The organism is Nonomuraea sp. NPDC050547 (assembly GCF_044457345.1).
Classification (GTDB): domain Bacteria; phylum Actinomycetota; class Actinomycetes; order Streptosporangiales; family Streptosporangiaceae; genus Nonomuraea.
On the sequence record NZ_JBITGW010000002.1, the window covers coordinates 229,830 to 286,041 of the forward strand.

Annotated in this window: 49 protein-coding genes and 1 riboswitch (2 of these 50 only partly in view); of the genes, 21 read left to right on the forward strand and 28 right to left on the reverse strand. The window is 72.0% G+C overall.

Annotation, left to right across the window (positions count from 1 at the left end; translation table 11 throughout):
* Both ACIBHY_RS05525 and ACIBHY_RS05530 read right to left on the reverse strand, forming a co-directional pair.
* Positions 1-232, reverse strand: the start of a protein-coding gene (locus ACIBHY_RS05525) for a class II 3-deoxy-7-phosphoheptulonate synthase (protein WP_397256193.1). The gene continues 1,106 nt to the left of window position 1, outside the view; the window shows 232 of its 1,338 coding nt (coding positions 1-232); its start codon is at positions 230-232; its stop codon lies beyond the left edge, outside the window.
* A 100-nt stretch (positions 233-332) separates the two neighbouring features.
* Positions 333-1,292 carry an NAD(P)-dependent alcohol dehydrogenase gene (locus tag ACIBHY_RS05530; protein WP_397256439.1) on the reverse strand — a complete coding sequence of 320 codons (960 nt, stop codon included), beginning with the start codon at positions 1,290-1,292 and terminating at the stop codon, positions 333-335.
* A gap of 67 nt (positions 1,293-1,359) precedes the next feature.
* Here ACIBHY_RS05530 and ACIBHY_RS05535 point away from each other — a divergent pair, with 67 nt between their 5' ends.
* Positions 1,360-1,995, forward strand: coding sequence for a TetR/AcrR family transcriptional regulator (locus ACIBHY_RS05535; RefSeq protein ID WP_397256195.1), 636 nt, complete (start codon positions 1,360-1,362; stop codon positions 1,993-1,995).
* Here the strand turns inward: ACIBHY_RS05535 and ACIBHY_RS05540 are convergent.
* Complete coding sequence (locus tag ACIBHY_RS05540; RefSeq protein ID WP_397256197.1) at positions 1,992-3,197, reverse strand: FAD-dependent oxidoreductase; 1,206 nt, start codon at positions 3,195-3,197, stop codon at positions 1,992-1,994. The genes ACIBHY_RS05535 and ACIBHY_RS05540 overlap by 4 nt on opposite strands.
* Positions 3,198-3,375: 178 nt before the next feature.
* On the opposite strand from ACIBHY_RS05540, the gene ACIBHY_RS05545 reads away from it, so the two are divergent.
* Positions 3,376-4,407, forward strand: a complete 1,032-nt coding sequence (locus ACIBHY_RS05545; protein ID WP_397256198.1) for an anti-sigma factor domain-containing protein — start codon at positions 3,376-3,378, stop codon at positions 4,405-4,407.
* Here the strand turns inward: ACIBHY_RS05545 and ACIBHY_RS05550 are convergent.
* Positions 4,399-4,965, reverse strand: coding sequence for a TetR/AcrR family transcriptional regulator (locus ACIBHY_RS05550; protein ID WP_397256200.1), 567 nt, complete (start codon positions 4,963-4,965; stop codon positions 4,399-4,401). The genes ACIBHY_RS05545 and ACIBHY_RS05550 overlap by 9 nt on opposite strands.
* Positions 4,966-5,030: 65 nt before the next feature.
* On the opposite strand from ACIBHY_RS05550, the gene ACIBHY_RS05555 reads away from it, so the two are divergent.
* The gene (locus ACIBHY_RS05555; protein ID WP_397256202.1) at positions 5,031-6,779 is read left to right on the forward strand and encodes an ABC transporter ATP-binding protein; all 1,749 of its coding nucleotides are present in this window, start codon (positions 5,031-5,033) and stop codon (positions 6,777-6,779) included.
* Positions 6,780-6,907: 128 nt separating this feature from the next.
* Here ACIBHY_RS05555 and ACIBHY_RS05560 read toward each other — a convergent pair whose 3' ends face one another.
* The 10 genes from ACIBHY_RS05560 to ACIBHY_RS05605 form a co-directional block, all read right to left on the reverse strand.
* Positions 6,908-7,873 (reverse strand): phosphotransferase family protein, encoded by a 966-nt coding sequence (locus ACIBHY_RS05560; protein WP_397306039.1) that lies wholly within the window; start codon positions 7,871-7,873, stop codon positions 6,908-6,910.
* 52 nt (positions 7,874-7,925) lie between these two features.
* Positions 7,926-8,774: an aldose 1-epimerase family protein gene (locus tag ACIBHY_RS05565; RefSeq protein WP_397306040.1), complete on the reverse strand. Its 849-nt coding sequence runs from the start codon at positions 8,772-8,774 to the stop codon at positions 7,926-7,928.
* A gap of 48 nt (positions 8,775-8,822) precedes the next feature.
* The gene (locus ACIBHY_RS05570) at positions 8,823-9,830 is read right to left on the reverse strand and encodes a LacI family DNA-binding transcriptional regulator (RefSeq protein ID WP_397306041.1); all 1,008 of its coding nucleotides are present in this window, start codon (positions 9,828-9,830) and stop codon (positions 8,823-8,825) included.
* Positions 9,802-11,199, reverse strand: a complete 1,398-nt coding sequence (locus ACIBHY_RS05575) for a GH1 family beta-glucosidase (protein ID WP_397306042.1) — start codon at positions 11,197-11,199, stop codon at positions 9,802-9,804. The genes ACIBHY_RS05570 and ACIBHY_RS05575 overlap by 29 nt, the downstream gene beginning before the upstream one ends.
* A complete protein-coding gene (locus ACIBHY_RS05580; protein ID WP_397256210.1) occupies positions 11,196-12,020 on the reverse strand; it encodes a carbohydrate ABC transporter permease in 825 nt (274 codons plus the stop codon). The genes ACIBHY_RS05575 and ACIBHY_RS05580 overlap by 4 nt, the downstream gene beginning before the upstream one ends.
* On the reverse strand, positions 12,017-13,105 hold the full coding sequence (locus tag ACIBHY_RS05585; protein WP_397256212.1) for a carbohydrate ABC transporter permease: 1,089 nt from the start codon (positions 13,103-13,105) through the stop codon (positions 12,017-12,019). Before ACIBHY_RS05585 ends, ACIBHY_RS05580 begins: the two co-directional genes overlap by 4 nt.
* Before the next feature lie 152 nt (positions 13,106-13,257).
* Positions 13,258-14,571, reverse strand: a complete 1,314-nt coding sequence (locus ACIBHY_RS05590) for an ABC transporter substrate-binding protein (protein ID WP_397256214.1) — start codon at positions 14,569-14,571, stop codon at positions 13,258-13,260.
* Between the two features lie 610 nt (positions 14,572-15,181).
* Positions 15,182-16,111, reverse strand: a complete 930-nt coding sequence (locus ACIBHY_RS05595) for an oxidoreductase (RefSeq protein ID WP_397306043.1) — start codon at positions 16,109-16,111, stop codon at positions 15,182-15,184.
* 463 nt (positions 16,112-16,574) lie between these two features.
* Positions 16,575-17,267, reverse strand: a complete 693-nt coding sequence (locus tag ACIBHY_RS05600; RefSeq protein WP_397256217.1) for a CHAP domain-containing protein — start codon at positions 17,265-17,267, stop codon at positions 16,575-16,577.
* A 13-nt stretch (positions 17,268-17,280) separates the two neighbouring features.
* Positions 17,281-17,417, reverse strand: a riboswitch (cyclic di-AMP (ydaO/yuaA leader).
* 152 nt (positions 17,418-17,569) lie between these two features.
* Positions 17,570-18,394 (reverse strand): aldo/keto reductase, encoded by an 825-nt coding sequence (locus ACIBHY_RS05605; RefSeq protein ID WP_397306044.1) that lies wholly within the window; start codon positions 18,392-18,394, stop codon positions 17,570-17,572.
* Between the two features lie 84 nt (positions 18,395-18,478).
* Between ACIBHY_RS05605 and ACIBHY_RS05610 the strand changes: the two genes are divergently transcribed.
* Both ACIBHY_RS05610 and ACIBHY_RS05615 read left to right on the forward strand, forming a co-directional pair.
* Positions 18,479-19,399, forward strand: a complete 921-nt coding sequence (locus ACIBHY_RS05610; RefSeq protein ID WP_397256221.1) for a hypothetical protein — start codon at positions 18,479-18,481, stop codon at positions 19,397-19,399.
* Entirely contained in the window at positions 19,396-20,577 is a 1,182-nt protein-coding gene (locus ACIBHY_RS05615; RefSeq protein WP_397256222.1) for a DUF6716 putative glycosyltransferase, read from the forward strand. The genes ACIBHY_RS05610 and ACIBHY_RS05615 overlap by 4 nt, the downstream gene beginning before the upstream one ends.
* Positions 20,578-20,589: 12 nt before the next feature.
* Here ACIBHY_RS05615 and ACIBHY_RS05620 read toward each other — a convergent pair whose 3' ends face one another.
* The 6 genes from ACIBHY_RS05620 to ACIBHY_RS05645 are packed head-to-tail and all read right to left on the reverse strand — an operon-like array spanning position 20,590 to position 28,014.
* Positions 20,590-21,537: an FkbM family methyltransferase gene (locus ACIBHY_RS05620; RefSeq protein ID WP_397256224.1), complete on the reverse strand. Its 948-nt coding sequence runs from the start codon at positions 21,535-21,537 to the stop codon at positions 20,590-20,592.
* A 42-nt stretch (positions 21,538-21,579) separates the two neighbouring features.
* The gene (locus tag ACIBHY_RS05625) at positions 21,580-22,821 is read right to left on the reverse strand and encodes a polysialyltransferase family glycosyltransferase (protein WP_397256226.1); all 1,242 of its coding nucleotides are present in this window, start codon (positions 22,819-22,821) and stop codon (positions 21,580-21,582) included.
* Entirely contained in the window at positions 22,818-23,795 is a 978-nt protein-coding gene (locus ACIBHY_RS05630; RefSeq protein WP_397256228.1) for a glycosyltransferase family 2 protein, read from the reverse strand. Before ACIBHY_RS05630 ends, ACIBHY_RS05625 begins: the two co-directional genes overlap by 4 nt.
* A complete protein-coding gene (locus ACIBHY_RS05635) occupies positions 23,795-25,843 on the reverse strand; it encodes an N-acetylneuraminate synthase family protein (RefSeq protein WP_397306045.1) in 2,049 nt (682 codons plus the stop codon). The genes ACIBHY_RS05630 and ACIBHY_RS05635 overlap by 1 nt, the downstream gene beginning before the upstream one ends.
* A gap of 60 nt (positions 25,844-25,903) precedes the next feature.
* A complete protein-coding gene (locus tag ACIBHY_RS05640; protein WP_397256231.1) occupies positions 25,904-26,569 on the reverse strand; it encodes a response regulator in 666 nt (221 codons plus the stop codon).
* Positions 26,566-28,014 carry an ATP-binding protein gene (locus tag ACIBHY_RS05645; RefSeq protein WP_397306046.1) on the reverse strand — a complete coding sequence of 483 codons (1,449 nt, stop codon included), beginning with the start codon at positions 28,012-28,014 and terminating at the stop codon, positions 26,566-26,568. Before ACIBHY_RS05645 ends, ACIBHY_RS05640 begins: the two co-directional genes overlap by 4 nt.
* Before the next feature lie 100 nt (positions 28,015-28,114).
* On the opposite strand from ACIBHY_RS05645, the gene ACIBHY_RS05650 reads away from it, so the two are divergent.
* Complete coding sequence (locus ACIBHY_RS05650; RefSeq protein ID WP_397306047.1) at positions 28,115-29,452, forward strand: cation:dicarboxylate symporter family transporter; 1,338 nt, start codon at positions 28,115-28,117, stop codon at positions 29,450-29,452.
* 233 nt (positions 29,453-29,685) lie between these two features.
* On the opposite strand, the gene ACIBHY_RS05655 is transcribed toward ACIBHY_RS05650, so the two are convergent.
* The 5 genes from ACIBHY_RS05655 to ACIBHY_RS05675 all read right to left on the reverse strand — a co-directional run bounded on the left by ACIBHY_RS05655 (position 29,686) and on the right by ACIBHY_RS05675 (position 35,088).
* Positions 29,686-30,507 carry an SAM-dependent methyltransferase gene (locus ACIBHY_RS05655; protein WP_397306048.1) on the reverse strand — a complete coding sequence of 274 codons (822 nt, stop codon included), beginning with the start codon at positions 30,505-30,507 and terminating at the stop codon, positions 29,686-29,688.
* 32 nt (positions 30,508-30,539) lie between these two features.
* Positions 30,540-31,928 carry a sensor histidine kinase gene (locus ACIBHY_RS05660; protein WP_397306049.1) on the reverse strand — a complete coding sequence of 463 codons (1,389 nt, stop codon included), beginning with the start codon at positions 31,926-31,928 and terminating at the stop codon, positions 30,540-30,542.
* 81 nt (positions 31,929-32,009) lie between these two features.
* Positions 32,010-33,038 (reverse strand): LacI family DNA-binding transcriptional regulator, encoded by a 1,029-nt coding sequence (locus tag ACIBHY_RS05665; protein ID WP_397256240.1) that lies wholly within the window; start codon positions 33,036-33,038, stop codon positions 32,010-32,012.
* The gene (locus ACIBHY_RS05670) at positions 33,035-34,195 is read right to left on the reverse strand and encodes an MFS transporter (RefSeq protein WP_397306050.1); all 1,161 of its coding nucleotides are present in this window, start codon (positions 34,193-34,195) and stop codon (positions 33,035-33,037) included. Before ACIBHY_RS05670 ends, ACIBHY_RS05665 begins: the two co-directional genes overlap by 4 nt.
* On the reverse strand, positions 34,192-35,088 hold the full coding sequence (locus ACIBHY_RS05675) for a hypothetical protein (RefSeq protein WP_397306051.1): 897 nt from the start codon (positions 35,086-35,088) through the stop codon (positions 34,192-34,194). Before ACIBHY_RS05675 ends, ACIBHY_RS05670 begins: the two co-directional genes overlap by 4 nt.
* A 63-nt stretch (positions 35,089-35,151) precedes the next feature.
* On the opposite strand from ACIBHY_RS05675, the gene ACIBHY_RS05680 reads away from it, so the two are divergent.
* Genes ACIBHY_RS05680 through ACIBHY_RS05690 form a run of 3 tightly spaced genes read left to right on the forward strand, consistent with a single transcriptional unit; the run spans position 35,152 to position 38,724 of the window.
* Complete coding sequence (locus tag ACIBHY_RS05680) at positions 35,152-36,060, forward strand: NAD(P)-dependent oxidoreductase (RefSeq protein ID WP_397256245.1); 909 nt, start codon at positions 35,152-35,154, stop codon at positions 36,058-36,060.
* Positions 36,053-37,291 carry a M24 family metallopeptidase gene (locus ACIBHY_RS05685; RefSeq protein ID WP_397256247.1) on the forward strand — a complete coding sequence of 413 codons (1,239 nt, stop codon included), beginning with the start codon at positions 36,053-36,055 and terminating at the stop codon, positions 37,289-37,291. The genes ACIBHY_RS05680 and ACIBHY_RS05685 overlap by 8 nt, the downstream gene beginning before the upstream one ends.
* A gap of 14 nt (positions 37,292-37,305) precedes the next feature.
* Positions 37,306-38,724 (forward strand): NAD-dependent succinate-semialdehyde dehydrogenase, encoded by a 1,419-nt coding sequence (locus tag ACIBHY_RS05690; protein ID WP_397306052.1) that lies wholly within the window; start codon positions 37,306-37,308, stop codon positions 38,722-38,724.
* Here the strand turns inward: ACIBHY_RS05690 and ACIBHY_RS05695 are convergent.
* Positions 38,714-39,205: a VOC family protein gene (locus ACIBHY_RS05695; protein ID WP_397256250.1), complete on the reverse strand. Its 492-nt coding sequence runs from the start codon at positions 39,203-39,205 to the stop codon at positions 38,714-38,716. The two genes, ACIBHY_RS05690 and ACIBHY_RS05695, sit on opposite strands and share 11 nt — an antisense overlap.
* A gap of 45 nt (positions 39,206-39,250) precedes the next feature.
* Here ACIBHY_RS05695 and ACIBHY_RS05700 point away from each other — a divergent pair, with 45 nt between their 5' ends.
* The 12 genes from ACIBHY_RS05700 to ACIBHY_RS05755 all read left to right on the forward strand — a co-directional run bounded on the left by ACIBHY_RS05700 (position 39,251) and on the right by ACIBHY_RS05755 (position 49,912).
* On the forward strand, positions 39,251-41,428 hold the full coding sequence (locus ACIBHY_RS05700) for a thiamine pyrophosphate-dependent enzyme (protein WP_397256252.1): 2,178 nt from the start codon (positions 39,251-39,253) through the stop codon (positions 41,426-41,428).
* A gap of 6 nt (positions 41,429-41,434) precedes the next feature.
* Positions 41,435-42,742, forward strand: coding sequence for a dihydrolipoamide acetyltransferase family protein (locus ACIBHY_RS05705; protein WP_397306053.1), 1,308 nt, complete (start codon positions 41,435-41,437; stop codon positions 42,740-42,742).
* 65 nt (positions 42,743-42,807) lie between these two features.
* Entirely contained in the window at positions 42,808-43,320 is a 513-nt protein-coding gene (locus tag ACIBHY_RS05710) for a flavin reductase family protein (protein ID WP_397256256.1), read from the forward strand.
* A gap of 14 nt (positions 43,321-43,334) precedes the next feature.
* On the forward strand, positions 43,335-44,393 hold the full coding sequence (locus ACIBHY_RS05715; protein ID WP_397306054.1) for an LLM class flavin-dependent oxidoreductase: 1,059 nt from the start codon (positions 43,335-43,337) through the stop codon (positions 44,391-44,393).
* Between the two features lie 13 nt (positions 44,394-44,406).
* The gene (locus tag ACIBHY_RS05720) at positions 44,407-44,916 is read left to right on the forward strand and encodes a DoxX family protein (RefSeq protein WP_397256259.1); all 510 of its coding nucleotides are present in this window, start codon (positions 44,407-44,409) and stop codon (positions 44,914-44,916) included.
* Positions 44,913-45,758 carry an ABC transporter permease gene (locus ACIBHY_RS05725; RefSeq protein ID WP_397256261.1) on the forward strand — a complete coding sequence of 282 codons (846 nt, stop codon included), beginning with the start codon at positions 44,913-44,915 and terminating at the stop codon, positions 45,756-45,758. The genes ACIBHY_RS05720 and ACIBHY_RS05725 overlap by 4 nt, the downstream gene beginning before the upstream one ends.
* Positions 45,755-46,555, forward strand: coding sequence for an ABC transporter permease (locus tag ACIBHY_RS05730; protein WP_397256262.1), 801 nt, complete (start codon positions 45,755-45,757; stop codon positions 46,553-46,555). Before ACIBHY_RS05725 ends, ACIBHY_RS05730 begins: the two co-directional genes overlap by 4 nt.
* Positions 46,552-47,310, forward strand: a complete 759-nt coding sequence (locus ACIBHY_RS05735) for an ABC transporter ATP-binding protein (RefSeq protein ID WP_397256264.1) — start codon at positions 46,552-46,554, stop codon at positions 47,308-47,310. Before ACIBHY_RS05730 ends, ACIBHY_RS05735 begins: the two co-directional genes overlap by 4 nt.
* A gap of 10 nt (positions 47,311-47,320) precedes the next feature.
* A complete protein-coding gene (locus ACIBHY_RS05740; protein ID WP_397256266.1) occupies positions 47,321-48,277 on the forward strand; it encodes an ABC transporter substrate-binding protein in 957 nt (318 codons plus the stop codon).
* A gap of 39 nt (positions 48,278-48,316) precedes the next feature.
* The gene (locus ACIBHY_RS05745; protein ID WP_397306055.1) at positions 48,317-48,736 is read left to right on the forward strand and encodes an ester cyclase; all 420 of its coding nucleotides are present in this window, start codon (positions 48,317-48,319) and stop codon (positions 48,734-48,736) included.
* Complete coding sequence (locus tag ACIBHY_RS05750; protein ID WP_397256268.1) at positions 48,733-49,425, forward strand: Crp/Fnr family transcriptional regulator; 693 nt, start codon at positions 48,733-48,735, stop codon at positions 49,423-49,425. Before ACIBHY_RS05745 ends, ACIBHY_RS05750 begins: the two co-directional genes overlap by 4 nt.
* Before the next feature lie 178 nt (positions 49,426-49,603).
* Positions 49,604-49,912: a hypothetical protein gene (locus ACIBHY_RS05755; RefSeq protein WP_397256270.1), complete on the forward strand. Its 309-nt coding sequence runs from the start codon at positions 49,604-49,606 to the stop codon at positions 49,910-49,912.
* Here the strand turns inward: ACIBHY_RS05755 and ACIBHY_RS05760 are convergent.
* Both ACIBHY_RS05760 and pulA read right to left on the reverse strand, forming a co-directional pair.
* Positions 49,881-50,432 carry a TetR/AcrR family transcriptional regulator gene (locus ACIBHY_RS05760; RefSeq protein ID WP_397256272.1) on the reverse strand — a complete coding sequence of 184 codons (552 nt, stop codon included), beginning with the start codon at positions 50,430-50,432 and terminating at the stop codon, positions 49,881-49,883. The two genes, ACIBHY_RS05755 and ACIBHY_RS05760, sit on opposite strands and share 32 nt — an antisense overlap.
* Before the next feature lie 9 nt (positions 50,433-50,441).
* Positions 50,442-56,212, reverse strand: partial view of a pullulanase-type alpha-1,6-glucosidase gene (gene pulA, locus ACIBHY_RS05765; RefSeq protein WP_397306056.1) — the 3' portion only. It continues 97 nt past the right edge of the window; 5,771 of the gene's 5,868 nt are visible here — the last part of the coding sequence; its start codon lies off the right edge, out of view; the stop codon is at positions 50,442-50,444.

The following is a 56,212-nucleotide window of genomic DNA, read 5'->3' on the forward strand; positions in this document are numbered from 1 at the left end:
CGGTGGCGCCGGCGAACGTCTCGGCGCAGTCGCCGCCCTGCAGCACGAACGCCTGGCCGCGGGCCACGTCGGCCAGCTGAGCCTTGAGCTGGTCGCACTCGCCGGCGAACACCAGGGGGGGAAGAGAACGCAGCTCGTCCACGACCTTGCCGAGCTCGGCGGGGTCGGGCCAGTCAGGCTGCTGGGCGGCGGGAAGCGCCCGCCAGGAATCGAGGTTGCTCAGTGCGCTCACGACAAACGAGGGTATTCCACTCCGCCTTCCTCTCCGACCCCGGATTCCGCATTCTGAGAACGTGTTCTCACCTGGCGGCCCATCAAACCCGGTAAACCGGTCATATCACTTGGATGACATGCTTCCCGCGGACCCCGCCCGCCTCCAGCGCCCGGTGCGCCTTCGCGATGCCGGACAGCGGGTGGATCGTGTCCACGACCGGCCGGAGCGCCCCGGACTCCGTCAGCCGGGTCAGCTCGGCGAACAGTTCGTGGGTGGGGGCGCCGCTGAAGGCCCGCACGCGGTGCCTGCCGTACACGGTGGACGCGAGGATGTAGCCGATCGAGGCGGCCACGTGCGCGGCGTCGAACGCGATCGCCACCATACGGCCCCGCGGCGTCAGCAGGCGGCGCCACGCGGGCAGGTCTCTGCCCACGGTGTCGAGGACCACGTCGAACGGGCCGAGGCCGGCCGGGCCGGTCGTCGCGTAGTCGTAGGCCTCGTCGGCGCCGAGGTCGCGGACGAGGTCCAGGTTCGCGGCCCCGGCGAGTGCGGTGACGTGGGCGCCGTAGGCGCGGCCGAGCTGGACGGCGAGGCTGCCGACGCCGCCCGCGCCGCCGCGCACCAGGAGGCGCTCGCCGGGGGCGAGGCGGGCCTTGTCGCGCAATGCGGTGATCGCGGTCGTGCCCACGGGCAGGGCCGCGGCCTGGACCAGGTCGAGCCCGGCGGGGGCGAAGGCGAGCTGCCGGGGCCGCACCACCACATACTCGGCGGCGCTGCCGAAGCCCTGGGACCTGGCCATGGAGCCCCAGACCCGGTCGCCGGGCTTCAGGCCCGACCTCGGTGAGCCGAGGCCGGCGACCTCGCCGGCGAAGTCGATCCCGGTGCGCTTGGGCCAGCCCGGTCCGGCGAGCGCGGTGACCGGCCGTACCTTTCCGGCCCGGCCCAGGAGTTCGCCGCCGTTCACGGTGGTGGCGTGGACGCGTACCAGGACCTCTCCGGGGCCCGGGACGGGCTTGGGCAGCGTGCCCTCGTACAGCACTTCAGGGGGGCCATAGCGGTCGTAAAGGGCCGCGCGCATCTCACTCATGCCGTCACGCTAGCCCGCTAAACGGAGAGGCCACTCCATTTGAGCTAATGTGAGAAGCATGTCTGCGGAATCCTCTCGGATGGAGCTGCGCGCGGACGCGCGTCACAACCGGCGGCGCATCCTCGAAGCGGCCGGCGACCTGTTCGCCGCGCGGGGCCTCGACGTGCCCATGGCCGCGATCGCGCGGCGCGCGGGCGTCGGCGTGGCCACGCTCTACCGGCGCTTCCCCACCCGCGAGGCCCTGATGGCGGAGGTGTTCCGCGAGCATCTCGGCGCCTGCGTGGGGACGATCGACGAGGCCCTGGAGGACCCCGACCCCTGGCACGGGTTCCGCACGTTCATCGAGACGCTGTGCGCGATGAACGCCGTCGACCGCGGCCTCGCGGCCGCCTTCCTGAGCGAGTTCCCCGGCGCGGTCGACTTCGGGCGCGAGCGTGAGCGGGCCGAGCGGGGCTTCGCCGAGCTGGTACGGCGGGCCAAGGCGTCGGGCCGGCTGCGGGCCGAGTTCGAGCGCAGCGACCTCTCGCTCATCCTCATGGCCACCGACGGCATCACCGCGGCCTCCGCCGAGACCGCGGTGGCAGCCGCCCGCCGCCTGGCCGCCCTGATGCTGCGCTCCTTCCACACCGGACCGGCCGCGCCCCTGCCGCCGCCCGCTCCGCTCGCCCTCTACCACCTGCCCGTGCCGGACTAGGCGCGGATCAGGGCTTTCGTGCGCACGTGCTCGGGCCGGACGCCGAAGCCCACGAACCGCCGCAGCGCCGCGCCCAGGATCGGGACGCCGGTCACGTTGGCAGGGATGCGGGGTGGTTTCCGCCGGTTCTCCAGGGCGACGCTGATGACGCGGTCCTGGAACAGGCGCTGCGCGGCCTGCGTGACCTTCGCCGGGAACAACCGCCGACGCTGCACCAGGTGAAGCGCAGACTCCGGGATCGGCGCCCCCGAGCGCAGCGACCCGGCCAGCAGGTTGGCCGTGGCCACCGCGTCCTGGACGGCCAGGTTGATGCCGACGCCGAACACCGGCGACATCGCGTGCGCCGCGTCCCCGACGCACAGGAAACCGGGCAGGTGCCAGCGTTCCAGCCGGTTGACCGCCACGGTCAGCATGCTGAGGTCGTCGTAGCTCTGGACGAGGTCCACCCGGTCGGCGAGGAACGGCAGCAGCCGCCGTACCGGATCCCTGAAGGCGTCGATGCCCTGGGCGCGCAGCCGGTCGAAGCCGCCCTTGGGGATCACGTAGGCCATCTGCCAGTAGCTCTCCCGGTTGATGGCGACCATGAGCTTGCCGGCCGCCAGGCGCAGGAACGTGTGGTCGGTGTCGCCGGCCTCCCGCGGCATGCGGAACCACAGCACGTCCATGGGCGCCCCGAACTCCTCCGGCACGAGCCCCGCCGCCGCGCGCAGCGTGGAGCGCCGGCCGTCGGCGGCTACCGTGAGCGCGGCCCTGATCTCGTGCTCGCCCGAGGCGTCCCGGTAGCGCAGGCCGCGCACGACGCCGTCCTCGCGGATCAGGCCGGTCGCCCCGGCGTTCATGAGCAGCCGGAACGACGGGTACTCCTTGGCCGCCCCGACGATCAGGTCCAGGAAGTCCCACTGCGGGACCATCGCGATGTAGTTGTACGGCGTGCGCAGCTCCCTGAGGCTGGCCACAGGCCGGGGGCCGTCGTCGGTCAGCGCGTGGACCTGGTACGTCTTGCGGTGGGGCAGGTTGAGGAAGTCGTCGATGAGCCCGAGTTCGTCGAGCACCATCATGGTGGAGGGGTGGATCGTGTCACCCCGGAAGTCCCTGAGGAAGTCGGCGTGCTTCTCCAGCAGCGTCACCTCGACGCCGGACCTGGCGAGCTGCAGGGCGAGCATGGCGCCCGCTGGACCGCCTCCTGCGATTACACAGCTCATAATTCATCACCCAATGAAATTGTCGCACGACACGGGAAAAGCGCAAGGCCCGGCATCCGGCGGGCCCGAGGGGCCGAAGTACAGACGTGAGCGTCACGACCGCCCCGCCACGGCCGCGACGCGCACCCCGTTCGCGGCGCTCACCGCGCGACGGGCCGTACCGGCTGGGAGCGACCCCATGAACGAAGACCTCCACGCCCTGTCCGGCGCCTACGCCGTGCACGCCCTGCCCGAGCTGGAAGGGGAGTTGTTCGAACGGCACCTGGTCCGGTGCGTGGCCTGCCAGGGCGAGGTGCGCCGCCTGCGTGAGACGGCCGCCCGCCTCGCGCTCCCCGCGGCCGTCCCGCCGCCCGCCGCGCTGCGCCGCCGCGTGCTCGCCTCCGCCGCCCAGGTACGGCAGGCCCACGCCCCCGCCACCATCTACCCCTGGCCGCTGGCCGAATCGGGAGCCACCGTCTGGTACCCCAGGACGGAGCCGACGGGCACCCTCCCGTTCGGGACCGGCGCTCCAGGACCCGACCGGCCCGGCCCCCAGCGGACCGGCGCCACGGGGGCCGGGTCCTCACCGGCGCCGGACACGCCAGGCGTACGGCCGGAAGCGGGCGGCCCGGGGCAGGAAACGGGCGGCCCGCGCCCCGGAAGGCACGGCCGGGCGGGGCCCAGGGGACCCGGCCGGATGGGGTCCGGGGGGTCCGGCCGGGCGGGGTCCGGGGGGTCCGGCCGGCTGGGGGCCGGGTGGCGGGGGCGGGTGGCGGCGGGGCTGGCGGCCGTGTCCGCGGCGGCGGCCGTCGCCCTCGGGGTCCTCGCGGTTCAGGGCCAGCAGAGATTGGAGACGGTGATCGCCGGCCGGCAGGAGGCGCTCGACCGGCAGAAGGACCTGCTGGACGTCATGGCAGCCCCGGACGCCCGGGTCCTTCGGCGGCCGGTCACCGCCGGGGGCGAGGCCACCATCGTGGTCTCCAGGGAGCGGGGCAGGATGGTGTTCGCGGCGACCGGGCTGCCGCGCCTGAAGGAGGAAGAGGACTACGCGTTGTGGCTGATGGGGCCGCGGGGTGCCCGCCCGGCGGGGTTGCTGGACGACGGTGACGGGATGCTGCGGGCCGTACCGGAGAAAGGGGAGGAGCGGGTGGCGCTGACGGTCGAGCCGGCGGGCGGGTCGCGGTGGCCCACCACGGTGCCGATCATGCTGGCCGAGCTGCCCTCAGCCTGAGACGGCCACGGCCTTGCGGAAGGCGAGCAGGCACAGCCCGAGCGCGTCGTGCTTGGAGGTCTCCTCGTCGCGTATCTGCTGCCACGCGGCGTACAGCAGCGCCCACATCACCTGCTGCACCCAGCTCGCCGGCATCCGCGCGTCGACCGAGCCCTCTTCGCGGCCGCGCTCGATCATGGCGATCAGTTCGCGGTCGCTGGGGGTCTCGCTCTCCCAGTCGGCCGAGTCGATGAGGTGCGGTTCGGTGAAGGCGAGCATGAGGTAGTCGCCGAGCTCGAAGTACTCCTGCAGGAGGCGGTCGAGCACCTGGATGGCCGGTCCGTCGGTGAGCCTGGCCCGGCCGGTGGCCAGGGCGATCTTCTCCAGCAGGTCCTCGGACATCGCGGTGATCAGGTCGGTGCGCTCGGGGAAGTAGCGGTGGATCGTGGTGCGGCCGACCCCGGCGGCCGCGGCGACATCGCTGAGTGAGGCGCCCGAGTTGCCGGTCAGTGTGGAGAAGGCGGCATCGAGGATGGCGCGACGGGTCCGTGCGCGCAGTCCTGTCTCGGCAACGGTCATGGGCTTACCGTACCACTAAGAAACTCATTTGCCTTTCTTGGAACAAGTGTGTTCCACTGTCATCCATGACTGCTCCAAAAAAGTTTCCGCGGCTCCGTATTTTGTGGAGCTTTGCCCGGCCCCACCGGGGCAAGCTCGCCCTCGGGTTGTTCCTCGCGCTGCTCGGCTCGGGGATGGGCCTGGCCACGCCGATGGTGACCAAGTGGGTGCTCGACTCGCTCGGCGCCTCGCTGTCGCTGTCCGGGCCCATCACCGCGCTGATCGGCCTGCTGCTGGTCGGCATCGTGATCCTGACCTGGCAGTGGATCATGCTCGGCGCGCTCGGCGAGCGGGTCGTGCTGGAGGCGCGCGAGTCGATGGTGCGCCGCTTGCTGCGCGCCACCATCCCGGCCGTGACCAGGCGCCAGAGCGGTGAGCTCGTCACCCGGGTCACCTCCGACACCGTGCTGCTGCGCGAGGCCGCGTCCTCCAGCGTCATCGGACTGATCAACGGCGCGATCATGCTGGTCGGCACGCTCGTGCTCATGGGCGTGCTGGACCTGGTGCTGCTCGGTACCACGGTCGCCGCGGTCGTCGTGGTGGGCCTGTTGTTCGCCACGCTGATGCCGGCCATCGCCAAGGCGCAGGAGCGGGCCCAGGAGCACGTGGGCCGCGTCGGCGGCCGGCTCGAAGGCGCGCTGCGCGCGATCAGGACCATCAAGGTGAGCCGCGCGGAGGACCGCACCGCCGAGCGGATCATCGACGACGCCCGCGTGTCGACCAAGTACAGCATCCGAGCGGTGCGCAGGGAGGCGATCGCCTGGACGCTGGCCTGGTCCGGCATCCAGCTGGCCATCATCCTGATCCTCGGCGTCGGCGCCTGGCGGGTGAGCCTCGGCGTGCTGGAGGTCTCCAGCCTGATCGCGTTCCTGCTCTACGCGTTCGCGCTGATGGAGCCGATCACCGAGCTCAGCCAGAACGTCACCGCCCTGCAGGCCGGCATCGCCGCCGCCGAGCGCATCCGCAGCGTCGACGACCTGGAGCAGGAGAGCTCCGTTCCCGCCGAGGCGGGCGTCGCGATCGCGGGCGCTCCCGCGCCGGCGATCCTGGAGCTGCGGGGAGTGCGGGCCGCCTACTCGGCCGACTCCGAACCCGCCGTCAAAGGCGTGGACCTGGTCATCCCGCGCCGCGGGCACGTCGCTATCGTCGGGCCGTCGGGGGCGGGCAAGACCACGCTGTTCTCACTGATCCTGCGCTTCCTGCAGCCTCAGGAGGGCGAGATCCTGCTGGACGGCGTGCCGTACCGGGACCTCACGCACGACCAGGTGCGCGCCCGGCTCGCCTACGTCGAGCAGGACACACCCGTCGTGCCCGGCACGATCCGCGACAACCTGCTGCTGTCGCACCCCGAGGCCGGCGAGGACGAACTGCGGAAGGTCCTGCACGACGTACGGCTGACCGAGATGGCCGGGAGCCTCGACCAGGAGCTGTCGCCGACGTCGGTCTCCGGCGGCCAGCGCCAGCGGATCGCCCTGGCCAGGGCACTGCTGCGCACCCCCGACGTGCTGCTGCTCGACGAGGCCACCGCCCAGCTCGACGGCCTCACCGAGGCGGCCGTGCACGACTGCATCGGCGATCGGGCGAGCAAGGGCGCCGTGGTGACGATCGCGCACCGGCTGTCCACCGTGATCGACGCCGACACGATCGTCGTCCTCGAGGACGGCAAGGTACGCGCGCAGGGCTCGCACGCGGCGCTCCTGGAGACCGACGAGCTCTACGCGAGCCTGGTCGAGGCGCTCAGCCTGGCTGAGGGCAAGAGCCCGGCCGTGGCCTGAGCGGGGAGCGGAGCGGCGCGGGGTGACGACGCCGCTCACCCGGCCGTCGCGGCCGAGGATCGGGAAGCGGTCCCTGGGCACGGGGTCTCCAGGGGCCGCCACGATCGTCCATGCGGCGGTGCCGCCGCTCAGCGCAGCGCCTCCACCGCCTTCACCAGCGAGGTCGTGGCCAGGTCGCGCAGCGGCGCGTACTCCTCCTCCGGGTACTGCCGAGGCCCGTTCTCCACCAGAAGGATCAGATAGAGGTAAGTGCGGTAGAGGTCGAGACGGGCCAGCGCGGCGGGCGTGAGCTCCAGCGGGCGCACCTCCCGGTACCCGGCCAGCAGCGGATCGTTCTCCGCGACCTCGCCGAAGATCGTCGGCGTGATCAGTTCGGCCAGCGGATCGCCCCAGAACGCCCGCTCGTGATCGATGATCGCCTGGATCCGGCCGTCGAGCGTGAGGAAGACGTTGCCCGGCCACACGTCGAAGTGGACCAGGCTCGGCGTGCGCACCTCCTGCAGCACGTGCGCGGCGGACTCGGCCACCCGCCGGATCTCCTCCGCGGGCAGCGGCAGCGGCGTCGGATAGCGCCGGGTGTCGTCCAGCAGCGCCCCGAGCATCGCCAGGTACGCCGCCCGCCAGGTCGGGCCGGTGATGCCGTTGTGCGGATAGCCGAACACCTCGCCGGTCACCGAGGCCAGCGTGGCCAGGTGCCGGCCCAGCTCGCGGCGTACGTCGTCGGGGGAGTCCGGCCGGGTACGGTTCCACGGCGTGCCGTCGAGCGCGCGCAGCACCAGGTAGTCGCCGCCGAGCACCGGATCGTCGAAGCCCGCCCGCAGCAGCCCGGCCACCGGCACGCCCGCCGCGCCGGCCAGCTCGATCGCGTGCGCCTCCATGCGCAGCAGGTTGCGCTCGTAGGTGAGCTGGTCGAGGTCGGGCGGCGGGGAGAGCTTGAGCACCACCTCGCGGCCGTCGTCCAGCCGCACCCGCCACACGGCGTTGGCGAACCCGTCGGTCAGCTCGCTCGCGTCGGCGACGCCCGTGCCCATCGCCCGCCGCAGCAACGCGTCGAGCTGCCCGGGGGACAGGCGGCGCTTGGTTCTGCTCTCCACAGAGCGAGATTCTGTCCGCTTCGAGCGGTGATCGTCCAGTGCGTCCGGAAAGCTAGACGGCGCTGATCGTCCAGCTCGCCTCGTGGTGCTCGCCCGGCTTCAGCACCACCAGGTCGGTTCCCGAGTTGAACGCGTCCGGCGGGCACGTCATCGGCTCCACCGCCACACCCTCGTAACCGAGCTGCCCGCCGGTGCACACCTGCACCCACGGCAGCACGGCCGGATCCCACGTCACGCGGGTGCCGCCGACCCGCACCTCGCCCGCCGCCAGCCCGGTGAAGGCGTTGTCGACGTCCTGGCCGCCGAGGGGGCGCGGCGCACGGAAGTCGTACGGCGTGCCGGACACCTCCTCCAGCGCCCGGGGCAGCAGCCGCTCGTCGTTCAGCACCACCTTGGCGGCCGGGACGTGCAGCACGTCGGAGCCGCCCAGCAGCCACGGATGCGGCCCGCACCCATAGGGAGCCGGGCGCTCGCCGGAGTTGCGGGCGGTGACGGTCGTGCTCAGCCCGGCGGCGTCGAGCCGGTGGAGCACCTGCAGCTCCAGCGTGAACGGGTAGCCGGGCGCCGGCGTGATCGTGTGGACCAGGCGGGCGAAAGCGTGGTCGTCCTCGGCGGCCAGCCACTCCGCTACCTGCCAATCGGCGGCGGAGACCAGCCCGTGCAGGGCGTTGCCGCGCTCGGGTTCGGTCAGCTCCAGCCGGTGCCCGTCGCCGTCGAAGGAGTAGCGGCCGCCCGCGACCCGGTTGGGCCACGGGGCCAGGATCGTCCCGGCGTAGAACGGGATCGGGCCGCCCTCCGGCCACGAGGTCACGAGGTCGCGCCCGCCGTGCCTGAGCACGCGCAGGGCGGCGCCGCGCTGGCTGATCTCGGCGGTGTAGCCGCCGCCGGACAGAGAGGGCACGGGGGAGTCCTTTCGCCAACGCTGGGGTCGGTCAAGGATATCCGCTGGTCAAGCGGAGGCTCGCCGTACCAGATGAGTGTCGAGTATGACGACCGGCTGGCTCAGCTCCTCGCCGTTGATGCGGGCCACGAGCAGGTGCGCCATCTGGCGGCCCATCTGCTCGGTCGGCTGGTGGACGGTCGTCAGCGGCGGGTCGGTGTGCAGGGCCGCCTTGGAGTCCTCGAAGCCGACCAGCGCGATGTCCTCGGGCACGCGGCGGCCGGCCGCCTTCAGCTCGCGCAGCGCGCCCACCGCCATCAGGTCGGAGGCGGCGAACACGGCGTCGAGGTCCGGATGGCCGGCCAGCAGCGCGCGCATCGCCGCGGCGCCGCTCTCCTCGGAGAAGTCGCCGTAGGCCACCAGGTCGGGGGCGTTCGAGGCCAGCAGCGCGTCACGGTAGCCGGCCAGGCGGTCCACACCGACGCCCATGTCCTGCGGGCCGGCGATGGTGGCGATGCGGGTGCGGCCGATGCCCAGCAGGTGCTTGATCGCCTGGCGGGCGCCGCCGCGGTTGTCCATGTCGACGTAGCTGTACGGGTCGAGGCCGACCGGGCGGCCGCCGAGCACGGTCGGCACGCCCATCTCCTCCAGCCGTCCCGGCAGCGGGTCGGCGCCGTGCAGCGACAGCAAGAGGACGCCGTCGACGTGCTGGCCGGTCAGGAAGTGCTCCAGCCGCTCGTGCTCTTCCGGCGACTGGGCCATCGCCAGTATGAGCTGCAGGCCGGTCTCGGCCAGCGCGGAGCCGATGCCCCTGATCGTGCCGGCGAAGTACGGCTCGTCGAAGACGCGGAGTTCCGACTCCGACACCACCAGCGCCACGGTGTCGGTGCGGCGGGTGACGAGGGTGCGGGCGGCGCGGTTGGGGATGTAGCCGAGTTCGTCGATGGCCTGGCGTACGGCGGCGCGGGCCTTCGCGCTGACGTTGGGCGAGCCGTTGATGACCCTCGACACCGTGCCGCGCCCGACCCCGGCGCGGGCGGCGACTGCTTCAAGAGTCGGTCGGTTCATGGCCACCATTCTGCCGGATGATCTCCGCGTACCAGAGAGCGCTGTCCTTGAGCAGGCGGCGCTGGGTGGCGAAGTCGACGTGGACGAGGCCGAAGCGCTTGCCATAGCCCCATGCCCATTCGAAGTTGTCCAGGAGCGACCAGGCGAAATAGCCCTCCAGGGGGATGCCGCGGCGGGTGGCCTCCAGGCAGGCGGACAGGTGTTCGCGCAGGTAGGACACCCGGCCGGGGTCGTGGACGCGCTCCCCGTCCAGGTGGTCGTCGAAGGCGGCGCCGTTCTCCGAGACCACCATCGGCACCGCCGGGTACTCCTCGTGCACCCGCGTCAGCACCTCCAGCAGGCCGCCGGCGTCGATCTCCCAGCCCATCGCGGTGACCGGCCGCCCGCCCGAGACGAACGAGACGTGCTCGCTGCCGACCCACGGCGAGCCCGTGCCGGTCGGCGCCGCGGCGGCCGATGCGGCTCCGGGGCGGGAGGAGACGGTGAAGCGGCTGTAGTAGTTGACGAGCAGCAGGTCGATGGGCTCGCTGATGACCGCCAAGTCCCGATTCTTCATGAAATCCAGGTCCATGGCGAGGTCTTCCAGGACGTCGGGTGGATAGGAGCCCTTGAGAAGAGCGTCCAGGAAGAAGCGGTTCTGCAGGCCGTCGATGCGGCGGGCCGCGTCGTGGTCGTCCGCGGTGGCGGGCGTGATCGCGTAGAGGTTCACGCAGCCGCCCACGCGCGAAGGCCGCAGCGCCTGTACGGCCAGCCCGTGCGCCAGGTTGAGGTGGTGCGCCGCCCGGATCGCGGCCACCGGGTCCCGCCGCCCCGGCGCGTGCTCCCCCGAGGCGTACCCCAGGAAGGCCGCGCACCACGGTTCGTTGACCGTCGCCCACGTGTGCACCCGGTCGCCGAGCGCCTCGTGCACGGCGGCGGCGTAGTCGGCGAAGCGGTAGGCGGTCTCCCGTTCCGGCCAGCCGCCTCTGTCCTCCAGCGCCTGCGGCAGGTCCCAGTGGTAGAGCGTCAGCCACGGCGCGATGCCGTGCTCCAGCAGTTCGTCGGTGAGGCGGCGGTAGAAGTCGAGCCCCTTCTGGCTGACCGCGCCCGAGCCGTCCGGCTGCACGCGCGGCCACGAGACCGAGAACCGGTAGGCGGTCAGGCCCAGCTCGGCCATGAGCCTCACGTCGTCGCGATAGCGGTGGTAGTGGTCGACGGCCACGTCCCCGTGGTCGCCGCCGACCACCCGGCCGGGCACGCGGGTGAAGGTGTCCCAGATCGACCGGCCGCGCCGGTCGGCGGCGCCCTCGATCTGGTAGGCCGAGGTGGCCGCGCCCCAGGCGAACCCCGCGGGGAAACGTCCGGGCGCGTGCCGTACCTGATCTTCCTGGGTCGTCATGCCTTGACCGCGCCTTCCATGAGCCCGCCCACGATCTGACGGCCGAACAGGACGAACACCACGAACAGCGGCAGCACCGAGGCGGCCGTGCCGGTGAACAACATCACGTAGTCGGTGCCGTGCGCCGAGTTGAGCGCCGCGATCGACGTCTGCACCACCGGGTTGTCCGGGTTCAGCACGATGAGCGGCCACAGGAACTCGTTCCACGTCTGCATGAACACCAGCAGCGCCAGCACCGCCATGCCCGGCCGCAGCGCCGGGAGCACGACCCGCCAGTAGATGCCGAGCGTCGCCGCGCCGTCCACCCGCGCCGCCTCCACCAGCTCATCGGGTACGGCCTGCGCCACGTACTGCGTCATCATGAACACGCCGAACCCGTTGACCAGGAACGGCAGGATCACCGCCTTCAGCCGGCCGGTCCAGCCCAGCGAGACCATCAGCTCATACAGCGGCACCACGCCCATCTGCTGCAGCGGCACCATCATCGTCACCAGGATCAGCCCGAGTAGCAGCCGCGAGCCGGCGAAGCGCAGCTTGGCGAAGGCGAACCCGGCCAGCGTCGAGATCGCCACCACCGACAGCGTCACCGTGCCCGCCACGACCGCCGAGTTCAGCAGGCCCGTCAGGAAATGGGCGTCCTCGGTGGCCAGCAGCCGCTCGACGTTCTCGCCGAGCAGGCCGCCGGGCAGCAGGGGCGGAGGGGTGTCCAGCGCGTCCTCGTTGGAGCGCGTGGCCATGATGAACATGTAGTAGATCGGGAAGGCCGACAGCACGAGCGCCACCGCCAGCCCGATCCTCGTCGTGATCGTGGCCCGGTTCATCGGATCCGCCTCGTGAACAGGTAGTTGACCAGGGTGCCGAGCAGGATCAGCACGAACAGCAGCCAGGCGGCGGCAGCGGCGTACCCCATGTCGAAGTCGCGGAAGCCCTCCTTGACCACGAACATCGCCACCGTCTGGTACTGGCCCGTGGTGCCGCCGGTCATCATCGGGTTGCCCTCGAACATGACCGGCTCGGCGAACAGCGTCAGCCCGCCGATCGTGGAGACGAACACCACGAACACCAGCGTCGGCCGGAGCATCGGCACGGTGATCCGCCAGAACTGCCTGCGCGGCGAGGCCCCGTCGAGCGCCGCCGCCTCATAGAGGTCGCGGGGGATCGTCTGCATCGCGGCCAGCAGGATGATCGCGTTGTAGCCGGTCCAGCGCCAGTCGATCATCACGGCGATGGCGATCCAGGACGACCACTTCTCGTTCTGCCACGTGATCGGGGTCCCCAGCAGCCAGTTGACCAGGCCGTAGTCGCGGGAGAAGAGCTGGCTGAAGATGACCGCGACCGCCACCACCGAGGTGACCAGCGGCAGCAGCACGCCCAGGCGCAGGATCAGGCGGCCCTTCAGGCGCTTGTTGAGCGCGTTGGCCAGCATCAGGGCCAGCAGCAGCTGCGGCACCGTGGCCAGCGCGAACATGCCGAGCGTGTTGCCGACCGCGTTCCAGAACTCGGCGTCGGTGACCAGTTCGGCGTAGTTGCCGAGCCCCAGCCAGCTCTTGTCCCCGGCCAGTTCCCAGTCGTGCAGCGAGATCCACAGCGTGTACCCGAGCGGGAAGGCGCCGAAGACGGCGAACAGCAGGTAGTACGGCGAGACGAGGAGATACGGGGTGCCGCGAAGATCGAACCGAGACCACCGTCCACCCCCGCCCGCACGCCCGCCCCCGCCTCGCCCGCCCGCACGCCCGGTGCCGCGGCCGTCCTGCCCACCTCCGCGCCCGCGCTCGTCCCGCCCATCCCCGCGCCTGTCTCGCCCGGCCCAGCGCCCGCGCTCGCCTCGCCCGGCGCTGCGCCGAGCCGGCGACCAAGCCTCCTCCGGTGTTGGCTCGTTCGCCTGCGGCTCCTTCACCTGCGGCATCTTTGTCCGCGGCTCCTCCGATCTTGGCTCCTTCGATCGCGGCTCCTTCGTCCATGGCTCCTTCGTCCATGGCTCCTTTGCCCGGGGGTCTTTTGCCCGGGGCCGGGGCGGCTGGTGGGGTGGCTGGGGCGGCGCGAAGTCCATGGCCATGCTCAGCCCGCGGCCTTCACGCCGGCGGCCACGAACCTGGCCCACGCCTCCTCATACGGCACCGCGCCCTGGTCCATGCCCTCGATGACCTTCTCGACGGCGGTCTTGACCTGGGCGTGCTTCTCGCCCAGGAACATCGGCAGCAGATCCTTGACCGAGGCGGAGAAGATCTGGCCGGTCGGGGCGTCGCTGAAGTAGGCGTTCTTCAGGCCGGTGACCTTCGCGTCCTGCTGCGCCGGCAGCGAGCTCGGGAACGCGCCCGCCTCCTCGAACGCCATGACGTGGCCGTCCTTGCCGGTCAGGTAGTTCAGGACCTCGGCGGCCTCCTTGGGGTGCTTGCTCTGCTTAGGCAGGGCCAGCCAGGAACCGCCCCAGTTGCCCGACCCGCCCGGCACCGCCGCGACGTCCCAATTGCCCTTGTTGCCCTCCCCGGCCTTGCCCTCGATGACGCCGAGCATCCACGACGGGCAGCCCATCGTCGCGAACCCGCCGCCCTTGATCGCCTTGTCCCACGCCGGGCTCCACGCCTGCAGCTTCGCGGTCATCCCGGCCTTGCTGAACGTCTGCACCCAGTCGAACGACGTCTTGATCGCCGGGTTCGACTCGATGACGAGCTGGTTGCTCTTGTCGAAGTAGGCGACGTTGCCGTTCTTCGGGGCCTCCTGGGAGAGGATGACGTTGTAGATGGTGTTGGGGCCGTCCATGAACTTCGCCCCGGTCTTGGCGGCCTCGAACTTCCTGCCGGTTTCCAGGAACGCGTTCCAGTCGGGCCAGAGCTTGGCCACGTCCTCCCGGCCGGTGGGCAGGCCGGCCTTCTTGAACAGGTCCTTGCGGTAGCACATCGTCATGCCGCCGATGTCGGTGCCGAGGGCGAACAGCTTGCCGTCGGCGTTGACGCCCGCCTCCCACTTGGCCGCGGGGAAGTCGGCCTTGCGGTTCTGCATGCCGTACTGGCCGAGGTCGGCGAAGAACTGGGGGCGGGCGGCCATGAGGCCCATGGCGCCTTCGTCGATCGCCACCACGTCCGCGGCACCGCTGCCCGCCTGGAGGCGCTGGAGGAGCTGAGGGAGGTAGACGTCCTCGAAGCGGTCGGTCAGGTTCTGGTACTTGACCTGGATGTCCGGGTGGGCGGCGTTCCAGGCCTCGACCGCTTTGTCATAGCCGAAGTTCTCACCGCCGCCGAAGGTGTGCACGGTGATCGTGACGGGTTCCGCCTTGGCTTGGGCAGAGGTCTGGGGCTGGGGGGTGGAGGTGGAGCCGCAGGCGGCCAGAGCGGCGGTCATGACCGCGGCGGTGGCCAGACGCGTGTGCTTCATGTGTGCCCCTTGATGGTGGGGTGGGGGATATGGGAGCGCTCCCATGCAGAGTGCATCAGGGCGATGTCCCCGTCAACGAGGCGACACGCAACCGTTACATTCCGCTCGTCCTCCGCCCCTTGTATCGGACTCCAGACCACAAATCACCCACGGTCACGCCTGGGAGCGCTCCCGTCCCCTGTACCCAAGCGGTCGGCACCAACCCCGCCACCCCGATCGACCCGCACCGCTCGACCCCGCAGTCGGGACTCCGATCACCCGCACCGCTCGACCTCGCAGTCGGGACTCCGATCACCCGCACCGCTCGACCCCGCACCCAGCAGCCCGATCGACCCGCGCGGCCTCGATAAATGTGCGGCTGGCCCAGGAAGTGGCCAGGTAGCCGGGTGGCCAGGTAGCCAGCAGTCAAGGCAGCTTGTAAGTGGGCAGGCCTGCCAAGCGGGCCACCGTGTGGTCAGCGGTCCGGTTGTTGCGCGGGAGTGCGCTGCCAATGGGAGGGAAATGTGATGGCCGGGGTGGCTATTGGGGACTGTGGTGTTTGTGTGGTTTAGGAATGGCCGATCACGAATGAATAACGAGATGGGAGATCTATTTGAGGCGAAAGGGAGATCTATTTGGCGGGAGCCGTATCGGCGGAGAAGTCGTAATGGACGCCGGTGAGGGCTTCGGAGACTGTCCACAGGCGGGCGGCGACGGCGCGGTCCTTGGAGGCGGGGGAGGAGCCGACGGGGGCCGGGTAGCCGCGTGAGCCGAACGGGCCGTCGGGGCCGACGTAGGTGCCGCCGGCCAGGCCGCGTTCGGTGGCGGCGTAGAGGAGCGGCAGGGCGCCGCGTTCGGCGCTCTGGGCGAACAGCACGTTCCCCAGCCGGGAGCCGAACTCCAGGATCGGGTTGCCCTCCATGCGCGGGCCGACGACCTGGAGGTTGGTGGCGGCGTAGCCGGGGTGGGCGGCGACGCTGGTCAGCGCGCCGGCGGCGCGGCGCTGCAGCTCATAGGCGAACAGCAGGTTGGCCAGCTTGGACTGCCCGTAGGCGGCCCACTTGCGGTAGGACCGTTCGCCCTGGAGGTCGTCGAAGTCGATGCGGCCCGTCTTGTGCATGCCGCTGCTGACGGTCACCACGCGGGGGTCGGGACGCTCCAGCAGCCGTGGCAGCAGCAGGCCGGTGAGCGCGAAGTGCCCGAGGTGGTTGGTCCCGAACTGCATCTCGAACCCGTCCACGGTCTGCCGGTACGGCAGCGCCATCACGCCCGCGTTGTTGACCAGCACGTCGAGCCCGCCGGTGTACGCGGCGGCGAACGCTCGGACCGAGGCCAGATCGGCCAGGTCAAGTTGCCTGACCTCGATGGAGGCGTCGGGAGCCGCCTTCTTCATCAGCTGGGCGGCGGCCTCGCCCTTGGCGACGTCCCGGCAGGCCAGGACGGTGGTGGCCCCGCGCCTGGCCAGCTCACCCGCGGCGATCATCCCGACGCCGCTGTTGGCTCCCGTCACCACGGCCGCCAGGCCTGACAGGTCGCCGATGTCCGCTGCGGTCCATCCCATGACCCCTCCAAACGTGATCACCGTCACCCTAACCCGCCCACTCCCTCCCCGGTCATGAGACAACGCCGGGGTGGGACTTGAGGTCCCGGGGGAGCGTGGGCTGGGAGCCGGGTTGTATGGCCGGAGGTTCGCGGGATGGCGTGGCCGTGGGAGGGGCTGGCGGATCGGGGCGCGCACGGATGGAGTCGGCGCAGGTGAGGGGTGCGTGGGAGTGGGACGGGCCCACGGGGTGTGAGGGCGGGATGGGTGTGCGCGGGGCGGGGCGAGGGGGTGCGCGGGGCGGGGCGTGTCAGGGCGGGGTGGGTGTGCGCGGGGCGGGGCGGGGGTGGCGGCGGGTGAAGGGGTGCACGGGAGCAGCGGGGGAGTGTGGTGGTGGGGTCGGGAGGGTGCCGGACATGGGAACGGCGCGCCCGGGGGGAGGGGGCGCGCCGTTCCTGGGAGGGAGAGTGGGGGGAAGGGGAAGTTAAGCCGAGTAGTCGGGGTAGCCGTAGCCGACGACCTGGGAGGCGGGGCGGATGCGCTCCTCGACCTTGCCGTTGCCGGTGTTGCCCTCGACGGTGGTGATGGTGCCGTTGCCGTTGTCCTTGATGACGAACCCGACGTGGTTGATGGAGTCGAGGCTCTTGCTGCCGCTCCACGAGAAGAAGACGACGGCTCCGGGCTTCGCGCCGGTGCCCCATCGGTTGTTGTTCTTGAACCACTTGGCGTGGGTGACGGTGTAGGCGTCCCAGCCGACGGTGGTGCGGGCGCCGGTCTCTTCGCCGACCCAGCTGACGAACATGGCGCACCATGCGGCGTTCAGGTAGGCCTGGCGGTTGCCGCCGTCGCGCTTGACGGTCTCGGCGGCGCGGGGGGAGGACATGTACCACTTCTGGAACTTGGTGCCGCCGCCCCTGGAGTCCTCGCGGGTGCCGATCTGCTTCTTGGCCAGCGCGAGGACCTGGGCCGCCGTGGGCTTGGGCCGGTCGCTGCCGGCCTTCTTGCCGGGCTCGGCCTGGACGACGGTTTCCGGGACGCCCTTGGCGGCGGCGGACGCGGCGTGCGTCTCGGCCTGGGCGGGGTGTGTCGCGAACGCCGCGGTGGCGGCGATGGTCACGCCGAGAGCGGCGCGGGTGAGGTCGATCTTGGGGGCACGGGTAAGACGATGCTTCGCCATCGGGTGGGGTGACTCCTTGCTTCCATGCCGCTTACCGGGTTAGCTGACGGGTTCGGGCATGGAAGCTGCCCTACGGCGCGTGGCGCCGATTCACCCCAAAGGACCTGGGTCCCCGGTTCCGCGAGGGTGCGGATTCAGCGGTCACAGGCAAAGCCTGTGATGTGTGTGCGATGGTCTGGCAACGAACGGGTAGCCCGGACGTATGCCTTGGATGACCTGAAGGTAATACATGGGGCAAGGGGATTACAAACTCATAAATGACCATCCAAGGCTTGGTGCGGCCAAAAGGCCGCACCAGCCGGTCATCCCATCCAGTTAAAATTTGCCGGATCAGGTCCCAGACGGGTGCCGTTGTTGAGGGCTCCTATGGCAGCCATGTCCTCCGGGTCGAGCGTGAAGCCGAAGACCTGGATGTTCTCCCTGATCCGCGCCGGCGTGACCGACTTGGGGATCACCACGTTGCCGAGCTGGACGTGCCAGCGGAGCACGATCTGCGCGGGTGATTTGCCGTGTTTTCCGGCCAATGTGGCGAGGGCGGGGTCGTTCAGCAGGCCCTTGCCCTGGCCCAGCGGGCTCCACGCCTCGGTGAGGATTCCGTTGGCCTCGTGGAAGGCGCGCAGTTCGATCTGGGGGAAGTTCGGGTGCAGTTCGATCTGGTTGATCGAGGGGGTGATCTCGGCCTCGTCGATGAGCCTGGTGAGGTGCTCCACGCCGAAGTTCGATACGCCGATCGCGCGCGCCCGGCCGTTTCGGTAGATCTTTTCCAGGGACTTCCATGCCTGGAGGTATTTGTCCTGATCTGGAACCGGCCAGTGGATGAGATAGAGGTCGACGTAGTCGAGGCCCAGACGGGCCAGGCTCTCCTCGAAGGCCTCCTCGGCGCGGCCGTGGTCGGCGTTCCAGAGCTTGGTCGTGATGAACACCTTCTCCCGTGGCAGCCCCGACTCCCGGAAGGCGCGGCCCACCCCTTCCTCGTTGTAGTAGAGCCTGGCGGTGTCGATATGGCGGTATCCCGCCTGAAACGCGGTGGTGACCGCGCGTTCGGCCTCGTCGTCGGGCACCTGCCAGACGCCGAAGCCGAGCTGCGGGATCTGCACACCGTCGGTGTTGAGCAGCAGCGAGTTCATGCGACCCATTGTTCATATGGCGTTCCCTGCGGCTTAAGGCGACCGGGCTAGCTTGAACCCGTCGTGAAGAAGCAATGGGCTTGGGTGGAATCGCCGCTCCAGATGCTCTGCGCCGTCGAGGCCCACCACGCCGGGCTGCTCGGTGAGCGCACGGTCATCGTGCCGAGGGCGCGTCAGCGCGCACTCGTGGCCACGCGCCGCGAGCTGGCCGGGCTCGACCTGCCCGACGGGCTCGAGCTGGCCAGGCCGAGCGAGGAGATGCCGCGACCGGTCCAGGTGGTCGGTGACGCCTTCTCCGGGCGGGTGCAACTGCGCTGGCTGACCTCGCGGCCGGGCCGCATCGTCATCGTGGACGACGGGCTGGCCACGCTCCGGCTGCTTGAGCTGCTGGCCGCGGGGCCGTATCGGGCGCTGCTGAGGGCCAGGCACAAGGCGGGACTGCCGCGCAGGGTCCTCGGGACGGCGGCGGCGCTCAGGCTGGCCGCCTCCAGCACCGCGGTGTTCACCGCGCTGCCCGTCAAGGACGACCTCGCCGGCGCCGTGCGCGAGCGCGGCATCGACCTCATCTGCCACGACTTCGGCTGGCTGCGCGCGCAGCCCCTGCGCTCGCCCGGCCCGGCCGAGCGCACGGTCGTGCTCGGCACCTCGCTGGTCCGCAACGGGCTCGTGCACCGCGAGCGCTACCTGCGCTGGCTGACGGAGCTGGCCGCCAGCGAGCCGCTCGCCTACTTTCCCCACCGCCGCGAGGACCCCGTCGATGTGGCCGTGATCAGCGAACGGCCCGGCATCACCGTGCACGACGCCGGGGTACCCGCCGAACTCACGCTTCGCGGCCTGGACGCGAGCCAGCGCGTCCTGAGCCTGCCCTCGACCGCCATCACCTCGCTGCGTGTGCTGCTCGGCACCCGCGGGGTCGCGGTCGAACCGGTCGAGGTGCCGGACGACTGGTGGACCAGCCGGGCGGCCCCGGCGCTTCGCTCACATCTGACGGGGGTTGCCGGGTGAGGATCCTGGCCGTTGCCGACTCTGACTCGTATCTGAAGTGGGCGGCCTGCCTGCTCGCCGACCTGCCCGGGGACTGGGAGCGCGATCTCGCGGTGGTCCGCACGCCGATCGTGCCCTCGCCGCTGCAGATCGCCGCCGCCGTCGGCGACGGTCCCCTGCCGCCGGTGCTGTCGGCGCGGTCCTTGCGGCGTACGGCGCAGCGGACCAGACCCGACGCGATCGTGGTGGCGTGCACGGGCCCGGTGGTGGACGTGCTGGTCGCCGAGGTGCTCGACGAGCTGCGGCCCCGGCCCGTCTTCGTCACCGGCCTGCCCGGCATCTCGGTGCCCGCCACCGACAAGGCCTGGCTGTTCCGCAGCGGGTGCGACCTGTTCGTCGTGCACAGCGAGCGGGAGGCGGCCGAGTTCGGCGAGGTGGCCGGCCGGCTCGGCGGAGGGGGGCGGGTGGGGCTCGCCCGCCTGCCGTTCCTGCGCGTCCCGGAGGACGGGGCCCGCTTCGAGCCGGACGGACGCGAGCGCGACCGGGTGGTCTTCGCCACGCAGGCCAAGGTGCCGCGCGGCCGCGAGGAGCGCGAGCAGGTGCTGCTTGCCCTGGCCAAGCTGGCCGATCGCCGCCCCGACCTGGACGTCGTGGTCAAGCTGCGCGCCCTGGACGGCGAGCGGCAGACCCACAACGAGCGTCACCCCTATCAGCGGCTCTGGCAGGAGCTCGGCGAGCCGGGACGGCTGCGCTTCGCCGCCGGTTCGATGGACGAGCACCTGGCGGTGGCGGCGGGGTTCGTGACGGTGAGCTCGACCGCGGCGCTGGAGGCGATCGCCAGGGACGTGCCGTCGCTGGTGCTGGAGGACTTCGGCGTCAGCGCCGAGATGATCAACCTGGTTTTCACCGGCAGCGGGCTGCTGGGCACTCTCGACGACCTGGCCGACGGGGCCTTCCGCGAGGCGCGGGGGGCGTGGCGGGCGGCGAACTACTTCCACGCGGCCGAGGCGGGGACGTGGGTGGGCCTGCTGGACGAGCTGCTGGCGGGCCCTCGCGAGCCGGCCCGTTCGCTGCTCGACGGAGCCGAGCACCTGGCCGCCCGGCGGCGGGCGCGGTTGCGGGTGGAGGTGCCGCCCGAGGTGCTGCGCATCGGCTACCGCACCAAGCGCAGGCTCTCCCGGGCCCTGCGCGCCGGCTGAGCGAGCCGGGCGTCAGCTTGGGGCGAGGTGGGGCCGGAGCACGTCCAGGTGCTCCGGGCGGCCCGCGGCGACCACGTTCGAGCGGTAGAGACCCACGGCGCCGGGACGGTCGAAGTAGGCGCGCTCGCACGGCACCAGCGTGTTGTGCAGCTCGTCGATCAGATAGACCTGGGGATAGTGCGCGTAGACGAGGTCGAGCAGCTCGCCGGTGTCGCAGCCGCAGTTGGCCTGCAGCTCCGGGTGCAGTTCGAACAGCAGCGCCGGGCGCGCGGCGAGCGTGGCCGCGGCGCCCTTGAGCACGAAGCCCTCGTAACCCTCGACGTCGATCTTGATCAGGTCGGCGGTGCGGCCGTCGAGGTAGGCGTCGAGCGTGGTCATCGCGACCGTCACCGACCGGCCGCCGGGACCGGCGTTGCGGACGTCGGCCGAGTGCTTGCCGGACTGCTCAGCCGACAGGTGCAGCTCAAGGGACCCGGCTTCCGCGCCCACGGCCGTCGCGGCCACCTCGACCCGCTCGCCCAGCCCGTTGCGTTCGACGTTGGCGCGCAGGTGGCCGAGGTTCTCCGGCACCGGCTCGAAGGCGATCAGCCGCCCGGACGGCATCCGGGCGCCGCCCGCGCAGGCGTAGACGCCGATGTTGGCGCCGACGTCGGCGACCAGCCCGCCGAGCGCGGCCAGGTCCTCGAAGAGCGAGACCTCGAACTCCTCGTAGTAGCCGCCCGAGATCGACGGCATGATCGTGTTGTCCCACGCGGGCCCGGTCAGGCGTACGCCGCGGTAGGCCACGACGGCGCCCGGGGCCACGCCCATGCGGAAGACGCGGTGGTAGACGACGTTGACCAGCGGCAGCCCGCGCACGCTGCGTCCACGCAGCAGCACCCGGGCCAGCCGACTGCGGTTGGCGGCGCGGGCGGCGCGCATCGTGGTGACGGCGAGCCTGTGCTTTAACTTGCCGATCATGACTCCACCCTGTCACGGAGCCAGGGCGGATGTCAGGAGATCTCAGGACAGGGCCCGGCTCAGCTTCTTCTTGAGCCGCGACAGCGGGCTCGGCTGCTCCGAGCCGGGCAGCAGGCCGACCGCGGAAAGGCGCTGCTTCTTGAAGTAGCGGCCACTGCCGTGGGCCTCGATGAACGCCGCCGCCCGGGGACGCAGCTCGGGATGGGACTCCGGCTGCATGCAGTACCCGACCGCCTGGACCACCTCTTCCACCGGCGGCCGCCCGTCGCACAGCAGCGCGTCCACGATCGTGGCCGGGATGCGGTTGCTGTTCTCGTACGGCGACAGCCGTTCCAGCACCAGCTCGGTCCCGAACGCGGCGGCCGGCAGCCCGTAGAAGTGCCGGGCGCTGACCAGCCCGGTCGAGAAGCAGCCCACGACCAGCTCCGGACGCAGCGCCGAAAAGCACACCTCGGCCGGCACGCTCTCGTCGGCCACCGACAGTTTCACCCCGAGCGGCTCGGCCGCGGCCCGCAGCAGCCGGGCGTGCCGGCGTCCCGCCGCCGGGTGCGGCTTGAACACGACGCTGGAGTAGCCGAGGTCGGCCAGGGCGCGCAGCATCGACTCGTGCAGCGACGCCTCCTCCTGCGGGGTGAGGATCTCCAGCGCCGACAGGTACTGGCCCAGGATCATCGCCTGACCGGCCAGCATGTCGGGGGCGGTCGCGGCCACCTCGGTGACGATCCGCAGGAACGCGTCGTCGGAGATGGTCGAGGCGGCCACGCCGTACTCGCTGAGCAGCATGGGCGACAGGCCCGGCAGCAGGTCGAGGTGGAGCAGGCGGGTGATGCGGCGGAAGATCTCGGCGGGCAGCGGGTCGCGGGTGGGGCCGTAGCTCATCAGGCCGTCGGCGTAGACGGTGATGGGGCAGTCGCGCACCAGACCGGCGATCGTGCGCGCGGGCGGCACCGCGATCGACTCCAGCACCAGCTCGTCGACCCGGTCCAGCCTGAGGTGCGTGCGCAGCAGCCGCTCCAGCATCGGCACCTCGATGACGCGGGCCTTCCACGCCGACGGGTGCAGCGGCGCGATCAGCTCGTTCCACGACACCACCTCGTCGAAGCGCGAGCGCAGCACCGCGAAACCGGGCGTGCCGTCCAGCGGCAGCGAGACCTCGGGCACCGCGGCGTTGTTCGACACCAGCAGCGTTCTCCGGCCCTCGTGCGGGCCGAAGGCGCCCTCGTCGATCGCCGCGGCCAGCGACATCGCGCCGTAGAGCGTGGAGGCGTAGAACACCTGCGTCATGCCAGCTCCTCCCGGTCCCGGCGCAGGCGCAGGGCCTTGCCGGGCAGGTCGGGGACGAGCGCGCGCAGCACTTCCTCGCGCTCGACGGACATCCGCGCGACCGAGTCGGCCACGAGGTCGGCGGGCAGGCCGCGCACCATGGCGGCCCCGCGCTCGGTGAAGCGGGCGCGCAGCTCCGGGGTGAAGCGGTCGGCCAGCTCCAGGTGGTGAGCGAGCAGGGCGCAGAAGTTGCGCACCGCCTTGCTCAGATACCGTGCTTCGAGATCCTTGAAGACCAGGTCGAAGGCGTCGAAGAAGTGCAGTTGCCGCTCGTCGCCCACCTGGGTGAGCGAGCCGGAGACCTGCCGCCGGTAGAAGACGCCGGCCGCCGACACCACCGCGAACGTGGCCGCCTCGCGGTGCAGCCGCCAGATCCACGGCCGGTCCTCGGCGGTGTGCAGCGATCCGGGGAACTGCAGCAGGTCGCGCAGCGAGCGCCGGTAGACCCCCGCCCACGCGTACGGGTAGTCGACCATGGTCTTCACCTCGGCGGGCAGGATCGCCTCCTTCGGGTCGACGACCACGCCCCGCCGGGCCCATGGAGCGCGGTGCACGACCCGGTTGCGGCCGGTGACCTGCACGTGGTCGGCACGGACGAAGTCGCAGCCGAGCCCCTCGATGGCGGTGACCATCTCGGCCAGGTAACCCGGGGCCAGCCAGTCGTCGCCGTCGAGGAAGCTCACGTAGCGGCCGGTGGCCGCGGCCAGCCCGGCATTGCGGGCGTCGGCCAGGCCCACCGGCGTCAGGTGCCGCAGCACCGACAGGCCCGGCACCGCCGCGTCCTCGACGATCTGCCCGGTGGCGTCCACGGAGCCGTCGTCCACGACGATGAACTCGAAGTCCGGCCGCGCGTTGCGGGCCAGCGAGGCCACGCAGTCACCGATGTAGGCCTCGCCGTCCCGCACCGGGACGATCACTGTGAGCAGTGCCGCCATCAGACGGTGATGCGGCGCAGGCGGGCCTTGGGGGCCTCCTCACCGGGGAAGACGCGCTTGACGCCGTCGCCCAGTGCCTGCTCGATGATGCGGATGTCGCGCACCAGGTGCTCCAGCCCCGCCGGTTCGAGTGAGGCGGCGTGGTCGGAGCCCCACATGGTCCGGTCGAGGGTGATGTGCCGCTCCACCGCCACCGCGCCGAGCGTGACCGCGGCCAGCGAGATCTGCAGGCCGCGCTCGTGTCCGGAGTAGCCGATCGGCACGCCGTACCGCTGCTTGAGCGTGGTGATCGTGCGGAGGTTGGCCTCCTCGGGAGGAAGCGGGTAGGTGCTGGTGGCGTGCATGATGATCAGCTTGTCGGTGCCGAGGATCTCGACGGCCTCGTCGATCTCCGGCAGCGTGGACATGCCGGTCGACAGGATGAGCGGCTTGCCGGTCGCGGCGAGCGCGCGCAGCAGTTCCCGGTCGGCGACGCTGGCCGACGCGATCTTGTGCACCGGGACGTCCATCTCCTCCAGGAAATCCACGGAGGGCACGTCCCACGGCGAGGCGAACCACTGGATGCCCCGCTCGTCGCAGTACTTGGAGATCTGGGTGTACTCGTCGCGGCCGAACTCGGTCCGCTCCTTGTACTCCAGATAGGTCATCTCGCCCCACGGCGTCTGCCGGATCTGCGAGCGCTGCTCCACCGGTACGCAGATCGACGGCGTGCGCTTCTGGAACTTCACCGCCTGGCAGCCCGCGTCGGCCGCCACGTCGATGAGCCGGCGCGCCAGCTCCAGGTCGCCGTTGTGGTTGATGCCGATCTCGCCGATCATGTACACCGGCTGGTCGTCGCCGACCAGGATGTCGCCGACCGCCACCGGCGCCGACTTCAGCCGCAGCGCCGCACGGACCTGCGCGGGCTCGCCCACGGGCTCCGGCCGCGCCGCCGTCACCCGGTCACACAGCTCGCGTACGGCTCCCGCCCCGCCCGCCCTGGTCAGCACGACGCGCGCGGCGGCGCGTACCCGGGGGTGCGCGTCGGGCACCGCCACCGGCCAGCCCACCAGCCCCATCGGGCCGAGGTCGTTGACGTCGTTGCCGACGTAGGCGACGCGGGCCGGGTCGAGGCCCTCGATGGCCAGCCAGTCGCGCAGCACCGTCGCCTTGTCGGCCAGCCCCTGCAGCACCGGCACGCCGAGCTTGCGGGCCCGTGCGGCCACGACCGGGTTGTGCTCGGTGGACATCACGAGCAGCTTGACCCCTGCCCGGCGCAGCAGGGCGATGCCCATGCCGTCGGAGCGGTTGACGAGGACCATCTCACGGCCGTCGGAGTCGACGTAGGCGCGGTCGTCGGTGTGCACGCCGTCGAAGTCGGTGATGACGGCGTCGACGTCGATCGGCTCAGGGGTGTCGACGAACGGGGCGAGCGCGCGCACGATCTCCAGGTCGGCGGCGGAGTCCACCTCGACCGAGTGGCTCGGGGAGACCGGCTGGACGGCGACCTCGCCGAAGAAGCGGTGGCCGTGCTCGCGCAGGCCGGCCGCGCGCATGACGTAGAAGGCGCCGGTCTCGCGGTACTGCGGGTCGAGCTGCTGGCGGGGCAGGCGTACCGAGCGGTCGTGGTTGATGCCGACGCCCGCGGCGTTCCATAGGAACTCGTGGGTCGCGGTCGCGGAGAAGACCGCGTCTGCCCCGCCGTCCAGGACCTTGGAGATCGCCGCGTCGAGGTCGGCCGGGTCGATGAAGGCGCTGGTGCACTGCACCAGAAGCACGACCTCGGGCTCTTCCCGCGCGGTGTCGAGCGCGTGCAGCACCGCGGACTCGCTGGAGGCCGACGGGCCGCTCAGCTCCGCCGGGCGGTCCACGACCCGGGCCCCGGCCTCGCGCGCCGCGGTGGCGATCCCCTCGTGGTCGGTGCTGACGACGACCTGGTCGATCAGCTCCGCGCGCACGCAGGCGCGTACGGCCCGCGTGACCAGCGGGATGCCGCCCACCGGGGCGAGGTTCTTCAGGGGGACGCCCACAGAACCTCCGCGGGCGGGAATGACGGCCAGGACTCGCAAGGTGACTCCTTGAGATACGTAGGTGCCACCCGAAGCTAGGCCCCCGAATTGAACCCCGAATTAACTGCGCGGGGTCATCCGGTAGAGAAGTTCTGGCCGTCCGACGCCCCCGTAGCGCGGGAGCCGTACCGCTGAGCCGATTTCTACTAGATATTCCAGATATCGGCGGGCGGTGACGCGCGACATCCCGGTCGCCGTGCCCAGGGCCTGCGCGGACATCCCCTCCTCGGCCGTGCTCAGCTCCGCGGCGACGGCGTCCAGGGTGTCCTGCTGCATGCCCTTGGGCAGGCGCGAGGTCCCGCGCAACGTGCCCAGGACCCGGTCCACGTCGCCCTGGCCGATGATCTGCCCGGCGTCCTGGCGAAATCTGGCGTACCTCTCGAGTTTCTCGTGGAGGGCGGTGAAGGTGAACGGTTTGAGAAGGTATTGCGAGATGCCCAGAGAAACGGCGGAGCGCACCATCGCCAGGTCGCGCGCGGAGGTGATGGCGATGACGTCGCACAGCAGGCCGCCGGCGCGCACGGCGCGGATGACCTCGAGTCCGTGCATGTCGGGCAGGTAGAGGTCGAGCAGGATCAGGTCCACCGGGCCGGCGCGCAGGAAGCGCAGCGCCTCGCCGCCGGAGCGGACCACCCCGGCCACCTCGAAGCCGGGGACGCGCTCCACGTAGATGCGGTTGGCCTCGGCCGTGATCTCCTCGTCCTCGACGACGAGCACGGAGATCACGGCAGCCTCACCGTGAAGGCCGAGCCGTCCACCTCGATGGTGCCGCCCAGGCGGCGTACCGCCTGGCCGACCAGCGCGAGGCCGAGCCCCCTGCCGTCGCCCTTGGTCGTCCATCCCTTCGCGAACGCCTCCGGCTCCGGCAGCCCCGGGCCGTCGTCGCTCACCCTGACCAGGATCCCGTCCGGTTCCGTGCGCACCGTCACCTCCACGCGCGAGGCCACCTCGATCGCGTTGTCCAGCAGGTTGCCGACGATCGTCACCAGGTCGCGCGCCGCCATCTCCACGTCGTCCAGCCGGCTGTCCTCGCTGATCACCAGCTCCACGCCGCGTTCGGCGGCCTGGGCGCTCTTGCCCAGCAGCAGCGCGGCCAGGACCGGCTCGCGCACCGAACCCACCACCCGGTCGGTGAGTTCCTGCGCCGAGCGCAGCTCCGCCGTCGCGAAGGCCACCGCCTGCTCGGCCCGCCCCAGCTCCACCAGCGTGATCACGGTGTGCAGGCGGTTGGCCGCCTCGTGCGCCGCCGAGCGCAGCGACTCGGCGAAGCCCCGCTCGGCGTCGAGCTGCCCGGCCAGCGCCTGCAGCTCCGTGTGGTCGCGCACGGTCACCACCGCGCCCAGCTCGCTGGGCGCGCTGCTCACCTGCAGGACCCGGTCCCCGATCAGGTGCACGCGGTCCTCGCCGAGCTCGGGCGCGGGCCGTCCCTCCGCGTCGGGCGGCAGTTCCAGCAGCGTGCGGGCCGCGTCGTTGCAGAGCGTCAGCGTCCCGTCCCTGCCGACGAGAAGCAGTCCTTCCCGTACGGCATGCAGCACCGCCTCGTGGTGGGCATGGATGCGCCCCAGTTCCACCGGCCCGAGCCCGTGGGTCTGGCGGCGCAGCCGGGCGGTGACCAGCCAGGTGCCCGCCCCGCCCGCGAGCAGCGCCAGCAGGGCCACCAGCCCCCAGACGAGCTGGTCGTAGAGCCGGGCGGTGATCCGGTCGATCGTGAAGCCCACGCTGACCAGCGCGACGACCCGTCCGTCGCGCGTCACCGGGGTGACGGCGCGCTTGGAGGGGCCGAGCGTGCCGGTGTAGGTCTCGGTGAAGGTGTTCCCGGCCAGCGCCGGGGCCGTGTGGCCGAGGAAGCGCTTGCCGATCTCCGCCGGTTTCGGGTGGGTGTATCGGGTGCCGTCCGGCCTCATGATGGTCACGAAGTCGACGCCGGTGCGCAGCCGTACCCGCTCGGCGTAGGGCTGCAGCGTCGCCGACGGATCGGCCGCGCCGAGGCCGGCCAGCACGTCCGGCGAGGTGGCGACGGTCTGCGCGACCGCGCTCGCCGTGTTCGCCGCCTCCTCCGTGAGCAGATGGTGGGCCTGCGCCACCGCCAGCACCGCCCCGCCCGCCACGGTGACGGCGACCACCACCAACTGCAGCAGGAGCATCTGACCTGCGAGGCTCCAGCGCCTCATCGATCCTCCCGATGTACGAAATGAACGCAATGGTGACCTGGGTCACTGTGCAGCGCATAGTCGCACAACCAGAAGTTTCCTCCAAAGCCGGAGACCCCCCATGCGTGATCGCACCCGCTATCTCTACCTGGCCGTCATCGTCGCGGTGGTGGCCGGAATCGCCATCGGACTCGTCTGGCCGGACGTCGGCAAGGAGCTCAAACCCCTGGGCACGGGCTTCGTGGCGCTGATCAAGATGATGATCAGCCCGATCATCTTCTGCACCATCGTGCTCGGCGTCGGCTCGGTCACCAAGGCGGCCAAGGTCGGCAAGGTCGGCGGTCTCGCGCTCGGCTACTTCATCGCCATGTCGACCGTCGCGCTCGTCATCGGCCTGGTCGTGGGCAACATGCTCGACCCCGGCGCCGGGCTGCAGCTGACCGACGCGGCCAAGGAGTCGGCGGCGGCGGAGGCGGCCAAGGGCGGCGAGGCCAGCACCACGGACTTCCTGCTCGGCATCATCCCGACCACGCTCGTGTCGGCGTTCACCGAGGGACAGGTGCTGCAGACGCTGCTCGTGGCGCTGCTGGCCGGCTTCGCCCTGCAGGCCATGGGCACCAAGGCGACGCCGGTACTCAACGGCATCGGGCACATCCAGCGGCTCGTGTTCCGGATCCTCGCCATGATCATGTGGGCCGCGCCGGTGGGCGCCTTCGGCGCGATCGCCGCGGTGGTGGGCTCGACCGGGGTCAAGGCGCTGCAGTCGCTGGCCGTCATCATGATCGGCTTCTACGCGACCTGCCTGCTGTTCGTCGGGCTGGTGCTCGGGCCGATGTTGTGGCTGGTCGCCCGGATCAACCTGTGGTCGCTGCTGCGCTACCTCGGGCGGGAGTTCCTGCTCATCCTGTCCACGTCGTCGTCGGAGTCGGCGCTGCCGCGGCTCATCGCCAAGATGGAGCACCTCGGCGTCAGCCGTCCGGTCGTGGGCATCACGGTGCCGACCGGCTACTCCTTCAACCTCGACGGCACCGCCATCTACCTGACCATGGCCACGCTCTTCATCGCCTCCGCCACCGGGGCGCCGCTGGGGGTGGGGGAGCAGATCTCCCTGCTGCTGTTCATGGTCATCGCCTCGAAGGGGGCGGCGGGCGTGACCGGGGCCGGGCTGGCCACGCTGGCGGGCGGGCTGCAGTCGCACCGGCCCGAGCTCGTGGACGGGGTCGGGCTCATCGTCGGCATCGACCGGTTCATGTCCGAGGCGCGGGCGCTGACGAACTTCGCGGGCAACGCGGTGGCGACGGTGCTGGTGGGGACGTGGACCAGGGAGTTCGACCGGGAGCGGGCCCTGGACGTGCTGGAGGGGCGGGCGCCGTTCGACGAGGCGACGTTGCTGGACGAGGACGAGCACACACCCGACAAGCCCGGCTCCCGCACCCCCGACATGCAACCCGTCAGCTAGCCCCTTCCCGCCAGACCACCTTCTCGGGTCACACCCCTCGGGGGTCACCGCTCTGAGGGGGTCACCGCCCTGGGGGTCACACCCCCAGGGCCACTCCTCTGCCCGAGGGCCGCCGCCCGGGGTCGCCGCCCTGGGGGTCACCTCTCCGCCCTGCTCCCGCCCGAGGAGGGCTGACCCTCCGGGGTTCCAGGAGACGGGATCCCGGGGGCCCTCGGGAGGCGTGGGCCGTACCGCTAGAGAGGGGTGGGTTTGCGGCCGATGCCGGCGTATCCCATGCGGGCCAGGTCCTCGTCCAGGAACATCGTGGCCTCGGGGTCGGCGAACGGCCAGACGGTGCCGAGGCCGGTGTCCAGCCCCGGCGGGATCAGCTCGAAGTCGCCGAAGAACGCCTCGATCTCCGTGCCGGGACGGGGGCAGAACGGGGCGCTGGCCTGCTGGTAGACCTCGACGATCTGCTGCGTGCGCTCGCTCTTCCAGTCGGTGCTCAGGTGGGTCAGCGCCAGGTAGCCGCCGGGCGCGAGCGCCTCCCGGTACGCCGCCACGAACCCGTGCGGGTCGTCGGAGTCGGGCACCAGGTGCAGGAAGAACATCATGAGCAGTGCCACCGGCCGCTCGAAGTCGATCAGCTTCCTGACCCCGGGGTCGTCCAGGACGTGCTCCGGCCGCCGGGCGTCGGCCTCCAGCATCAGCACCCGTTCCGGGTCGGCCAGCAGCGCCCGGCCGTGCGTGCAGACGACGGGGTCGTTGTCGACGTAGACGACCTTGGCCTCGGGCGCGTACCGGTGGGCCACCTCGTGCACGTTCTCCCGCGCGGGCAGCCCCGAGCCGAGGTCGATGAACTGCGTGATCCCCTGGTCCACGAGGTAGCGGACCACGCGGCCGATGAACAGGCGGTTCTGCAGCGCTCCCTCGCGGGCCTCGGGCAGGACGGCCAGCACCAGCTCGGCCAGTTCTCTGTCGGCCTGGAAGTTGTCCTTGCCGCCGAGGAAGTAGTCGTACATGCGGGCCGCGTTCGGGATCCGCGGGTCCACGCCCAGGGGAGCCTGCTCCGTCATCCCCACATGATCGCGGCAGGGCGATGCGATTTCTATGGATTCGCGTTATCTGTCCATTGTGTGGGTCCGATTTCCTGTTGGCCGGGGGCCAGCGGGAGGCGTACCACGAAGCGGGCGCCGCCGGGCGCCTCCTCGGCGCTGATGATGCCGCGGTGGGCCAGGGCCACGTCACGGGCTATCGCGAGGCCCAGGCCGGTGCCGCCGGCGTCGCGGCTGCGGGCGGCGTCCAGGCGGGTGAAGCGGTCGAAGATGCGCTCGCGGTCCTGCGTCGGGATCTCGGCCCCGTCGTTGGCGACCTCCAGGACCGCGTAGCCCTCCTCGGCCTCCACGGAGATGGTCACGTGGGTCTCGGCGTGGCGCTCGGCGTTGTCGAGGAGGTTGGTGAGCAGGCGAGACAGCTGCATGCGTACCCCCTCGACGATCACGCCGCCGGCCAGGGCGTCGCGCACGGGGATGGGGTCGTGGCGGCCCATGAGCTCCTCGCGCACCAGCTCCGACAGGTCGACCGCCTCCTTGGCCACGTCCACGCGCGAGCCGATGCGGGCCAGCAGGAGCAGGTCGGTGATGATGGCCTCCAGCCGGTCGGTGTCGCGCAGGGCGCCGGCGACGAGCTCGCTCACGTCGGTGTCCTCCGGGTAGAGCTGGGCGGACTCCAGCTGGGCGCGCAGGCCGGCGATGGGCGTGCGCAGTTCGTGGGAGGCGTCGGAGGCGAACTGGCGCTGCTGGTCGGCCGAGCGTTCGAGGCGGGCGAGCGTGCTGTTGATGGAGCGGGCCAGCTCGGCCACCTCGTCGTCGCCAGGGGGCTGGGCCACGCGGCGGCTGAGGTCGCTGGCGTTGACGGCGTCGAGTTCGGCGCGCATCACGGCGACGGGGCGCAGCGCGCGGCCGGTGACCAGCCAGGTGGCCCAGGACGCCAGCCCCACCAGGAGCGCCACCTGCGTGAACACCACGGCTTCCAGCACCCGCGTGGACAGCACGCCGGGAGTGGCGCGGCCGGCGTAGACGACGAGGGAGTCGGGGGAGGTGTCGATCCGGATGGCGCTCAGGTGGACGCACAGCTCGTCCTGGCACCTGACGGAGCTCATGATGCGGTTGTCGGGCGGCGGCCACAGCGTGGTGAGCGGCGGCATGTTCGCGGCGGCGGCGCTGCGCGCGATGACCCGCCCGCCCGGCTGGACGACCTGGATGAGGTTCACGGTGGCGTCGGTCAGCGGGATCGTGCCCCCGCGCAGGCCGCCGTCGCGCACCTGGGCGGACACCTGTGAGGCCGCCTCGCGGGTGGAGCGCCACAGGCCGTTCTCCACCACGGATCTGGCCACCGCGACGCCGCCGACCCCAGCCGGGATCAGCACGGACGCGGCCACTGCGGTGGCGATGAGCGTGACCCGTCCGCGCAGGGACCCCGCCCATATGCGTGACACGTCCCGAGGCTACTAAGTGTGATTTGTCGTGCACGCGGAAGAGACGAAAGGTTTGCGCGATCCATACGGTAAAAGACCGGTTCAGCGGGGTGCCGTAGAACCCCTGACGACCAGCGAGACCGGCAGCAGCAACGACCGGGCGGGCCGCTCGGGATCCTCGATGCCCTCGAGCAGCATGCGCGCCGCCTCCACCCCGACGTCGTGGTGCGGCACGTGCACGGTGGTCAGCGGCGGGCGCAGCTTGTCGAGGAACGGCATGTCGTTGAAGCCCACCACGCTGATGTCGCCGGGGCAGTCGATCCCGCGCTCGCCGAAGACGTCGTAGCAGCCCAGGGCGATCAGGTCGTTGCCCGCCACCACCGCCGTGACGTCCGTGCGCGCGTCCAGCAGCGAGCGCGCCGCGCTCGCCCCCGCCTCCTCGCCCCACTGCGCGCACTCCACGACGAGCCCCGGCTCGTCGGACAGTCCCAGATCCCGTACGGCATGCCGGAACGCCTTGGCCCTGGCCGTCCCCGTCGAGGTGGTCTGCGGCCCGGCGAGGTGGGCGATGCGCGTGTGCCCGAGCCCGGCCAGATGGGCGACGGCGGCGCTCACCCCGGCCGCGTCGTCGGCCGTCACGCACGGCACGTCGATGCCCTCGACCCGCCGGTTGACCAGCACGAGCGGCACACCGGCCGCGTGCAGCTCGGACAGCAGCGGGTGCTCCAGCCGCGCGGTCGCCACGATCAATCCCTCGACCTGCCGCGAGCGCAGCGACTCGATGAGCTTGCGCTCGCGCTGCGGGTCGTTGTCGGTGTTGACGATCCACCCGCTGTAGCCGCCGGCCTCCAGCGCGCTCTCGATGCCGCGCACGATCGGCGGGAACAGCGGGTTGGTGATGTCGGGGATGACCAGGCCGACCGTGCGCGAGCGGGAGGTGCGCAGGCTGAGCGCGATCGGGTTGGGCTGGTAGCCGAGGTCCTTGGCGGCCTTGCGCACCCGGCGCACGGTGTCGGCGCCGACCTGGTTCTGCGTCCGGGGGTTCAGCGCCCGCGAGACGGTGGTGGTGTGGACGCCCACGGCCTCGGCGATGTCGCGCAGAGTCGGAGCGGATGGCCGGTTGGCTTTCATCGGCCGGGCTCTCCTTCTGGTCGGATCCATCGTTTGCGTCCCAGGGCCCCGAAGAGGCCGAGCGGAGCGGCCAGCGCCGCTGCCCAGCCGAAGATCTGAGCATACCGGTGCTGCTCGGCCAGACCGGCGACCACGACGGCGGCCACCGCGCTGCCGAGGAAAAGGGACCCGGCGAACGCCGACACCACCGTCGCCCTGGCCGCGGGCAGCACCTCGGTGGCCCAGGTCTGCAGCGAGGAGTGCATGGCGGCCCACGCCGCGCCGAGCAGCGTCGCTCCGGCGAGCGCGGCGGCGGGCGACCTGGACAACGCCACCAGCGCGCAGGCGGCCACCGCGGCGGCGGCGCCGTACGCGATGAGCCGCCAGGCGTGCACGCGGCGCGAGAGAAAGCCGACGAGCTGCGAGAACGCCAGGACGGCGATGCCGTAGGCGGCGGTGACGGCGCCCGCGACGGCCGCGTTCACGCCCGCCGCCTCGACCGCGGCGGGCAGCAGCGTCAGCACGCCGATGAGCACGCCGCCCTCGACGAACGCGAGCGCGAGCACGAGCAGCGCGGGCCGCGAGCGCGAGACGGCGGCCAGCGGGGAGAGAAGGCCGAGGTGGGCGCGCGAGCGCGGGGGAGCGGGCAGGCGGCCGAGCGCCCACGCCAGGGCCAGCGCGGCCAGGCCGGTCGCGGCGAAGGCGACCCGCCAGGTGGCGTACTGGACCAGCGCGCCCGCGGCCGTCGAGGCCACCGCGGTGCCCACGGCCACGCCCGCCATCAGGTTCGTGATCTCCCGCTGGCGGCGCTGGGCCGGGACGGTGTCGCCCAGGTAGACCAGGCTGCCGGGGATCGCCGCGGCGAAGCAGGCCCCGGCCAGGCCGCGCGTCAGGGCCAGCGCGAGCGCCGAGTCGGTGAACGCCGAGGCGATCGTGCTCACCGCGCCCAGCGCGAGCGCCACCCGCATGGTCCTGACCAGTCCCGTCCGGTCGGAGACCATCCCCCAGACCGGCTGCATGATCCCGTACGCCAGGACATAGGCGCCGATCGCGTGCACGACCTGCGACAACGGCAGCCCGAGCTGGGCGGCCATCGAGACCATCATGGGCGGCATGGCGAAGCGGTCGAGCGTGCTGACGAACGGGACGGCCAGGAGCAGTCGGGGGGCGGGGGTCATACCTCGATCAGACCACGAGCGGGGTCGAGGGCGCCCTCCAGCCCCTCGTCGGGGAGATGGCGCAGCCGCAGGCCGAGTACGGTGCGCAGCGCGCCCTGGTCGACGGCGCCGCCGGGGATCAGCCCTTCGAGCGGGTCCTTGAGGCGCCGGAGGTAGCGGCGGGCCGGCGGATCGGTCAGGCCGAGCGCCGCCCCGGCCTCTTCGAGCACGAGCGCGTCCGCCGTCCCGGCCAGGATGCGGTCGCAGGCCTCGCGCAGCGCTCCGGCCAGCGCCCGCGCCGCCACGAGGTCCGGGCCCTTGGCGGCGAGCACGGTTCCCAGGTACGGCCCGCAGACCTCGGCCAGCCCGGCCAGCCGTACCATGCCCCGGTCCTCGGCGATCAGCTCGTTGCCCGCGTTGAGCATCGTGACCTCGCACCGCCCGGCCAGCAGCGCCTCCAGGCGGCGGGGAGTGGAGCCCATGGCCTCGACCCGGTACTCGCGCAGGCCCACGTGCTCCATCAGCGTGTAGAGCCCGAAGGCGAACCCCGAGCCGGGCACGTCGACTCCGGCGGTCACCGGCCTGGACGGCGTGGGCAGGTGGAGGGCCGGATGGGCGTACAGGCCGAGGCCGAGGCCGCGGTCGACCGCCGAGACGATGCGCACGTCGGCCGTCTCGCCGAGCGGGTTGCCGGCCGTGAAGCGGTAGGCGAGCACGTTGTCCGGGCTGGTCAGCACCGCGTCCACCCGGCCGTCCAGCAGCGCGCGGAACTGCGCGGGCGAGGAGGCGACCGGCTCCTCGGCCACCGTCAGCCCGTACGCGTCCAGCAGCCCGAGGCGGCGGCACACCCGCAACGGCACCGAGGGGCTGAAGGCGCCTAATGTCAGCGAAGTCGATTGCTTTGCTCTTGACATGTTGGGGAATATACTCCCATGCTGCTGGCAACGCAATCGATTGCGTAACGACGAGGAGGCACGATGAGAGTCGGCTGGATCGGCACCGGCCGCATGGGATACGCCATGGCCGCACGCCTGGCCGGGCCCGGTACGGACCTGGCCGTCTGGAACCGCACCCGCGCCAAGGCCGAGCCGCTCACGGAGCTCGGCGCCACGCTGGCCTCCTCGATCGCTCAGCTGCGCGATCGCGAGGTGGTGTTCACCATGCTGTCCACCTCGGAGGATCTCGCCGAGGTGCTGGGCGAGCTGCTCGGCGGCGAGCGGGCGCCCGGCCTGGTCGTGGACTGCTCGACCGTCTCCGCGCAGGCCTCAGCGCAGGCCAGGCTGGCCTGCTCCGAGCGCGGCGCGGCCTTCCTGGCGGCGCCGGTGAGCGGCAACGCGAAGGTGGCCGCCGCGGGCGGGCTGAGCCTGGTGGTCTCCGGGCCGCGCGAGGACTACGACCGGGCGGAGCCGCTGCTGGTCCGTCTGGGCAGGGCGGTCACCTATGCCGGAGAGGGCGAGAGCGCCCGGCTGGTGAAGATCGCGCACAACCTCATGCTCGGCGTGGTCACCCAGTGCCTGGCGGAGATCACCGTGCTGGCCGAGAAGGGCGGCGTGTCCCGCCACGCCTTCCTGGAGTTCCTCAACAACAGCGTCATGGGCTCGGTGTTCACCCGCTACAAGTCACCGGCCTTCGTCAACCTCGACTACACCCCCACCTTCACCCCCGTCCTGCTGCGCAAGGACTTCGACCTGGGCCTGGCCTGCGCCCGCGAGCTCGGCGTGCCCATGCCGCTGGCCGCGCTGACCGCCCAGCTCGTCCAGGCCGGCGTCAGCACCGGCCGGGTGGAGGAGGACTTCGCGATCCTGCTCGACCTGCAGGCCGCCGCCTCGGGCCTGGAGCTGAAGCCGGAGAACGTGCCCGTCGACGACGGGCTGGGCCGTGCCTGAGGACGCGCGGCCGCTGCCCGCGCCCGGACACATGGCGGTCGACTTCGAGCAGCGCGTCGACTTCGGCCGCTTACGCGCCTACCGGCTGGAACGGGCCCGCGCGGCCCTGGAGGCCGGCGAGTGCGGCGCGTTCCTGCTGTTCGACTTCTACAACATCCGCTACGTCACGCAGACCTGGATCGGCGGCGCGCTCGGGGACAAGATGACCCGATACGCGCTGCTGACCAGGGACAAGCCGCCGATGCTCTGGGACTTCGGCTCGGCCGCCCGCCACCACCGCCTGTTCAGCCCGTGGCTGGACCCGGCCGACTGCCACGCCGGCATGCTGGGCCTGCGCGGCGCGATCGCGCCGAGCGCCGGCCTGATGAGGGAGGCGGTCACCCAGCTCAAGGACCTGCTGGACGACCCGTCCGCCCCGGTCGGCGTGGACCTCGTGGAGCCGCCGTTCCTGTTCGAGATGGAGCGTCAGGGGCTTCGGGTACGTGACGCCCAGCAGCACATGCTGAACGCCCGCGAGATCAAGTCCGCCGACGAGATCACGCTGCTCAACCAGGCCGCCGCCATGGTGGACGGCGTCTACCACGACGTGGTCCAGGCGCTCAGGCCCGGCATACGCGAGAACGACATCGTCGCCCTGGTCGCCAAGCGCCTCTACGAGATGGGCTCCGACCAGGTCGAAGCGGTCAACGCGGTCAGCGGCGAACGCTGCAACCCGCACCCGCACAACTTCTCCGACCGCCTCATCCGCCCCGGCGACCAGGCCTTCTTCGACATCATCCACTCCTTCAACGGCTACCGGACCTGCTACTACCGCACCTTCGGCGTCGGCAGCGCCACCGCCGCCCAGCGCGCGGCCTACGCCAGGGCCCGCGAATGGATGGACGCCGCCATCGCCGCGGTCAAGCCCGGAGCGGGCACCGACCAGATCGCCGCGCTCTGGCCCAGGGCGCAGGAGTTCGGCTTCGAGAACGAGATGGCCGCCTTCGGCCTGCAGTTCGGCCACGGCCTGGGCCTGGGCCTGCACGAGCGGCCGATCATCTCGCGGCTCAACAGCATGCGCGAGCCGGTCGAACTGCGTCCCGGCATGGTCTTCGCGCTGGAGACGTACTGCCCGGCGAGCGACGGGTTCTCCGCCGCCCGCATCGAGGAGGAGGTCGTCGTCACCGAGGACGGCGCCCGCCTGCTCACGCTCTTTCCCGCGCAGGACCTCGTCATCGCCAACCCGTACTGAACCGGGAGGTTCCCATGCTTCACATCGGGGGTCGATCAACGCCCGCCGCCGACGGCGGCCGGTTCGATGTCACCGATCCCGCCACGGGCGAGGTGATCGCGTCGGTGGCCGACGCCACGCCGGCCGACGCGCTCACCGCCGTCTCCGCCGCCGCCGACGCGGCCGAGTCCTGGTCGGCCACGACGCCGCGCTACCGCTCCGAGGTCCTGCGCCAGGCGTTCGAGCTCATGAGCGAGCAGGCCGATGACCTGGCCACGCTGATCTCCCGTGAGAACGGCAAGGCCCTGCCCGACGCCCTCGCCGAGGTGGCCTACGCCGCCGAGTTCTTCCGCTGGTACGCCGAGGAGGCCGTGCGCGCCGGCGGCTCGGTGCTGACCGCGCCGTCGGGAGGCAACCGCATCCTGGTGCTGCGCCGCCCGGTCGGCGTCTGCGTCCTGGTCACCCCGTGGAACTTCCCCGCCGCCATGGCCACCCGCAAGATCGGCCCGGCGCTCGCGGCCGGCTGCACGGTCGTGCTCAAGCCCGCCAGCGACACGCCGCTCACCGCGCTGGCCCTGGCCAGGCTGCTTGAGGAGGCCGGCGTGCCGCCGGGAGTCGTCAACGTGCTGCCCGCCCGCCGCTCCGGCGAGGTCGTCGCGACCATGCTGCGCGACCCGCGCGTCCGCAAGCTCTCCTTCACCGGCTCCACCGAGGTCGGCCGCCTGCTGCTGCGCGAGGCGGGCGGCCAGGTGATCAACAGCTCGATGGAGCTCGGGGGCAACGCCCCCTTCCTCGTCTTCGCCGACGCCGACCTGGACGCCGCGGTCGAGGGCGCGATGATCGCCAAGATGCGCAACGCCGGCGAGGCGTGCACGGCCGCCAACCGCTTCTACGTCGAGGAGCCGGTCGCCGAGGAGTTCGCCCGCCGCCTGGCCGCCCGGATGTCGGCGCTGCGCCTCGGCCCCGGCACGGACCCCGGCTCCGAGGTCGGCCCGCTGGTCAACCAGGAAGCCGTGGACAAGGTGGACGGCCTGGTCCGGCAGGCGCTGGAAGGCGGCGCGAAGGCCCTCGCGGGCGGCGGTCGCCCGGACCGTCCCGGCTTCTTCTACGAGCCGACCGTGCTGACCGGCGTACGCCCGGACGCGCCGATCCTGCGCGAGGAGATCTTCGGCCCGGTCGCGCCGATCGTGGCCTTCTCCGGCGAGGAGGAGGCGCTGCGGCTGGCCAACGACACCGAGTACGGGCTGGTCGCCTACGTCTACACCGGCGACCTGGCCCGCGGGCTGCGGATCGGCGAGCGGATCGAGGCCGGGATGATCGGCCTCAACCGGGGGCTGGTCAGCGACCCGGCCGCGCCGTTCGGGGGGATGAAGCAGAGCGGCGTCGGCCGGGAGGGCGGCCACGAGGGACTGCTGGACTACCTGGAGACCCAGTATGTGGCGGTCAGCTGGTGACGCCCCGGTCGAACGCCTTGCCGTCCGGGTAGGAGACGAGCTCGAACTGCATGCCCCACGGCGACAGGAAGTAGATCCAGCGCTGGCCCTCGCTGGGACCCCTGCTGGCGGTCGGGCCGCTGTGCACGGTCAGGCCGCGGTCCTTGAGGTAGGCGACGGCGGCGTCGAGGTCGTCGACGTACAGGGCGATGTGGTGGCCGCCGATGTCGCTGTTGCGGGGCTGGGTCTTGCTCTGGTCGGGGGCCTCGTACTGGAAGACCTCGAAGACGGCCTGGCCGCCGCAGCGGAAGAAGTGCAGCTCCCGCATGACCGCGCGGGGGTGCACGTTCAGGTGCTCGGCCATCCAGTCGTCGGCGTGCTCGTAGGGGCCGAGCTTGTACATGAACTCGCAGCCGAGCACGTCCACCAGGAACGCCCTGGCCTCGTCGATGTCGGGCACGGTGAAGCCGATGTGGTCGAGCCTTGCCAGTCCGGGGAGCATCGTGACCCTTTCCGTCGCGGGGCGCAATCGATTGCGGAGACTAACATGAGCGAACACCACAGGCTAGAACCCGTCGTCCCCTGGGTCGAGGTCGTCGCCACGGAGGCCGACTGGGACGCCGCGGACCCGTCCCTGCTGACCGCCATGTACGGCCAGCTCGTCCTCATCCGCGCCTTCGAGGAGCAGGTGCTGGAACTGGCCAAGGCCGGCCTCGTCCACGGCCCCGCCCACGCCAGCATCGGGCAGGAGGGCGGGGCGGTCGGCTCGGTCCTCGCCCTGGCCCCCGGCGACACGGTGAACGGCTCCCACCGGGGACACCACCAGTTCCTGGCCAAGGCGCTGTGCCACGTGGAGCCCCAGGGCCTCGACCCGCGCGTGGACCTCTCGCCGCGGGCGCGCGCCGTCCTGCTGCGCGGCCTCGCGGAGATCTGCGGGCTGGAACGCGGCTTCAGCCACGGCAGGGGCGGCTCCATGCACCTGCAGTGGACCGAAGCCGGAGCCATCGGCACCAACGCGATCGTCGGCGGCGGGGTGCCGCTGGCCGCCGGCTCGGCGTGGGCGCACCGGCAGGCGGGCACCGACGCCGTCGCCGTCACCTACTTCGGCGACGGCGCGATCAACATCGGCTCGACGCTGGAGACGTTCAACCTGGCCGCCGCGTGGAAGCTGCCGCTGTGCTTCTTCGTCGAGAACAACCGCTACGCCGTCTCGACCGGCGTGGAGGAGGCCACCGGCGAGCCGCGGCTGTCGGCGCGCGGGCCCGGCTTCGGCATCGCCAGCTTCAAGGTCGACGGGATGGACCCGCTGGCCGTTCACCAGACCATGCGCGAGGCCCTGACCCTGCTGCGATCCGGCCGCGGACCGGTTCTCATCGAGGCCGACGTCTACCGCTACTTCCACCAGAACGGCCCCTTCCCCGGCAGCGCGTTCGGCTACCGCACCAAGGAGGAGGAACGGCGGTGGCGCGCCCGCGACCCGCTCGACCAGGTGGCGCGGCACCTGGAGCGCCGCGGCCTGTTCACCCCCGCGGAGCTGGAGAAGGCCCGTGCCGCGGCCACCGCGCTCATGGCCGGGATCGCGGACACGCTGCTGGAGCCGGACCCGGGCGCCGGCCGTCCTGGAGCAGCCGGGCAGGTGGTGCGGCGGATCAAGCCCGCCGAGTGGCCGCGGCCGTCGTTCGCCGACGTGGGCGTCAGGGGCGACCTGAGCGAGTTCGGCGACGCCCGGTTCACCTTCGAGGGCACGCTGGCCGAGCAGAAGTTCATCGACGCGGTGGCCGCCGTCATGGCCCGGCGCATGGAGACCGGCCCCGGCGTGGTGGTGCTCGGCGAGGACGTGCACCGCCTCGGCGGCGGCACCAACGGCGCCACCCGAGGGCTCAAGGAACGGTTCCCCGACCGCGTGCTCGGCACGCCCATCAGCGAGAACGCCTTCTCCGGCCTCGCCGGCGGCATCGCGCTGGACGGCCGCTTCCGCCCCGTGGTCGAGTTCATGTACGCCGACTTCATGTGGGTCGCCGCCGACCAGCTCTTCAACCAGATCGGCAAGGCCAGGCACATGTTCGGCGGCGAAGGCCCGGTGCCGCTCGTCTTGCGCAGCAAGGTCGCCATGGGCACCGGGTACGGCTCGCAGCACTCCATGGATCCGGCCGGGATCTTCGCCACCGCCCCCGGCTGGCGCATCGCCGCCCCCTCCACCCCCTACGACTACGTCGGCCTGATGAACAGCGCCCTGCGCTGCCAGGACCCCGTCCTCGTGCTGGAACACGTGGACCTCTACGGCACCGTGGGCGACGGGCCCGTGGGCGACCTCGACTACTGCCTGCCCGTCGGCAGCGCCGCCGTCCGCCGTACCGGCGCCGCCGTCACCGTGCTCACCTACCTCGCGATGACCCCCCTGGTGCTGGAGGTGGCCGGCGAGGCGGACGCGGAGGTGATCGACCTGCGCTGGCTGGACCGCGCCAGCCTCGACTGGGACACCGTCGGGGCCAGCGTCCGCAAGACCGGCGCGGTGCTGATCGCCGAACAGGGGGCGCTCGGCACCTCCTACGGCGGCTGGCTGGCCGACGAGATCCAGCGGCGCTACTTCGACTGGCTCGACCAGCCCGTGCGGCGGGTGACCGGAGGAGAAGCCTCGCCCAGCATCAGCAAGGTGCTCGAACGCGCCGCCATCGCCGGGGCCGCCGAGGTGTCCGCGGCGCTGGCCGAGATGACGAGGAGCTGACAAGCCATGGCCAGAGTCCTGCGCATGCCCGAGGTGGCGGCGGGCGCGATCCAGGCGATCCTGCGGGGGTGGGCGGTCGCGGCCGGCGCCCCGTTCGGGAAGGGGGAGGTGATCGCCACCGTCGAGACGGACAAGGCGGTGGTGGAGGTGGAGGCCGAGGAGGCGGGGGTCCTGCTGCGCACGCTGGTGGAGGAGGGGGCCACGGTGGAGGTGGGGGCGCCGATCGCGGTGCTGGGCACCCCCGGCGAGCCTCCCGGCACGCCCGTCCCGGACGTCGCGGACGCTCCCAACGTCACGCCCGCCGCGGAGGCCCCGCCCGCGCCGGTCGGCGCCCTTCCGGCAGACGGGTCGGCCGCGGGTGGGCCGCCGCCCGGGGGTCCGCCCGGCTCCGGTCAGGCGGGCCGTACCGGAGAGCGGGTCTTCACCAGCCCGCTGGCCCGGCGCCTGGCCAAGGAGGCGGGGTTGCGGGTGGAGGACATCCCCGGCTCGGGGCCCAACGGCCGCGTCGTCCGCAGGGACGTCGAGGCGGCCGTGGCCGCCTCGGCGAAGGCCCCGCGAACGCCCGCCCCCACCAACACGCCCGCCGACATCGAGACGCGCGCCCCCACCAACACGCCCGCCCGCACCGAGACCCCCGCCTACACCGAGATCCCGCACACGCCGATGCGCCGGGCCATCGCCGCCCGCCTCACCGAGAGCAAACGCACCGCCCCGCACTTCTACCTGCGCGGCACCGCCGGAGCCGACGCCCTGCTGGCGACGCGCGCCCAGCTCAACCAGGGGGGCGGCCCGCGCGTCTCGGTCAACGACCTGATCGTCAAGGCCGCCGCCCACGCCCACGTCCAGGTCCCGGCGATGAACGTCACCTGGACCGACACCGCCGTCCGCGCCCACGCCCAGGTCGACATCGCCGTGGCCGTCGCCACCCCGGGCGGCCTGCTCACGCCCGTCCTGCGCGCCGTCGAGCGCGCGCCCGTCTCCCTCGTGGCCACCACCCTGCGCGAGTACGGCGAGCGCGCCCGCACCGGCCGCCTGCGCCAGGACGAGCTGGAGGGCGGCACGCTCACGGTCACCAACCTCGGCATGCACGGCACGGAGGAGTTCGCCGCGATCGTCAACCCGCCACAGGCCGCGATCCTGGCCGTCGGCGCGGCCAGGCAGGCGCCGGTGGTCCAGGACGGCGCGGTCGTGGCGGCCACGGTCCTGACGGTGACGCTGTCGGTTGACCACCGGCCGGTGGACGGCGTGGTGGCCGCCGAGTGGCTGCGCGTCTTCCTGTCGCTGCTGGAAAATCCGCTCGCGATCCTGGCCTGACCAGCGGTTGTTGCATGTTCCACATCCGCTGGCCCGCCTCGCGGCAGGTCACGCAGGATGGCCGCATGAGCCTCACCGACGACGCCGCGGCGGTGCCCGCGCAGCTGTTCAAGACCCTGGCGGGCTCGCTGCCGACCGGGGTCACGGTGGTGACGAGCCTGGCAGGACCCGGGCGCCCGGCGGGCCTGACGTCGGGGGCGGTGTGCGCGCTGTCGGCCGACCCGCCGCTGATGCTCGTGTGCATCGGCCGCGGCTCGCGCACGCTGACGGCGATCGAAGGTTCCGGCGCCTTCTGCGTGAACGTCCTCGACGCCGGCGCGGCCTCGCTGTCGGAGCGCTTCGCCGGCGGCGGGGACGGCAAGTTCGACGGCGTCGCCTGGCGGCCGGGGCGCCACGGCGTCCCGGTGCTGACCCAGGGCACCGTCGCCCACGCGATCTGCGAGGTGCTGGAGACCGTCGGCGGCGGAGACCACCTCATCGTCATCGGCCTCGTCGTCGAGGGCGCCCGCGAGCGGGAGGCCGCCCCACTGCTCTACCACCGCCGCCGCTACGCCGGATTCCCGGCCCAGCGGCCATGAAGGAGGAACCCCGGATGCGCTTCTCCATCTACCTGAACGCCCAGACCCGCGGCCCGCACGAGGACGTCGGCATCATCGAGACCCTCACCCGCCAGGCGCTCGAGGCCACCCGGGCCGGCGTCCAGGGCATCGTCCTCACCGAGCACCATTTCTCCGGCTACAACACCTATGGCGACAACTTCATGTACGCCGCCCACCTGGCCGCGATGGCGCCCCGCGGCACCCGGTTCTCCCTGGCCGTGGCGGTGCCCCCGCTGCACAACCCCATGCGGCTGGCCCAGCGCTGCAACCTGCTGGACATCCTCACCGGCGGCGAGCTGATCGTGGGGTTCGCCGCCGGCGGCTCCCCGCTGGAGTACGCCGGCATGGGCCGCGACCCCTCCCAGCGCCACGCCCAGATGACGCGCAACCTGGAGATCCTCGAAGCCGCCCTGGCCAAACGACCCGGCGATCCGCCCCTGGAGTGGGAGACCGCCTTCGAGCGCGGCATCCTGCACACCCGCATCATGCCCGCCGCCCACCACCGCGCCGCCCCCGCCTTCGCCCGCGCCACCCAGAGCGATTCCGGCGCCGAATGGACCGGCCGCAAGGGCTGGTACCTGTTCACCGCCCGGGAGAAACCGCAGCCGCTGAACGCCCGCTGGCGCGTCTACGAGCAGGCGCTGCGCGACGGCGGCCTCGGCGAGGAAGCCGTGCAGGACAGGCTCGACTGGAGCATGGTCCAGAAGCAGGTCTACGTGGCCGACACCGACGAGCAGGCCGAACGGGAGATCCGCGAGCGCCTCGTGCTCATGGCCGAGCACCAGCGGCGCAGCTTCGGCATGGTCAAGGACGTGCGCGACGCCGCCCACCTCAAGAGCGTCGTCGGCGTCTCGCCGCAAAACCCCGACGAGTTCCTCGACCAGGCCATGCTCATCGGCCACCCCGGGTCGGTGTCCGAGCAGATCAGGGAGTACGAGGCGGCCGGAGTCCGGCACATGGCGCTGCTGTTCAACTACGGGTTCATGCCGCCCGAGGTCTCCGACCGGTCGCTGCGCCTGTTCCTCGACCAGGTACTTCCCGCCTTCAGCTGAACGGAGCACGGTGATGGACATCGGGTTGCTGATCCTCCGCCTGGCGGTCGGCCTGGTCATGGCCTACCACGGCACGGAGAAGCTGTTCGGCTGGTGGGGCGCCGACGGGCTGAAGGGCGCCGCCGCGTTCTTCGGCCGCATGGGCTACCGGCCGCCGCTGCTGATGGCGGCGGTGGCGGGTCTGGCCGAGACCGCCGGCGGGCTGCTGCTGGCCGCCGGGGCGCTGACGCCGCTCGCGGTGCTGATGCTGACCGGCACGTTCGCCAACATCGTCATCCTGCATCTGCCGAACGGGCTCTCGCGCCGCCGCAACGGCTTCGAGTACGAGCTGGTGCTGCTCGCCGCCACCTGCTGCATCGCCTTCACCGGGCCGGGCGCGCTGGCCGTGGACACGCTGCTGGGGCTCTCGCTGGCCGGCGCCACCTGGGGCGCGGTGCTCGTGGGCGCGGGACTGCTGGCGGGGGTGATCGTCTCGGCCGGCCGTACCGGGAAGGTCTCCGCGGGACCGGCGGGGGCGCCGTGAACGCGCCCGTCACCACCACCGGCGTGCGCGCCGAGCCGCGCCGCCCCGGCGTGCGCCGCCGCACCTCTCCTCGCGGCGCGCTCGCCGCCTTCCTCAGGGGTACGGCGGGCGCCGCGCTGCTGACCCTCGCCTTCGAGGTGTTCGCCCGGCTGGAGCTGGTCGATCCGCGGCTGCTGCCGCCCGCCGGGGTGATCCTGGGCGAGGCGCTGCGGCTGCTGGTGGATCCGGCGTTCCTGGCCGAGGTGTGGGCCACGCTCGTGGCGGTGCTCGGGGGCGTGGCGCTGGCCACGGCGATCGCGGTGCCGCTCGGCGTGCTCATCGGCTCCTACCGGCCGGCCGCGCTGGGGCTGACGCCGATCATCGACTCGTTGCGGTCGGTGCCGGGGATCGCGATCATCCCGCTGCTGGTCCTGGTCATGGGCCAGGGACTGTCGATGAAGGTGACGATCGTGGCGTTCGTGGCCGTGTGGCCGCTGTTGTTCAACACCGTCTACGGCGTGCGCGGCGTCGACCCGGTCGCGATGGAGACCGCCCGCGCCTTCCGGGTGCCGGTGCCGCGGACCTGGTGGCGGGTCGTGCTGCCGAGCGCGCTGCCGCTCATGCTCACGGGGCTGCGGCTGGCGCTGGCCACCGGGCTGACCGTGGGCATCGCCGCCGAGATCGCGGTCGGCACGCGCGACGGGGTCGGCTACTTCATCCTGCGCGCCAGCTATGCCGGATTCCACGCCGACACCGTCTTCGCCGCGGTGACGCTCGCCGGAGTGCTCGGCTACCTGATGAACGGGATCACCGTCGCGGTGACGAACCGCCTGGTGGTCTGGGACGGGAAGGGACCCTCGTGAGCGCCGCGCACGCCCCGGCGGGCGGGAGAGCGCGCGGGCTGGCCCAGGGGGCGCTCGCCCGGCTCGGGCCGGTGGTGCTGGCCGTGCTGCTCTGGCAGTGGGCCGCGCTGGCCGCGGGCTCGCCGTTCTTCCCGCCGCCGGGGCGGATCGCGGGGCGGGTGGCCGAGCTGTGGTTCAGCGAGCCGCTGCTGACCGAGCGGTTCTGGCGGGACGCCGGGCCCAGCGTGCTCAGGGCGCTGACCGGCTGGCTGGCCGGGGCGGCGGCCGGGGTGGTCGTCGGGCTGGCCGCCGGGCGGTGGAAGGCCGCCGCCGGATACGTCGATCCGCCGGTCGGCTTCCTGCGTTCGCTGCCCAAGCCGGCGATCGTCCCGGTGTTCCTGCTGGTCTTCGGCTCCGGCGACCTCATGCGGATCGGGCTGATCACCTTCGGCTGCGTGTGGCCGGTGCTGCTCAACACCCTGCAGGGGGTGCGGTCGGTGGACCCCATGTACCTGGAGACGGCCCGTGCCTTCCACATCCCGTCCCGCACCCAGCTCCTGCGAGTGGTGATCCCGGCCGCGCTGCCGAAGATCATCGCGGGCATGCGGGTGACGTTGTCGCTCTCGCTCATCCTCATGGTGCTGTCGGAGTGGCTGCTGGCCGACCACGGGCTCGGCCACTTCCTCATCACCGCCCAGCGCACCTTCGAGATCCTCGACGTGTGGGCGGCGATCGTCCTGCTCGGCCTGCTCGGATACCTGCTCAACGTGCTCTTCCTCGCCGCCGAGCGGCGCGTTCTAAGGAGTCGCCCGTCATGACCGCACTCCAGGTGAGCAACCTGTCCAAGACCTACGGGGAGGGGAACCCGGCGCTGCACGACCTCTCCTTCGAGGTGCGGGAGGGCGAGCTGCTGTCGATCGTCGGACCGTCGGGATGCGGCAAGACGACGCTGCTCAAGTGCGTGGCGGGGCTGATCCCGGCCACGCGCGGCGAGGTGCGGGTGCACGGCGAGGAGGTACGCGGCGTCCCGGATGGCTTGGCCGTGGTCTTCCAGGACTACGGGCGCTCGCTGTTCCCGTGGATGACGGTGGGACAGAACGTCGCGTTCCCGCTGGAGACGCTGCGGCAGCCGAAGGCCGAGCGCCAGGAGCGGGTGGAACGCTCGCTGGCCGCGGTCGGGCTGGAGGGCAGGCACGAGCGCTACCCCTGGCAGCTGTCCGGCGGCATGCAGCAGCGCGTGGCCATCGCCCGCGCGCTGGCCTACCGGCCGAAGGTGCTGCTGATGGACGAGCCGTTCGCCTCCGTCGACGCCCAGACCCGCTCGGGCCTGGAGGACCTGACCCGCCGGGTCCATCTGGAGTTCGGGATGACGATCCTGTTCGTCACCCACGACATCGACGAGTCGGTCTATCTGGCCGACCGGCTCGTCGTCCTGCGCAGGTCGCCGGGGAGCGTGCTGGCCGAGCTCGTCATCGAGCTGCCTCGCGTACGCGATCAGATCGTCACCAAGTCGCTGCCGGCGTTCGTGCGCCAGCGCAGCGTCGTGGCCCAGCACATCAAAGACGCGTCCTGAGGAGAGCCCCGTGAAACGCACCATCGTCATCTGCGTGGCAGCCCTGCTCGTCGCCGGCTGCGGGGGCGGGCCGGCACCGGCCTCCCCGGGCGGCCCCGTCGCGATCACCATCAGCAATCCGGCCAACGTCAGCAACGTTCCGCTGCACCTGGCCATGGACAAGGGCTTCTTCGCCGCCGAGGGCCTGACCGTCACAGCCGACGTGGACCTCGGCTCGGGCAGCACCGTCGAGGCGGTCGTCGGCGGTCAGGTGGACATGGCCTGGTCCAACGTGGTGAGCGGGCTGAGCGCCTACTCCAAGGGCCTCGGCGTCAAGCTCGTCGCCCTGACCGACACCGCGGTCACCGGGTCGCAGCAGGTGCTCGTGGGCAAGGGCTCGCGCGCCCGGAGCCTGGCGGACCTGAAGGGGCAGAAACTGGCCGTGCTGTCGCCGAGCACGGTCTGCATCCTCAACGTGCGCTCGGAACTCAAGGCGAGGGGGCTGCCCGCGGACACGATCGCGTTCACGCCGGTGGCGCCGCCGGAGCACGCGAACGTGCTGGAGTCCGGAGAGGTGGCCGCGACCTGCACGAGCGACCCGTTCAGGACACTCATGATCGACCAGCTCGGGGCCAGGTCCGTCTACGACACCTCCTCCGGGGAGCTGGAGGGGTACGCCGTGGGCGGCTACCTGGTCTCGGACAAGTACGCCGCGGCCAACGGCAAGGCGCTGGCCGGGTTCCGGCGGGCCCTGCTCAAGGCGACCGCCTACGCCAACGCCCATCCGGCGGAGGTGAAGGCGGCGCTGCCGAAGTTCACCACGATCGACGCGGCCGTGGCGAACAAGGTCATCGTCAACAGGTACCTGGAGACGGCGGACGTCGCCACGCTGCGTCCGCAGGTGCAGCGCATCGCCGACGCCATGCGCACGTACGGGCTGGCCGAAAAGCCCATCGACGTGTCCGGATATTTCCTGACCAGCCCATGAGAGCCTGGAATCAGGGGAGCCCGTGAGAGGAGCACTCCGTTGCTGGCAGAGCCCGCCGCGCAGGCGCACACCGACGAGGAACTGCGCAACCTGGAGGTCGTGCGCGCCCTGCGCCACGCCACCGTGGAGGGCCGGAAGGCCCACATGGCGCCCGGCGCCCGGATCCACCGGCGGGGCATGGCCCACCTGGCCGCGCGCTCCGGCGCCGCCTACGCGCCGGAGGGCCTGCCCGACCGGGCCGACGAGATTCACGCGATGATCGCCAAGGGGGACCGGGTGTGGGCGGTGTGGACCATCCACGCCACCCACGGCGGCCCGCTGTTCGGCCACGAGCCGACGGGGCGGCCGGTGGAGGTGCTGGAGGTCGGCATCTGGCGCCTGGCCGCGGGCAAGGTGGTGGAAGCCTGGTTCCTGGCCGACGAGTACGCCCTCGCCCAGACCTTCGGACTGCTGCCATGACCGGCGGGATCCCGCTGCTGGACGGGCTGGCGGAGGAGGTGGTGGCCGGCTTCCTCGCGCTGGCCGCGCGGGCCGCCTTCCCGCGCGGCGCCCGGCTGTTCACCGAGGGGGAGCCGGGTGACTGCGTCCTGGTCCTGCTGAGCGGCAAGGTGAAGGCGACCAGGCCGAGCCCGGAAGGCGGCGAGATCCTGCTGACCATGGCCGGACCGGGGGAACTCCTGGGCGAGCTGTGCCTGTTCGACGCGGCCCCGCGCCAGGCCACGGCCACCGCCGTCCAGGACACGACCGCCTACCGCGCTCCGGTCAAGGAGATGTCGGACTGGATCGACCGGCATCCCGAGGCGGCCCGCCGGGTCATGTGCCTGCTCGCCGCGCGCATCCGGCGCATGAACGACCGCATCGAGGACGCCGCGGGCGTGGACGTGGCCACCCGGGTGGCCAGGGTGCTGGTGGAGCAGGGGGCCCGGTTCGCCCGCCGTACCAGCGTGGGGCTGCGCCTGACGCTGGACCTCAGCCAGGACGACCTCGCCCACCACGTGCGGGCCTCGCGCGAGCGTGTGAACCAGATCCTCGGCGACTTCACCCGCCGGGGCTGGATCACCAGGGACGGCGGCGACCTCCTCATCCTCGACGCCCCGCAGCTCACCCGCCGCGCCCGCCACCGCTCCCGCCGCCCGTCGCTGCCGTAGGGGCGCCGCGTGTGACGGGCCTCACGGGAGATCACCGCTCGTCCCGCCGCCCGTAGTCGTGCTGAGGGCGCCGCGTGTGACGGGGCTCACGGGCGATCGCCGCCCGCCGTCCTCCTGGGTGTAGTAGACATGAGACAGCTAGATCCATTCGTCTCAGCGTCTCGGTTGAGGAGGGTCGATGCGGACCCGGCGAGAGGAACTCCAGGCCGCCCTGGCGAGGGCCGGGGCGAGCGGCGATCCGGCGGTTCCCGAGGACGTGCTGAGCGATCTGGCGCGGCGGTGGTACGCCGCGCTCGGGGCCCGCATGGACGCGCTCCTGGAGGACGGCGCCCCGCCCGACGTCGTCCGGCGGGCCTACGACGAGCAGGCCCGGGCCGACCCCACGTGGCGCTGGGTGCTCGACGCCCACCGCGACCATCCGGCCGTGGCGCGGACCGAGGAATGGTTCATGCGGGTCACGCTGGGCGGCCAATCGCTGCCCATATGAACCGGGCGATCTCCGCGCTGCCGCCGAGCGAGGTGGTCGGGTGGGCGATCAGGCTGAGGATCACCCGGGTGGTGAACTCGACGGCCTGCTCGGGCGTGACCCGCAGCAGGTGGGCGTTCGGGCCGGCCGCCAGGAACGGCGCCATCCCCTCGGTCAGGAACGTGATGAACGCCGTGTGGCCCGGCCGTTCGATGAGCATCGTGAACAGCTCCTCCGGCTCCTCCATGAGCATGCGCTGCAGCACGTCGTGGTTGCCGGTGAACTCCAGCGCGAACTCCACCGAGCGCGCGATCTGCTCCTGGGGCGGCTCGCCGGAGGCGAAGATCTCCTCGATCTGCTCGATGAACCTGGTGCCCTCGTGGCGTACCACGAGTTCGCCCATCCGGTCCTTGGAGCCGAACGCGCGGTAGACGGTGGCCCGCGAGACCCCGGCTTTGGCGGCCACGTCGCTCAGGGAGGTCTTGCGGTAGCCGTAGGTGGCGATGCATTCCAGCGCCGCCTGAATGAGCCGGTGGTCCACAGGCGGATTCTAGGGGGCGCTCACGAAGACCGCGGCCGTCCGGCCCGGCACGGTGAGCGCGCCGGTGGCGGCGTCGAAGCGGGACTGCCCGGCCACCGGGTCGGCCTGCTCCGGGTGGAGCGTGGTCGCGGTGCCCTTCAGTTCCGGCACGGTCACGCCGCGCGTCTCGGGGGTGGCGTTGAAGACGACGGTGACCGCCGTCCAGCGCGGGTCCAGGCCGGTGCCGTCCAGGCGCATGGCGATCACGCCGGGCGGCGCGGCCGGGAAGGAGACCCGCTCGTGCGCCCGCGCGCCCAGCGCGAACAGCGGGGAGGAGCCCCGGATGCGCAGGAACTCCCCGAACCGCGCCCGCGCCGCGGAGATGGCCGCGCAGTCCGGCCGCAGTCCCGGATCGGCCAGCAGTGGCCGCGCGTAGGGCCACCTGGCCTCGTTGTCCGCCTTCGGCGGCAGCCCGGCGCCGAAGCCGTTGCCCCGCGCGCAGTCCCAGTGCAGGCGGTTGAACCAGTCGCCGGAGTCGTAGGAGTTGCGGTCAAGCGACTTCGAGCGCAGCCGCTCGCTGCCGGCGTGCACGAACGCGGTCCCCTGCCCCAGCAGCGCCGTGGCCAGCGAGAGCGCCTGCATCCGCACCCGCGCCGCCATGTCCGTGGCGGGCGGGAGCTTGTAGGCGAGCGCATCGTAAAGCGTCTCGTTGTCATGCGCGTCCACATATGTCACGACATCAGAGGGGTGGGCGGCATATCCGGCTTTGTGGCCGTTGTAGAGCACATCCGCGCCGGTACGGCCGTCGGGCAGCACGTAGTCGCGCAGGTTGCCGGTCAGCCCGAGCATGATGAGGTCCCGGTAGTGCGCCAGGCGCGCCGCCGCGTCCCCGTTCGCCGGGCCGCCGTTGAGGTCGCCGGCCAGACCGGAGCCGAAACCCTGCACGCGCGGGTCGGCGTCGAACGGCCCGCCGCCCCGCACCCCGTCACGCAGCCGGTCGTTGAAGGTGGCGATCCCGGTCCCGGCCAGGTTGGCCTGCGTGGCCTGCTCGAAGCGGGCGTCGTCGGCCACCTCGCCGAAGTTCCAGCCCTCGCCGTACAGCAGGATGTCCTTGCCGTTCACGCCGTCTTCGGCAGGTGTCAGGGCGTCCAGGGCCCGGCGCACGGCCAGGATGTTGGCCTTCGGGTGGTGTCCCATGAGGTCGAAGCGGAAGCCGTCCACCTTGTAGTCGCGGGCCCAGGTGACGACCGAGTCGACCACGAGCCGGCCCATCATGGCGTGCTCGGGCGCGGTGTTCGGGCAGCACGTGGAGGTGGCGACGGTGCCGTCGGGCAGGAGCCGGTGGTAGTAGCCGGGCACGATCGTGTCCAGCACGTCCATGGAGTGGGTGTGGTTGTAGACGACGTCCATGACCACGCGCAGCCCCGAACGGTTGAGCCCGGCCACCATCGAGCGGAACTCGCGGGTGCGGGCGTCGGGGTCGGTGGCGTACGAGCCCTCGGGCACGGTGTAGTGCAGCGGGTCGTAGCCCCAGTTGAAGCCGTCCTTGGCCGCCGTCTTGGCGACGCACTCCTGTTGCAGCGGCGAGTCTGGCGGCAGCGCGGCCAGGTCGCAGGGCGGCTCGCTCCGGTCGGCCCGGCGTTCCGGCACGGTGGCCAGGTCGAAGACGGGCAGCAGATGCACGTGGGTGAGACCGTCGCGGGCCAGGTCGCGCAGTGCCCGCATGCCCGCGCCGTCGCCGGTGAACGCCCGGTAGGCGCCGCGCAGGTCCTGCGGGACGGTGGGGTCGGCGGCCGAGAAGTCGCGTACGTGAAGCTCGTAGATGGTCTTGGCGGGTTGGGGCGGGGGCTTGGCGAGATCCGTCCAGCCGGGCGGGCGCTGCGCGTCCAGGTCGGCGAGCCTGCTGCGCACGCCGTCGGCGGCCACCGCCAGGCCGTAGGGGTCGGTGACCTCGTTGGTGACGACGCCGCCGTGCGCGGGGGAGTGGACGGTGACGAGGTAGGTGTAGTCGCGCCCGTGCCAGGATCGGGGGACGCGCACGGACCACACGCCGGTCTTCGCCTCGCGCCGCATGGCGTGTTCCGTGTACGCCGCCGAGTCGCCGTCGTACAGGGCCAGCCGTACCCGCTGGGCGGTCGGGGCCCACAGGGCGAGACGGCCGCCGGTGTAGCCGAGCGGCTCGTCGGTGGCGTACAGGTCGTCGAGCACGCCGGGCAACTGGACGCCGGTCGCGGTCAGCAGCCTGCCGTCCGCGTCGCGCTCCACCGCCGCCACCTGGCCGCGCAGCGCCTCGGGCACCAGGGCGGCGTCGCGCGGGTCCACCCTGAAGGCGGGCAGCGCCTTGAGGTGCGGCCACCTGGCCTTCTGCGCGTCGGTGAGCGTGCCGGGCAGCAGCCGGACGAGCCGCTTGACCGTGCCCGTCGTCGACTCGAGCGCCTTGACGGTGTCGTCGCCGGCCTGCCAGACGACGGTGTCGCGGGCGATCCAGTGGGCGCGCAGCTTCCTCAGGTCCACGTCCGCGCCGCCCGCCCTTTGCGGCAGCACGTACCCGTCGGCGCCCGACAGCTTCCACGCCTCGTCGCCGTCCAGGCGCTGGTCGGCCGGCTGGTCCTTCTCCTCGCCCTTGTGCACGACGTAACTCAGTCCCTTCGCGCCGTCGGCCAGCGGCACCCTCCAGTACACACCGAAGGCGTCGCGACCGGACGGAGGCAGCGGGGCGTTCCACTCCGTAGGGGTGGCCGCGCCGCCCCACACGTGCAGGCCCCAGCCGTCGTAGTTCCCGTCGGGCCGGTGGTAGTGCAGCACCGCGACGCCGTCCGCCGCCGCGCGGGTCGCGTGGACCCGCGCCTGGCCTGAGTTCACGTACGCCTCCGGGCCGGTGAACGTCTGTTCCGGGCCCGGATCCTTCTCGTCGCCCCGGTGCACGATGAAGTTCACCGGCCGGTCAGGGGCTTTGAGCGGCACCTTCCAGAACGCGCCGAAGGAGTCGATGCCGTCCGGCGGCTTCGGGCCGGCCCAGTCGGTCGGCTCGGCCACCGCCTCGCCCCACAGATGCAGGCCCCAGCCGGTGTACGCGCCGTCGGGACGCCGGTAGCGCACCGTGGTGTAGCCCTGGGCGGCCTGGCGGGAGGCGTACACCGGCTCCTTGCCCGGCACGAGCCAGACCTCGCCGGTGCGCGCCGGGTTGACCTCACGGTCGCCGCCGTCCTTTTCGTCGCCCTTGTGGGGGAGGAGGCCGACGCTGGTGGCGCCGGGCTTGAGCTTGATCCAGGCGAACCGGCCGAACGCGTCCTCGCCCTGGAAGGCCGCCGGCGTGCCCCACTCGGTGGGCCGCTCGACGTCGCCCCAGACGTGCAGGCCCCAGCTGTCGGAGTCCTGGCGCTGGTAGTGCACGACCAGCCAGTCGCGGGTGACGGGCTCGCCCGGTTTCGGGCCGGGGCCCTTCCTGGCCTGGGCGGTGGCCGAGGCGTGCCGTCCCGCGGAATCCTTGACGACCGCCTTGTAGAGGATCGGGGTTCCGGCCGCGATTCCCCTCAGGTCATGAAATATCCGGTACGTACGGCCGGTGCCCGGCGCGTCATCGGTCCCCAGCACCCGCCACGGCCCGTCACCCGCCTTGGCCACGAAGGTGACCTGGTCGAACCCGCCGCCCGGGACCGTCGCCCTGAGCTCGACCCGCTCGTCCTCGGGGGTGCCGCGGATCTCCTCGCCGGGCAGCGTGAGCGAGATCCTGGGGCCCTGGGCCGGAGTGGCGAGCTTGCCGCCCGCCCGGAAGACGACGGCGGACATCGGGGGAACGCTCACGTCGAGCGCGGCGTCCGCCCCCGAGGTCAGCGTGGCTCCCGTGGTCGAGGCGGCCGGTCGCGCACCCGCGGGCTCGGTCGTCGTGGTGACCGGAGTGGCCTTCGTGCCCTTGCTCGGCGAGGGGCCCGCACCCGGGGCGGCCTTCGTGCCCTTGCTCGGCGAGGCGCCCGCGTCCGGGGCGGCCTCGGTGACTTCGCCCGGCGAGGCGGTCGTGCCCGGGGCCGTCTTCCTGCCCTCGCTTGGCGGGGCGGTCACACCCTCGCTCGGCGGGATGGTCCCGTCCGGGGTGGCCGTGCCTGGGGCCGCTGAGACGGGCGGGCCCGTGGGCGGCTTGGTGTCCGGGGTTGTGGTGGTTGGGGCGGGGCCGTACAGCTGGTGGAAGGGGGTGGACGGGGAGTAGGTCGGGACGCGCGCGCTCGCGGGTGCCGTGGCGTTGTTGATCGCGACCACGTACTCGACCTGCTGCCGGGCGTCGATGCGGGAGAAGGCGTAGAGGCCCGCCTCGGACAGCCGCTCCACCTGGGCGCCGTCGGCCAGGGCGGGGTGGCGGTCGCGGAGGCCGGCCAGGGCGGCGATGTGGCGGTACAGCGGGTGGGACGGGTCGTGGTTGTCGCCGGCGTGGGTGGCGTCGGTGCCGATCAGGTCGTCGTCGAGGTAGTCGGGGGTGCGGGAGGCGAACAGTGAGGCGCGGGCCTCCTTGTCGCCGCCCGCGCCGGTGAAGCCCTGCTCGTCGCCGTAGTAGACGACCGGCTGGCCGCGGGTCAGGTACATGAGCTCGTGGGCGAGCTTGTCGCGCTGGAGGAGCTCGGCCGCCGGGGCGTCCTGGGCGAGGAAGTGCCCGATGCGGCCCATGTCGTGGTTGCCGAGGAAGGTCGGCAGGGAGGCGGCGTTGGAGTCGGCGTCGAGGTGGTGGTCGTCGGCCGCGTACAGGGCGGAGAGCTTGGCGGCGCCGCCCTTGCCGCCCGCGTAGGAGCGGGCGGCGTCCTGGAAGGGGAAGTCGAGGGTGGCGTCCATGCCGCCGCGGGTGGAGTAGCGGCTGGTGAAGGCGGGGTCGGAGCTGAACACCTCGCCGAACACGAAGAACCGGCCCCGGTTGACCGCGGGGGAGAAGCGCTCCCAGAATTCCATGTTCACGTGCTTGGCGGTGTCGATGCGGAAGCCGTCGACGCCGGTCTCCTTCACCCACGTGCGGTAGATGTCGATCATGCCCTGGACGACCTCGGGGCGCTCGGTCCACAGGTCGTCGAGGCCGGAGAAGTCGCCGTACTCGGAGCTTTCGCCGGTGAAGGTGGAGTCGCCGCGGTTGTGGTACATCGCCGGGTCGTTGAGCCAGCGCGGCGTCTTGGCGGCGAGCGAGCCGACGGGCGTGTACGGGAACGACCCGGCGCCGACCTCGGGGAAGGTCTCGCGGCCCGCGTGGTCGCGGTCGTCGAAAGGCCTGCCCTCGGTGTCGACGTAGGGGTAGGCGCCCTTCGAGCGGTAGGCCCGCGAGCCCTCGGCGTAGTCGATGACGTCGGCGGTGTGATTGGTGATGATGTCGAAGAACACCTTCATGCCGCGCCGGTGTGCCAGCTTGACCAGCTGCTTCATCTCCGCGTTCGTGCCCAGGTGGGGGTCGATGCGGGTGAAGTCGGTGATCCAGTAGCCGTGATATCCGGCCGAGTCCTGCTGGACGGGGCGGTTCTGGAAGGCGGGGGTGATCCAGAGGGCGGTTGTCCCGAGTCCCTGGATGTAGTCGAGCCCGGCGATCAGGCCCTTGAGGTCGCCGCCCTGGTAGTAGCCCTTGTCGGCCGGGTCGAACCCGGTGCTCTGCCGGTCCCCCCGGAGGTCGCCGCGGTCGTTGGCCGGGTCGCCGTTGGCGAAACGGTCGGTCATCGCGAAGTAGAAGCGCTCGCGTGACAACTCGTTGCGCGCGGCGTCCCTGGCCAGCGACTCGTCCCCCGGTTGCGCCCGGTCGCTCGGCGGCGTCGTCACGGGTCCGCCGCCCGGCGCCGCCG

Bases quoted from the DNA above. Each gene is read 5' to 3' on its own strand.
- ACIBHY_RS05575 (WP_397306042.1), bottom strand. From the start codon at position 11,199: ATGACGACCCAGGAAGATCAGGTACGGCACGCGCCCGGACGTTTCCCC.
- ACIBHY_RS05650 (WP_397306047.1), top strand. From the start codon at position 28,115: ATGCGTGATCGCACCCGCTATCTCTACCTGGCCGTCATCGTCGCGGTG.
- ACIBHY_RS05705 (WP_397306053.1), top strand. From the start codon at position 41,435: ATGGCCAGAGTCCTGCGCATGCCCGAGGTGGCGGCGGGCGCGATCCAG.
- ACIBHY_RS05570 (WP_397306041.1), bottom strand. From the start codon at position 9,830: ATGGTGGCCATGAACCGACCGACTCTTGAAGCAGTCGCCGCCCGCGCC.
- ACIBHY_RS05625 (WP_397256226.1), bottom strand. From the start codon at position 22,821: ATGACGCAGGTGTTCTACGCCTCCACGCTCTACGGCGCGATGTCGCTG.
- ACIBHY_RS05655 (WP_397306048.1), bottom strand. From the start codon at position 30,507: ATGACGGAGCAGGCTCCCCTGGGCGTGGACCCGCGGATCCCGAACGCG.
- ACIBHY_RS05675 (WP_397306051.1), bottom strand. From the start codon at position 35,088: ATGTCAAGAGCAAAGCAATCGACTTCGCTGACATTAGGCGCCTTCAGC.
- ACIBHY_RS05755 (WP_397256270.1), top strand. From the start codon at position 49,604: ATGCGGACCCGGCGAGAGGAACTCCAGGCCGCCCTGGCGAGGGCCGGG.
- ACIBHY_RS05710 (WP_397256256.1), top strand. From the start codon at position 42,808: ATGAGCCTCACCGACGACGCCGCGGCGGTGCCCGCGCAGCTGTTCAAG.
- ACIBHY_RS05715 (WP_397306054.1), top strand. From the start codon at position 43,335: ATGCGCTTCTCCATCTACCTGAACGCCCAGACCCGCGGCCCGCACGAG.
- ACIBHY_RS05750 (WP_397256268.1), top strand. From the start codon at position 48,733: ATGACCGGCGGGATCCCGCTGCTGGACGGGCTGGCGGAGGAGGTGGTG.
- ACIBHY_RS05720 (WP_397256259.1), top strand. From the start codon at position 44,407: ATGGACATCGGGTTGCTGATCCTCCGCCTGGCGGTCGGCCTGGTCATG.
- ACIBHY_RS05530 (WP_397256439.1), bottom strand. From the start codon at position 1,292: ATGCGCGCGGCCCTTTACGACCGCTATGGCCCCCCTGAAGTGCTGTAC.
- ACIBHY_RS05690 (WP_397306052.1), top strand. From the start codon at position 37,306: ATGCTTCACATCGGGGGTCGATCAACGCCCGCCGCCGACGGCGGCCGG.
- ACIBHY_RS05665 (WP_397256240.1), bottom strand. From the start codon at position 33,038: ATGAAAGCCAACCGGCCATCCGCTCCGACTCTGCGCGACATCGCCGAG.
- ACIBHY_RS05630 (WP_397256228.1), bottom strand. From the start codon at position 23,795: ATGGCGGCACTGCTCACAGTGATCGTCCCGGTGCGGGACGGCGAGGCC.
- ACIBHY_RS05550 (WP_397256200.1), bottom strand. From the start codon at position 4,965: ATGACCGTTGCCGAGACAGGACTGCGCGCACGGACCCGTCGCGCCATC.
- ACIBHY_RS05735 (WP_397256264.1), top strand. From the start codon at position 46,552: ATGACCGCACTCCAGGTGAGCAACCTGTCCAAGACCTACGGGGAGGGG.
- ACIBHY_RS05670 (WP_397306050.1), bottom strand. From the start codon at position 34,195: ATGACCCCCGCCCCCCGACTGCTCCTGGCCGTCCCGTTCGTCAGCACG.
- ACIBHY_RS05700 (WP_397256252.1), top strand. From the start codon at position 39,251: ATGAGCGAACACCACAGGCTAGAACCCGTCGTCCCCTGGGTCGAGGTC.
- ACIBHY_RS05580 (WP_397256210.1), bottom strand. From the start codon at position 12,020: ATGAACCGGGCCACGATCACGACGAGGATCGGGCTGGCGGTGGCGCTC.
- ACIBHY_RS05620 (WP_397256224.1), bottom strand. From the start codon at position 21,537: ATGATCGGCAAGTTAAAGCACAGGCTCGCCGTCACCACGATGCGCGCC.
- ACIBHY_RS05680 (WP_397256245.1), top strand. From the start codon at position 35,152: ATGAGAGTCGGCTGGATCGGCACCGGCCGCATGGGATACGCCATGGCC.
- ACIBHY_RS05555 (WP_397256202.1), top strand. From the start codon at position 5,031: ATGACTGCTCCAAAAAAGTTTCCGCGGCTCCGTATTTTGTGGAGCTTT.
- ACIBHY_RS05540 (WP_397256197.1), bottom strand. From the start codon at position 3,197: ATGAGCTGTGTAATCGCAGGAGGCGGTCCAGCGGGCGCCATGCTCGCC.
- ACIBHY_RS05595 (WP_397306043.1), bottom strand. From the start codon at position 16,111: ATGGGATGGACCGCAGCGGACATCGGCGACCTGTCAGGCCTGGCGGCC.
- ACIBHY_RS05600 (WP_397256217.1), bottom strand. From the start codon at position 17,267: ATGGCGAAGCATCGTCTTACCCGTGCCCCCAAGATCGACCTCACCCGC.
- ACIBHY_RS05535 (WP_397256195.1), top strand. From the start codon at position 1,360: ATGTCTGCGGAATCCTCTCGGATGGAGCTGCGCGCGGACGCGCGTCAC.
- ACIBHY_RS05605 (WP_397306044.1), bottom strand. From the start codon at position 18,394: ATGAACTCGCTGCTGCTCAACACCGACGGTGTGCAGATCCCGCAGCTC.
- ACIBHY_RS05545 (WP_397256198.1), top strand. From the start codon at position 3,376: ATGAACGAAGACCTCCACGCCCTGTCCGGCGCCTACGCCGTGCACGCC.
- ACIBHY_RS05645 (WP_397306046.1), bottom strand. From the start codon at position 28,014: ATGAGGCGCTGGAGCCTCGCAGGTCAGATGCTCCTGCTGCAGTTGGTG.
- ACIBHY_RS05695 (WP_397256250.1), bottom strand. From the start codon at position 39,205: ATGCTCCCCGGACTGGCAAGGCTCGACCACATCGGCTTCACCGTGCCC.
- ACIBHY_RS05590 (WP_397256214.1), bottom strand. From the start codon at position 14,571: ATGAAGCACACGCGTCTGGCCACCGCCGCGGTCATGACCGCCGCTCTG.
- ACIBHY_RS05585 (WP_397256212.1), bottom strand. From the start codon at position 13,105: ATGCCGCAGGTGAAGGAGCCGCAGGCGAACGAGCCAACACCGGAGGAG.